The organism is Pseudomonas sp. ANT_J28 (assembly GCF_008370005.1).
In the GTDB taxonomy this organism is placed as follows: Bacteria; Pseudomonadota; Gammaproteobacteria; order Pseudomonadales; family Pseudomonadaceae; genus Aquipseudomonas; species Aquipseudomonas frigoris.
In genome coordinates this window covers 56,422-114,092 of the sequence record NZ_VOBM01000017.1, presented here as the reverse complement: position 1 = coordinate 114,092, position 57,671 = coordinate 56,422, and the positions used below count along the sequence as shown (strand labels likewise).

The window sequence follows — 57,671 nt, the reverse complement described above, 5'->3', positions numbered from 1 at the left end:
AGGAGTGTCTGTCCGTGCTTGATATACGCGGGCGGGGCCAGACTGGATGCAGTGTCGGTGAATTCTTTTTCGACTGTTCGTCAGGGGCTTGCCTAGGCTGGGAACAATCCCCCGGGATGCCAGTCCAAAACACGATTTTTCGCCGCCCATTGCCGGGCGGTTTTCATGGCCCCTGAGGATGTCTGGATGAAGATTTCACGCGGTTTTGCACTGGCTTCGCTGATGTGTCTGGCGGCCAGTCCGGTCTTTGCTCAGTTCAGCCTGTTCGATGCGGCCAATGCCATCTCCGGCACGCAGGACGATGACGCCGCCGCGCCAACCGCGCAGACGGCCGATCTGCTGAGTGCGCTCAGCCAATTGAACGTGACGTCACAACAAGCCATTGGTGGTGCCGGGGCGATGCTCGGTCTGGCGAAGAATCAATTGAGTTCGACCGACTACTCGGAGTTGGCCAAAAGCGTGCCCGGAATCGACTTACTGTCCGGTGGCGGTGGACTGGGTGTCCTCAGCGGCTTGCTTGGCTCGTCCGGTACAGCGGCAGGTCTGGGCAACGTCCTGGGCAACGTGAAGAACGCCAACGACCTGAACAGTGCCTTCAGCGCATTGGGCATGGATACCAGCATGATCGGCCTGTTTGCCCCCGTGCTTCTGCAATTTTTCGGTCAGCAGGGCGTCGGCGGGTCGCTGCTGACAAACCTGGGCGGGATCTGGGGCGCAGGCACCGGTACCTGATTCAGCGGCGCTCGGCGCGCAACGCGTCGATGCGCTCAGGCGATAGGCCAAATCGGTGACGACGAATGTTTCACCTTTTAACCGCTAACCTCTCTACACCGATCGCCACGCAGAGCCTGGGAACGATCTACTCAACAACGGTCTAAAATCCCGCCGCCCACTCTTCAAGGAAGCCCATTACGTGAAATCCCTCCTTGCACTGCTTTCCCTCGTGGCCCTGCCGGTCCTGGCTGCTGAGCCGACCCTGTACGGGCGCTACGAATACATTGCGCTGCCGGAAATCGGTGGCGAAGTCCTCAAGGCCAAGATGGACACCGGTGCCCTGACCGCGTCGCTCTCGGCCAAAGACATCGAAACCTTTACCCGTGACGGCGACGAGTGGGTGCGTTTCCGCCTCGCCACTAAAGGCGCCAGTAACAAGGTCTACGAACACAAGGTCGCGCGGATAAGCAAGATCAAGACCCGCTCGGAAGAAGACGAGGATGACAAGGCAGCCGTCGCACCCACCAAACGTCCGGTGGTCGATCTGGAACTGTGCTTGGGCAACGTCAAGCGCACCGTGGAGGTCAACCTCACCGACCGCAGCAGCTTCAACTACCCTTTGTTGATCGGTGCCAAAGCCTTGCGTGAATTCGGCGCGGCAGTGAACCCGGCACGGCGCTTTACGGCGGACAAACCCGACTGCTGATTTCAAGGGGTCTCATTGACGTGACGTGAGCCTTGGGGCACCGTTCGCCCACTTAACTCCCGGGCTCGGACGCCATGCCTCATATCCTGATTGTCGAAGACGAAGCGGCGATTGCCGACACCCTGATTTTCGCCTTGCAGGGCGAGGGCTTCACCACCACCTGTCTGAGCCTTGGCGCGGCGGCACTGGAGCATCAGCGCCAGACTCCTGCCGACCTGATCATTCTCGACATTGGTCTGCCGGACATCAGCGGCTTCGAGACCTGCAAGCAATTGCGCCGTTTCAGCGAAGTGCCGGTGATCTTCCTCAGTGCCCGGGATGCCGAAATCGATCGCGTCGTGGGCCTGGAAATCGGTGCCGACGATTACGTGGTCAAGCCGTTCAGCCCTCGCGAGGTGGCGGCACGGGTCCGGGCGATTCTCAAACGCATGGCGCCGCGAGTGACCGCCGCGGTGTCATCGGCGCTGTTTCGCATCGACAGCGAACGGGTGCAGATCAACTACCGCGGTGAGCTTCTAACCCTGACCCGCCATGAATTCCGTCTGCTGCAATGCCTGCTGGACCAACCCGAACGCGTCTTCAGCCGCGAGCAGTTGCTCGATGCGCTGGGCGTCGCCGCCGATGCCGGTTACGAGCGCAGCATCGACAGCCACATCAAGAGCGTGCGCGCCAAATTGCGTCTGGTGAAGGCCGACGCGGAACCGATCCAGACCCATCGCGGCCTCGGTTACAGCTACAGCCCGGGGCGTAGCTGATGCCGCTGGGGATTCGGATTTTTCTGGTTTATGTGCTGTTTATCGGCCTGACCGGTTACTTCGTGCTGAACACCGTGATGGAAGAAATCCGTCCCGGCGTGCGCCAGTCCACCGAAGAAACCCTGGTCGACACCGCCAACCTGATGGCCGAAATCCTGCGTGACGACTTCAAGGCCGGCACCCTGAATCAGAACCGCTGGCCCGAACTGCTCAAGGCTTATGGCGAACGGCAACCGAAGGCGAACATCTGGGGCTTGCCGAAGAATCAGGTCAACCACCGGATCTACGTCACCGATGCCAAGGGCGTTGTGGTGCTGGACTCCAGCGGTGTGGCCGTGGGGCAGGATTACTCGCGCTGGAACGACGTTTTACTGACCCTGCGAGGCGAATACGGCGCTCGTTCCAGCCGCAGCGATCCGGACGATCCGAACTCCTCGGTGATGCACGTCGGCGCGCCGATCCGCGACAACGGCCAGATCATCGGCGTGGTTACCGTGGCCAAACCCAATAGCTCGTTGCAGCCTTACGTTGATCGCACCGAACGGCGATTGCTCGCCTGGGGTGCCGGGTTGATCGTCCTCGGTTTGCTATTCGGCGCGTTGTTGTCCTGGTGGTTGAGCGCGGCGCTGCGGCGGCTGACTGCTTACGCTCAGGCAGTCAGTGAAGGCCGACGGGTCGAGGTTCCGCACTACCGTGGCGGTGAGCTGGAGCAACTGGCGACGGCGGTGGAGCAGATGCGCACGCAACTTGAAGGCAAAGCCTATGTCGAGCGTTACGTGCACACCTTGACCCATGAACTGAAAAGCCCGCTGGCGGCGATTCGCGGCGCGGCGGAGTTGCTGCAAGGCGAGATGCCGCTGGCCCAGCAACAGCGTTTTGTCAGCAACATCGACAGCGAAAGTGCGCGGATGCAGCAGTTGATCGAGCGCCTGTTGAATCTGGCCCTTGTCGAGCAACGTCAAGGGCTGGAAGAGCGGGTGGCGGTGCCGCTGGCCAAGTTGGTAGATGAATTGCTGAGCGCTCAGGCGGCGCGCATCGAAAGCAAGCAGTTGCGCGTGGAACAAACCATTGCGGCGGATCTGGTGCTGACCGGTGAACCGTTCCTGTTGCGTCAGGCGCTGGGCAATCTGCTGGAGAACGCTTTGGATTTCACCCCGGCTCAGGGTCTGTTGCGATTCAGCGCAGAGCGCATTGGGGCGCAAATTGAGTTCAGGTTGTTCAACCAGGCTGAGGCCATTCCCGACTATGCGTTGCCGCGTTTGAGCGAGCGCTTCTATTCCCTGCCGCGACCGGACAGCGGGCGCAAGAGCACGGGGTTGGGGCTCAACTTCGTTGAAGAGGTGGTCAAGTTGCATGGTGGAGCGGTGAGCATCGGTAATGTCGACGGCGGCGTAGAGGTCATGTTGCACCTGCCTTAGCGTCAGTCTCCACACACTCTCCACATTCCTCCCATAAATTCCTCACACACCGATCCCAGACTCTCCCCATCCAAACAGGGAGAGTCCCATGAACCGCAGCCTGACCCTAAAACTCGGGGCAATTGCCCTTCTGATTCTGTTGTTGCTGATCCCGCTTCTGATGATTAACGGCGTGATCCAGGACCGCCAGCAACTGCGCGACGGTGTCCTCGAAGACATCGCCCGCAGTTCCAGCTACAGCCAGCAACTGAGCGGGCCGCTGATGGTGGTGCCGTATCGCAAAGTGGTGCGCACCTGGAAGCTCAACGAGAAAACCAACCAGCGTTACCAGGAAGTGGGTGAAGAACGCGGTCGTTTGTATTTCCTCCCGGAGCGCTTCGAACTCGACGGCCAGGTCCAGACGGAACTGCGTTCGCGGGGCATTTATGAGGCGCGTCTGTTTCATGCGGACAACCACATCAGCGGGCATTTTTCGATCCCGGCTCAATGGGGTATCAAGGAGGATTTCGCCGATTACCAGTTCGACCAACCGTTTCTGGCGGTCGGGATCAGCGACATTCGCGGCATCGAAAATGCACTGAAACTCGAGCTCAATGGTCTGAAACTCGACTTCATTCCCGGGAGCCAGGTGGGCTGGTTGGGAGAGGGCGTGCATGTCACCCTGCCGGCGCTCGACGCGAAGCAAGCCACGGAATTGGCCTTCGGTTTCGACCTGCGTCTGCAAGGCACTGGCCAGTTGCAGATTCTTCCGGTGGGCAAGACCAGCAAAGTATCGTTGGCCGCCAATTGGCCGCATCCGAGTTTCATCGGCAACTACCTGCCGGCTCAACGTGAAGTCAGCGATCAGGGTTTCACCGCCAATTGGCAGACCTCGTTTTTCTCCACCAATTTGCAAGAGGCCTTGAGCAGCTGCGTGTCCGGCGGCGGTTGCGAAGCCTATACCGGCCGCAGTTTCGGGGTGAGCTTCATCGATCCGGTGGATCAGTACCTGAAAACTGATCGGGCCATCAAATATGCATTGCTGTTTATCGTCCTGACCTTCGCCGGTTTCTTCCTCTTCGAAGTGCTGAAAAGCCTGGCGGTACACCCGGTGCAATACGCACTGGTGGGCGTGGCCCTGGCGTTTTTCTACCTGCTGTTGTTGTCACTGTCCGAGCACATCGGCTTTGCCCTGGCGTACCTGCTGTCGGCGGGCGGCTGTGTGTTGTTGATCGGTTTTTATGTCTGCCATGTGCTGCGCAGCGTGCGTCACGGCTTGAGTTTTTCGGCGGGATTGGCGGCGTTGTATGGCTTGCTCTATGGCTTGCTGAGTGCCGAGGATTACGCGTTGTTGATGGGTTCGCTGCTGTTGTTCGGATTGCTGGGCGTGTTCATGGTGCTGACCCGCAAGCTGGACTGGTATGGGATTGGGCAGAAGTCGGCCAAGCCGCTGGCGTTTGATATCGGAGCGGTGGAATGAGCCGGTGGTTGGGGTTGCGTGAGGATCAGCGAGAAGGGGAATTACTGGCGACGCTGATATTCGGGTTATTTCCAGTCGATTCGGTGTGGTGCATTCGTCGGAACGCCGCCCGGAGCAAGCCCGCTCCCACAAGGGACCTCCAGTGAACACAAAATTCGTGCACACAACCGATCAACTGTGGGAGCGGGCTTGCTCGCGAAGAGGCCCGGACAACCAGTGAAAATCTAAACCTTGGGCATCGTCGCCAGCATCGACGCCCGCTGACTCACCTCAAAGTACCAGTTCGCCAGCTTCGGATTCGTCGTGCGCCATTCCATATCCGGATGGCGCAAATCCAGGTAGCCCAACGCACAGGCAACACTGATCGCCGCCACATCGAAATGACTGGTCAGCTCGGCAATCGCGTCCACTTCCAGCAATGCCAGGCCGCGACGAATCTTCTCGCGTTGGCCATCGAGCCACGCGTCCCAGTGTTTTTCCGGGGCACGCAGTGCGACTTCATAACGAATCAGCACCGCAGCGTCCATGATCCCGTCGGCCAGGGAGGCCAGGGTCAGGCGCCGCCAGCGGGCCGAGCCGTTACGCGGTATCAGCGGATTTCCGACGTGCTGGTGGTCGAGGTAATCGAGGATCACCCGGCTGTCATGGATGACATTGCCATCGGCCAGGCGCAGGGCCGGGATTTTACCGAGCGGGTTGTCTTCGTTGAGCGTCAGGTCCGGGCTGACCGGTGTGAGCACGCAGTCTTGCAGCGCCACGCGGTCCTGTTGACCGGTTTCGTGCAGCAGCACCATGACTTTGCGAACGAAGGGCGACAACGGGTTGTGGAACAGGGTCATGCTGGGGGCGGACATGGCAGCGTCTCGGAGTGGGACAGTGCTGGGCAGCATAGCGCGTTGGTCCGATAGCTCAAGATCGAAGTAAATGCCTAACCCCTGTGGGAGCGGCGGTGCGGCGATCCGACTTGCTCGCGAAGGCGGTGTATCAGTCAACATTGATGCTGGCTGACACACCGCCTTCGCGAGCAAGCCCGCTCCCGCAGGTTTTTAGCGGCGTTGCAGCAGGCCGCGCAGGGCGAGGATTGCGGGAACGCCCAGGCCAAGCCAGCTCAGGGCGTCCCACACGCCATCCCCCAGTAACGCAGCAAACAAACCCGCCGCGCTGAGGAGGGCGATGACTGTAGGGGTGGAGAAGACCTTCCAGAAATTCGACTGCCTCGGCCTCATGCTGGACTCTGCGCGTTATCGAGCACAGGTTTCGCGGCCTTGCGCCGCACCACCCACAGGTAAACCCCGCTACCGAGCACGATGATGGTCAGCCCATCCAGCGTCGCCCAGAGGATCTTCATCGGCAGGCCGCCGTAATCACCGAAGTGCAACGGTTGGGACATGCCCATGGCGTCCATGTACCACGGGCGCTCGGCCACGGCGGTGACTTGCAGGGTGCTGGCGTCGATCAGCACCGGTGTCAGCAGGTGCGAGGTCAGGTGAGTGCTGCCTTTCATGAACACCGCGTAATGGTGTTCGCTGGAGAAGCGTGTGCCGGGGAAGGCGATGAAGTCCGGCTGCATGCCCGGTGCGACTTCCTTGGCGATGTCGAGCAAGCGGGTCGCGGGCGCCAGTTGTGTCAGTGGCGGCGCATCGCGGTACGGCGCGACCATCGCGCTCAGGCTGTCGTTGCGCCACGCGGCGATCAGCAGGTCGGCGCAGGCGCTGATGACGCCGGTGACGCCGACCACCAAGGCCCAGGTCAAAGTCACCACGCCGATCAAATTGTGCAGATCGAGCCAGCGCAGGCGGGCGGATTTGTCCTGGCGCACGGTGGCGAATTTCAAACGGCGCATGAACGGCAGGTACAACACCGTCCCGGACACAATCGCCACCAGGAACAGAAGGCCCATGAACGCCAGCAGCAACTTGCCCGGCAGACCGGCGAACATATCCACGTGCAGGCGCAACATGATCATCATGAAGCCGCCATTGGCCGATGGCATCTCCAGCGCTTCACCGGTGCGGGCGTCGAGCATGAAGGTGTGAGACGAGTTCGGTTCAGTGCCAGCGGTGGCCGCCATGATCGCAATCGCGGCATTGGGCTCGTCTTCATCGAAGCCGAAATATTGCATGACCTCGCCGGGCCGATGCTTTTCAGCCGCCTGCACCAACTGCTGCAAATTCAGCTGCGGGGTGTCCGCCGGCATTGCCTTCAATTCAGCGGCATCGCCCAGCAAGTGGTCGATCTCGTGATGGAAGATCAATGGTAGACCTGTCAGCGCGAGCATCAGCAGGAACACGGTGCAGATCAGGCTGGTCCAGGTGTGGACGAAGGACCAGCGGCGAATTGTTTTGCTTTTCATTTCATAGCCTTCAGAAATACCAAAGCCGTCCATGTCGGACAGCTCGGGTCTTGGGCGTGTCAGGTCAGGCCATTACCACTTGTAAGTGGCACTGGCGACGACGCTGCGTTGGTCGCCGTAGTAGCAGTAGAAGCTGTCGCACGTGGAGATGTAGTCCTTGTCGAACAGGTTGGTGGTGTTCAGTGCCAGGGAGGCGCCTTTGAGGCTGTTGTCCAGACGGCCCAGGTCGTAATGAACCGCGGCGTCGAACACGGTGTAGGCGTCAGCCTTGCCGAGCGAGGTATTGCCCTGATCGCCGTAGGTATTGCCGGTGTAGCGAGCGCCGGCGCCGATGCCGAAACCGTCCAGCACACCGTTGTGCCAGGTGTAATCGGCCCACAGCGAAGCCTGTTGGTTGGGCATCAGTTGCAGGCGATTGCCTTTGAAATCGCCTTTCTGCACTTCGGATTTGGCCAGGGTGTAGGCGGCGATGACCTTGAGGTTCTCGGTCACGTCGGAGACGGCTTCCAGTTCCAGGCCTTTGACTTTTACTTCACCGGTCTGGCTGGTGATCGAAACGCCGTTCGAGTTGGTCGTGGTGACGGAGACGTTTTTCTGGGTCAGGTCGTAGACCGCAGCAGTCAGCAGGGTGCTGCTGCCAGGCGGTTGGTACTTGATGCCCAGTTCCCACTGCTTGCCTTCAGTCGGTTTGAACGAATCGGTCGGCGATGCCGTGGCGTTGCTGGTCGGCTGGAACGACTCGGCGTAGGACAAGTAGGGCACGAAGCCCGAGTCGAAGACGTAGCTGATCGCCGCGTTGCCGCTGAAGTTCTTGTTCCGTTCGGTGTTGGTGGCATCGCCCTTGTTGAAGAACTTGGTGCTGGTGTGAACCCAGTCTTCACGACCACCCAGCGTCAGGCGCCATTGGTCGAGTGCCATCTGGTCCTGGACGTACAAACCGGTCTGGTAGGTCTTCTGGTCGTAATCGTAGAACGCCGCCGAGCGTGGCGGACGAACGATTGGCTGGCCATAGATCGGGTTGTTGACGTTGGTGGTCAGACCGTCACCGAAGATCGAGGTGTAGTGGGTGTTGGTGCGCTGATGATCGAGGCCGATCAACAGGGTGTGACGGATGTCGCCGGTCGCGAAGTCGCCCTGGAAGTTGTTGTCCACGGCGAACTGGCTGATGTCCTCGTCGACACTGGTGCTCGAGCGGCCAACGTTGCCGTCGGCATCGACCTGGGTGAACGGGTAGGCGCCGGGAGTGAGGGCCTGGAAGGACAGGTCCGATTTGGTGTAGCGCAGGTTCTGCTTGAACTGCCAGACATCATTCAAGCGATGTTCAAAGGCGTAGCCCAGTGCGTAATAGGTGCGGTCGTAGAATTCCCAGTCCGGGTCGCCGAGGTTTTTGTGATGGGAAATCTTGCCGAGCGGCGAATGGATCCTGGTGCCCTGCACCGGCAAGAACTGGCTGGTGATGCCGGTATCGTCGCGGGTGAACTGGGTGAGCAGGGTGAACCTGGTGTCTTCGTCGATGTTCCAGGTCAGGCTCGGCGCGATGTTGTAGCGCTTGTTGTCGACGTGGTCGATCTGCGTGCCGCTGTCGCGCACCACACCGCTCAAACCGTAGAGGAACTGGCCTTCGTCATCGATCTTGCCGGTGCTGGCGAAGTTGATCTGGCGATGGTTGTCACTGCCGTATTGCACCTGGATTTCATTGCTCGACTCGGCGCTGGGGCGACGGCTGACCATGTCCAGCAAGCCGCCTGGCGGGGTCTGGCCGTAAACCGACGAGGCCGGGCCGCGCAGCAGGGCGAGGCGGTCGAGGTTCCAGGTTTCCTGTTTCGGGTTGGCGTACACACCTTTTGGCAGTGGCAGGCCATCGAGGAATTGCGTCGGTTCGAAACCGCGCACACGCAACCAATCGGTTCGGGTGTCGCTGCCATAGCTGCTGGCGGTGATGCCCGGCATGTAGCGCACCGCGTCATCGAGGCTATGCACATTGCGGTCGTCCATTTGCTCGCGGGTGGCGATCGAAATCGAGCGCGGTGCTTCGACCAGTGCGGTGTCGGTCTTGGTGCCGGCGGCGGTGCGGGTCGCCAGGTAACCTTGCACCGGTCCCCAGGCACTTTCGGTGTTTTCCACGCCAATGACGGCGGTTTCCGGCAGGGCCATTACGCCTTCGGGCACGGCCACCAGGCTATAAGTGCCAGCGCTGCTTTGTTCCAGTTGCAAACCGGTGCCGCGCAAGGCTTCGCGCAGGGCGCCGGCTGCGTCGAACGGGCCTTTGACCGGCGCCGAGGTCTTGCCCGCTGCCAGTGAAGGATTCAACGACAGCGCCAGGCCGGCCTGGCTAGCGATCTGGTTCAGGGTGCTGGCCAATGGCGCGGCTGGCAGGTTGTAGGCGCGAACGCTGGACGCCTGTTCAGCGGCCATCAGCTGACTGCTGGCCAGAGGGGCACAAAGGGCAATGGCAATCGCCAGCAAACTGGGGCGCAACAAGGTGTCTAGCGAACGGGACATACAGCGGCTCCTGAATGAAAATATTTCTCAATTGCCTAGGTGCCGAACGAGAATTCAAATGTGATAGGGCTGATTGAAAATAATTTCGATTCAGTCAGTGATCGTTTGTGGCGCGATCACTTGATCTCAGTCTTCGCCGCCACGGTCACCCACCACGGCGTGTGCTGTTCGATCTGCACCGGCAGGGTCGGCAGCAGGGCGCTCAGGGCCAGATCGGTGTCGTGCAGCGGGAAGCTGCCGGTGATTCGCAGGTTGGCGATTTCTGGCGCAACGCCAAGATGTCCGTGTCGATAACGACCGAGTTCATGGACCAGGTCTTCCAGCCGTGTGTTGTCCACCACCAGCATGCCGCGGGTCCAGGCATCGGCGCCGAGGTTGAGCGCGACAATCGGCCCGAGGCCATTGTTGCACATCAGGACTTGCTGGCCTTCACGCAGAATCTGCTCTTCAGGACTCGACTCGGGATGGGCGGCCACCGCCGATTTCAGCACGCTCAGGCGCGTACCTTCTTCTTCACGCTTGACCAGGAACCTTGTCCCCAGTGCCCGCATGCTGCCTTCGCGGGTTTCGACGATAAACGGCCGGGCGTCGCCATGGCCGGTTTCGACGAGGATTTCCCCTTCCTGAAGGATGATCAGACGTTGTTTTTCATCGAAACGCACATCCACGGCACTGTGGGTGTTGAGGTTGATCAGCGTGCCGTCGGTCAGGCGCAGGGTGCGTTGCTCACCGGTGGCGGTGCGCTGGTCGGCCAGCCAATAGTCGATCGGCAGATAACGATCACCTGCGACCAACGCCAACCCGATCACCGCGACGATACTGGCCACGCCGCTGCCGAGTTTGCGCACACGCCGGCGAATGCTTTCGCGCGATTGCAGTAAAGCAGTGCGAGCCGGGCCGCTGGCAACGCTGAAGCGCTGGTCGAGCATGCCCAGTTGGCGCCAGGCCCGCGCATGTTCTTCGTGGGCGGCGTGCCACTTGGCGAACTCTTCGCGCTCCACCGGGTTGCCGGAGTCCAGGGACAACTGCCAGGCAATCGCAGCATCCAGCACTTGCGCCGAGACGGGTTTGGAGCTGACTGGACTCATACCGGCTCCCCGTACAACGCGATGTAGCACTGACGAATGCCTTGGGCCAGGTACTGACGCACCCGCGGCACTGACACGCCCAGGCGCTCGGCGATTTCGGCGTGGCCGAGGCCGTCGAGACGGTTATAGAGAAACGCCGCCCGGGCTTTGCTTGAGAGCTTGCCGAGCAGGCGGTCGATGGCTTTGAGGTCTTCGAGGATCAGTTGCTGTTCCTCCACCGACGGTTGTTCACCTGCGGGGATCAGCATCAGTTCAGTGAGGTAGGCCTGTTCCAGCGCGGCGCGGCGGAAATAGTCGAACAGCAGACCCTTGGCAATTGCCACCAGAAACGCGCGTGGCTCACGCGGCTCCTTCAGTTCTTCACGACCCAGCAAACGCACAAAAGTGTCCTGACTCAGGTCTTCGGCTCGTTGTGGACAGGCCACATTGCGTCGCAGCCAGGCCAATAGCCAACCGCGATGGTCGCGATACAACGCACCAACGAGCTCACTTTGAGGGCTTTGGACTGACGACACGCAGCATCACCGATTGGGAAGTGTTAACTAACGAGAATTGTTCGCGATTGTGGCAGAGGCGGGGGAGGTAAGCAATTGGCGCTGGTCGGGTGGCCGCGTCATCGTTCATCGCCGCACCGCCGCGATGGCGGCGGAACAGGCGTCGAAAAACTTAAAAGGAGGGCGCTCGCTGTCGCCGCTTCCACTGATTCATCCGCTGCTGCAGATTCAACGGGCTATGAATCTGCATCTGCCGCGCCCGGCTGAACAGAATCAACGCCAGTTCAGCGGTGGCCAATGCATCGGCACTGGCATTGTGGCGCTCGAACACTTCCAGTTTGAACCAGTCGATCCACTGATCCAGCCCGGCATCGCGAATGTGAGCCTGAGGGCAAAGCAGCGGCGCGATATCAGCCACATCCAGAAACGGATGCTGCAACTTGTAGCCCAGATGATCTTTCAAGGCGCGCCCGAGCATGTGCTGATCGAACGGCGCATGAAACGCCAGCACCGGGCTGTCGCCAACAAACTCCATGAACTCGACCAGGGCCTGAGCAGGATCGCTGCCCGCGGCAATCGCACTCGGCCCCAGGCCATGGATCAACACACTGGGAGCCAACTTCATGTCGGCGCATTGCAACGTGCGTTCGAACTGCTGGCTGAAGTCGATCGCCCCGTCCTCGATCACCACCGCGCCGATGGACAGCACCCGATCCTTGTTCAGGTTCAATCCAGTGGTTTCCAGGTCGAGCACCACCCAGCGCTGTTCGCGCAGGCTGCATTCGCCCAGCTCTGCCGCCGAAGGCAAGCGTTGCAGACGTTGTTGGAGTTCGCCGGGAAGGCTGGGACCTGCCGGGCGCAGCCATGAAAACAGGCTCATAGCTGATACCGCAGGGCCAGGCTGCTTTGCAGGCGTTGTGCCTGGCGCAGGGATTCACGCAGGATCCGTCGATCCAGATGATTGAGGCTGTCTGGATCGACCCGGTTGGAGTAGGGCAAGTTCTCCCGAGTCTGTAGCTGATGTTGCTGCATGCGGGCTTGCTGGATGAAGTGATAGGCCTCTTCGTACGCTGCACCGTCCAGCCGTTCGATGACTTCTTTGTCCACCAGTTGGCGAAAGCGCTCTAGCGTGTTGTTCGCCCGGACCCCATGGGCCAACGCGAGCAGTCGGGCACCGTCGACAAACGGCGTCAGCCCCTGGACTTTCAAATCCAGGGTGGCTTTCTCGCCATTCTTGCGAGCCAGTACGAACTCACGGAAACGTCCTACGGGCGGACGGTTGCGCAGGGCGTTCTCGGCCATCATCCGTTGGAACAGTCGGTTGTCATTCACTTGATCGAGAATGCCCTGACGCAGCTGCTCGCAGCCTTGCTCGTCGCCCCAGACCACCCGCAAGTCGAAATAAATGCTCGAACCCAACAGGTTTTCCGGCGTTGCCTCGCGGATAAACGCCGCAAAACGTCGCGACCATTCGGCCCGGGACAGACACAGCTCCGGGTTGCCGGCCATGATGTTGCCCTTGCACAGGGTGAAGCCGCAAAGCGCCAGACTCTGATTGATCTGCTGGGCAATGGGCAGCAATTTGCCGCGAATCTCGGCGGCGTGGGCCGCGTCCCGGGCTTCGAACAGAATGCCGTTGTCCTGATCGGTGTGCAGCGTCTGTTCGCGGCGGCCTTCGCTACCGAAGCACAGCCAGCTGAACGCAATGCCGGGGTCGCCTTTCTCGGCGAGGGTCAGTTCGATCACCCGGCACACGGTGTGGTCGTTGAGCAGGGTGATGATGTGCGTGATCTGGGTTGAAGAGGCACCGTGGGCCAGCATGCGCTCCACCAGTTGGCCGATCTCGCCGCGCATCGCGACCAGATTTTCCACCTTCTGGGCGCTGCGAATGGTCCGCGCCAGGTGCACCAGATCGACCCGCTGCAGGGAAAACAAATCACGTTCCGAGACCACGCCGCACAGGCGATGATCCTTGACCAGACAGACGTGGGCGATGTGCCGCTCGGTCATGGCAATCGCCGCATCGAAGGCGCTGTGGTCCGGCGACAGGAAAAACGGCGCCTGGGTCATGTGGCGCTCGATGGCTTCGTTGAAATCGTTAGTGCCGGCGGCCACCACGTGGCGCAGGTCGCGCAGGGTGAAAATCCCCAGCGGCGCTTTATGTTCGTCGACCACCACAATGCTGCCGACCTGCTGCTCATGCATCAGGGTCACGGCTTCACGCAGTGGCGTGGTCGGACTGCAGGTCACCGGATGGCGCATGGCCAATTCGCCCAGGCGGGTATTGAGCGAGTACTGGGTGCCGAGGGTTTCCACGGCTTTTTGCTGGACTTGCTGATTGACCTGATCCAGCAGGCTGCTCACGCCGCGTAGGGCAAAGTCGCGAAACGCGTTGGAAAGCGCGAACAGTTTGATGAACGCCAGCTTGTTCAGCTGTAGGCAAAAGGTGTCTTCGGCCGCGAGGTGTTCGGTGCGGGTTTCACGCTCCCCCAGCAGCGCGGCGAGGGGGAAACACTCGCCGGTGGTGATTTCGAAGGTGGTTTCGGTCCCACCCTTAGCCGTGTGGGGACGCTCACCCACGACCCGGCCTTGTTTGACGATGTAGAAATGTTCAACCGGGCCGTCGGCGGGCTTGATGATGCTCTCGCCAGGGGCATAAAAACGCAGCTGACATTGCTCGACCAGGTACGCCAGGTGGGCGTGTTCTATTTGATTGAAGGGCGGGAAACGCTGAAGGAATTGCAAAGTGCCCTGGATGTTCTGCAACACCGCGGTTTTCCCTGCCTGTGTGAAGGCGTCCGCTTTACTCATAACCATTACCGCAGTCTTTTTTGAATTGTTGTTGTCGGATGACTCAGCCATGGTCGGCCCCTGCGCGGAGGGTGCCCATTGGACGTAAGTCTAGGTAGGCAGTACGGATGTCGGTATTTGGGAAATGTCTGACGCAACTGTGGGAAAAACCTCCTACATTGGCTATAGGAAACTTTTCCGACGAAGTGCACATTGAAGGTCTGCTTAGCGATGTCTGACGGATGAGCTAGGGAATAGAAATGAAAACGTAGAGTAAGCCATGTCCGACCACGATATTTTGAGTGACGCCGAGCGCAAGGCGCTGAGCGACGTCATGCTGGAACCTGACCTGCCGCCGCAGCGGGTGCTGATCGTCGACGACGATAAAGACGCGCGTGAGTTGCTGTCGGAAATTCTGGCGCTGGACGGGGTGCGCTGCATGACTGCCGCCAGTGGCGAAACTGCACTCAAGATGTTGGAGACGATGCCATCGATTGGCCTGGTGATTACCGATCTGCGGATGGGAAATGTTGATGGCCTGGACCTGATCCGTCAGGTTCGTGAGTCGGTTCGGGCGGCATTGCCGATCATCATCGTTTCCGGTGACGCTGACGTAAAAGATGCGATCGCTGCAATGCATTTGAGCGTGGTCGACTTCCTGCTCAAGCCTGTCGATACCGGCAAGCTGTTGGCGCTGGTCAAGCATGAGTTGGGAATGGATGTGTAGGTACCGATTTGAAGCAAAAAAGCCCTGATCTTTCGATCAGGGCTTTTTTTTGCCCGGCGTCAGCGCTTAGTTACAGGCCATTGGCAGCCTTGAACTCGCGGCGGCGACGGTGCAGAACCGGCTCGGTGTAGCCGTTCGGCTGCTTCGTGCCTTCGACCACCAGTTCGACCGCCGCCTGGAAGGCGATGTTGCTGTCGAAGTTCGGTGACAGCGGGCGATACAGCGGGTCATTGGCGTTCTGACGGTCAACCACCGGCGCCATGCGCTTGAGGCTTTCCATGACCTGATCTTCGGTGACGATGCCGTGACGCAGCCAGTTGGCGATGTGCTGGCTGGAAATACGCAGCGTCGCACGGTCTTCCATCAGGCCGACGTCATTGATGTCCGGCACTTTCGAACAGCCCACGCCCTGGTCGATCCAGCGCACCACGTAACCGAGAATGCCCTGGGCGTTGTTGTCCAGTTCGTTCTTGATTTGTTCTGCAGTCCAGTCTGGTTTGACGGCTAGCGGGATGGTCAGGATGTCATCCACCGAAGCGCGCGCACGTTTGGCCAGTTCGGCCTGGCGGGTGAACACATCGACCTTGTGGTAGTGCAGCGCGTGCAGCGCGGCGGCGGTCGGTGATGGAACCCAGGCAGTATTGGCACCGGCCATCGGGTGAGCGATTTTCTGTTCGAGCATCGCAGCCATCAGGTCGGGCATGGCCCACATGCCTTTACCGATCTGCGCGCGACCTTGCAGGCCGGTGCTCAAGCCGATATCGACGTTCCAGTTCTCGTAGGCGCCGATCCACTTCTCAGCCTTCATGTCTGCCTTGCGCACCATCGGGCCGGCTTCCATGGAGGTGTGGATTTCATCGCCAGTGCGGTCGAGGAAACCGGTGTTGATGAACACTACACGCTCGCTGGCCGCCTTGATGCAGGCCTTGAGGTTGACCGTGGTACGGCGCTCCTCGTCCATGATCCCGACTTTCAGCGTGTTACGTGGCAAGCCGAGTACTTCTTCGATGCGACCGAACAGCTCGTTGGTGAACGCCGCTTCTTCCGGGCCATGCATCTTCGGCTTCACGATGTAGACCGAGCCGGTACGGCTGTTCTTGCGCGAGTTGTTGCCGTTGAGGCTGTGGATGGCCGCGAGGCTGGTGACCAGACCGTCGAGGATGCCTTCCGGCACTTCGTTGCCGTCTTCATCGAGGATCGCGTCGATGGTCATCAGGTGACCGACGTTACGCACGAACAATAGCGAGCGACCGTGCAGGCTCAATTCGCTGCCATCGAGGGCGGTGTAGGTGCGGTCGGCGTTCATGGTGCGGGTAAAAGTCTGACCGCCCTTGGAGACTTCTTCCGACAGATTGCCCTTCATCAGGCCGAGCCAGTTGCGGTAGATCACCACTTTGTCATCGGCATCGACGGCAGCGACGGAATCTTCGCAGTCCATGATGGTGGTCAGCGCGGCTTCCATCAGGATGTCTTTGAGGCCGGCAGCATCGGTCTGGCCGACCGGGGTGCTGGCGTCGACCTGGATTTCGAAGTGCAGGCCGTTGTTTTTCAGCAGGATCGCGGTCGGTGCGGCTGCATCGCCGTGGAAACCGATCAACTGTGCATCATTGCGCAGGCCGGTATTGCTACCGCCTTTGAGGGCGACCACCAGTTTGCCGTCAACGATCTTGTAGCCGGTGGAATCGACGTGAGTGCCGGCAGCCAATGGTGCTGCTTCGTCGAGGAAGGCACGGGCGAAGGCGATGACCTTGTTGCCGCGAACCTTGTTGTAACCTTTGCCTTTTTGCGCGCCGTCAGCTTCGCTGATGGCATCGGTGCCGTAGAGCGCGTCATACAGCGAACCCCAGCGGGCGTTCGAGGCATTGAGTGCGAAACGGGCGTTCATCACCGGAACCACAAGCTGTGGACCGGCCATGCGGGCGATTTCGTCATCGACGTTTTGCGTCGTTGCCTGGAAATCGGCCGCTTCTGGCAGCAGATAACCGATGTTTTGCAGGAAGGCTTTATAAGCCACAGCGTCGTGCGCCTGACCGGCACGGGATTGGTGCCAGCCATCGATACGAGCCTGGAAATCATCGCGTTTGGCGAGTAGGGCTTTGTTCTTCGGCGCCAGGTCATGAATGACCTTGTCGGCGCCGGCCCAGAACTTATCGGCGGTGAGGCCGGTACCGGGAATGGCTTCGTTGTTCACGAAGTCGAACAGGACTTTGGCGACCTGCAGGCCACCGACTTGAACGTGTTCAGTCATTGCTTGCCTCACTCTGCTCAGCTATTTCGCTTTTCAGCTCTTCAATTTAACAATGAAGCCTCTGGCATTTAAACCACAAACCTTTTGACCAGTACATGCCATTGCGGGCGGCTGGGTTATGACCAATCAACGGCGTTGAGGCCTTGCTGACGGGGCTTTCAGGGTTGTGGCTGCACCTGCGGCAGACATCGATCCAGCGTTATGTAGTGCGCGCTGCGGCATACTACATGATGAATTGCGCTTGTGAAAATCAGACTAATTACGTCGTTCTGCGACGCTATGACGCATTGCGGTCACGTCGGGGTACGGGATGTTCTCAAAAAACTATTGGATTGTTCCAGTTAAATATAAAAACTTGTACACATAATCTTCATTGCCCTGCTATGGGGCTTTGGTTTTCTGAGACGCCGAGCCGATTCCCGGCCCTTGCCTATACTTGCTTTTCTATAACAAAAGTCATGACAAGAGGGCTGCGCCATGGACCACCTCGTACTCACTGTATTCGCTCCGGACAAGCCAGGGCAGGTCGAGCGCATTGCCCAATGCATCGCCGAGCACGGCGGCAACTGGCTGGAGAGCCGCATGTCGCGCATGGCCGGGCAGTTCGCCGGGATTCTTCGGGTGGGCGTGCCTGCCGAGGCCTACGATGAATTGGTGGATGCCCTGCAGGCGTTGTCCGCCCATGGCATTCGCGTGCTGATTGCCGAAAGCGGCATCGAGCAATCCTGCACCTGGAAACCGATTGCCATGGAATTGGTGGGCAATGACCGCCCGGGGATCGTACGCGACATCACCCGTCTGCTGAGCGAGCAGGGCGTGAATCTGGAAAGGTTGGTCACCGAGGTACGTCCGGCGCCGATGAGCAGCGAGCCTTTGTTCCACGCTGAAGCGATTCTGGCAGTGCCGCTGACGTTGTCCCTGGACGTGCTGCAATCGCGCCTGGAAACCCTGGCGGATGATTTGATGGTGGAATTGGTGCTGCGCAGTGAACCCTGAAAAGGTTATCCAGGTTATACGTGCACCTGCCTGTGGATAACCTGTAGAGACAGCCCGCCAGGCCACGATAGCCGTGGCCTGCAGAGGTTGGTGTGTTTTTTGATCAGTTGCGACGGCGCAGACTTATCCACGCGTCGACGCTGTAAACCGCCAGGCCTGCCCAGATAAAGATGAACGCTACCAGTGTGCTCGACGACAAATGTTCACCAAACAGCAGAACGGCCTGCAACAGCACCAGCGTCGGCGCCAGGTACTGGAGAAATCCCAACGTCGTGTAGGGCAAATGCCTTGCAGCGGCGTTGAAACACACCAGCGGCACCAGCGTCACCGGACCGGCGGCCACCAACCACCAGGCTTCGGACGTGGTCCAGAATTCGGCTTGAGCGCTGGTCGCGGTGGGGTTGAACAGCAACCACGCGACGGCAATCGGCACCAGCATCCAGGTTTCCACCACCAGACCCGGCAGCGCCTTGACCGGTGCCTGCTTGCGGATCAATCCGTAGAAACCGAAGGTCAGCGCCAACACTAACGACACCCACGGCAGACTGCCGACTTGCCAGACCTGCTGCGCGACGCCGGTCGCCGCCAGGCCAACCGCCAGCCATTGCAGGCGCCGCAGTCGCTCGCCAAGGATCAGCATGCCCAACAGCACGTTCACCAGCGGGTTGATGTAGTAACCGAGACTGGCTTCGAGCATGCGGCCGTTGTTCACCGACCAGACGTAGGTCAGCCAGTTGGCCGCGATCAGCGTGCCGCTCAGGGCCAGGATCGCCAGGCGTTTCGGGTTGTCACGCAACTCGCGCCACCAGCCCGGATGTTTCCACACCATCAGCAGCAAGGCGCCGAACAGAGCGGACCAGAGCACTCGGTGGATGATGATCTCCACGGCGGGCACGTTGGCGATGGCTTTGAAGTAGAGCGGGAAAAGTCCCCAGATGATGTAGGCGCTCAGGCCCAGGATGTACCCGCGACGCGGGTTGGCAGCTTGCATGCAGAATCCTTGCTTAGGCAGCTAACAAAGAGGGGATTGTAAGGATATTTGCAGGAACGGTCGCGGACCAATGTGGGAGCGGGTTTGCTCGCGAAGACGGTGCAACATTCAACATTGATGTCGACTGCCAGGCCGCCTTCGCGAGCAAGCCCGCTCCCACAGGGGATCTGTGTTCGTCAGAAGAGCTTTAATGGCTCTTCGTTGAGCGCAGCCAATTGCTCCCGCAACGCCAACACCTGATCCCCCCAATACCGCTCCGTACCAAACCACGGAAAACTGTGCGGGAACGCCGGGTCGTCCCAGCGGCGGGCGAGCCAGGCGCTGTAGTGCATCAGGCGCAAGGCGCGCAGCGGTTCGATCAACGCCAGTTCCCGCGGATCGAAGTCGTGGAACTCACTGTAGCCGTCCATCAATTCCGACAACTGACCGAGACATTCCTGACGATCACCCGCCAGCATCATCCAGATGTCCTGCACCGCCGGGCCCATGCGGCAGTCGTCGAGGTCGACGATGTGGAACATCTCGTCGCGGCACATCATGTTGCCGGGATGGCAGTCGCCGTGCATGCGGATGTTCTTGTGCGGCGTAACGTTGTAGACCTCTTCCACACGCTTGAGCAGGTCGCGGGCCACGGACTCGTAGGCGGGCAGCAGGCTTTTGGGTACGAAATTGCCTTCGAGCAATGTCGTCAGCGAGTCATGACCGAAGTTCTTCACACCCAGCGCTTCACGGTGTTCGAACGGTTTTGTAGTGCCGACGGCGTGCAGGCGACCGAGCAGTTGCCCCAGGCGATACAGCTGATCGAGATTACCGGGCTCCGGCGCACGGCCACCACGGCGGGGGAACAGGGTGAAGCGGAAACCGTTGTGTTCGTGCAGGCTGGCACCGTTGTGAATCATCGGCGCGACCACCGGCACGTCGCACTCGGCGAGTTCGAAGGTGAATTGATGCTCTTCGAGAATCGCTTCGTTGGTCCAGCGCTGCGGACGGTAGAACTTGGCGATCAATGGCTCGGAGTCTTCGATGCCGACCTGATAGACACGGTTCTCGTAGCTGTTGAGCGCCAGAATGCGCGCGTCGCTGAGAAAGCCGATGCTTTCGACGGCATCGAGCACGAGGTCTGGGGTGAGGGTTGCAAACGGGTGGGCCATGCTGACTCCTGCGCGCAGCAGGCTGCCGCGTCCGGCCAAGCATGGTAGCGCAGACGGGGAGGCTTTAGTGGCTGGACTTGAGATGAGTGTTGTCTGGGCTGACGCCTTCGCGAGCAAGCCCGCTCCCACATTTAACCGAGTTCTCCCAGAAGAATACGGTCGAATGTGGGAGCGGGCTTGCTCGCGAAGAGGCCCGATCAGGCGCCGACGATCCCGCCATCTTCCCTGGAAATCGCCATCACCGAAGACCGCGGCTTGCCATTCGGCAGATGCTCAGGGAACGTCGACCCGCCGTTTTCCCCCGGATGCTGAATCCCGACAAACAAGGTCTTCTGATCCGGCGAGAAGCTGATCCCCGTCACCTCGCAGCCCACCGGTCCGACCATGAAGCGACGAATTTCCCCGGTGACCGGATCAGCGCAGAGCATCTGATTGTTGCCCATGCCCGCGAAGTCGCCGGCGTTGCTCGAATCGCCATCGGTGAGAATCCACAACCTTCCGGCCTTGTCGAAACCCAACCCATCCGGGCTGTTGAACATGTTTTGCGGTGTGATGTTCGACGAACCGCCCTTCGGCGTGCCTGCGTGGGCGCCCGGGTTGCCCGCGACCACAAACAGATCCCAGGCAAAGCTTTTCGAGCCGTGATCGTCACGGTCGGTGCGCCAACGCAAAATCTGCCCGTAGACGTTCTTCTCGCGCGGGTTCGGCCCGCCCACTGGTTGCCCGTCCTCGCCACGCTTGGCGTTGTTGGTCAGCGTGCAATAGACCTGGCCATCCTTGGGGCTGACGACGATCCATTCCGGACGGTCCATGCGCGTAGCTTTCACCACGCTGGCCGCGAGGCGCGCGTGAATCAGCACTTGGCCCTGATCGGCAAAACCGCTGCTGGCGTCGATGCCGTTTTTACCGTGGGTCAGTTCGATCCATTCGCCCTGGCCTTTTGGGTGATCGGCATTGCCGTCGCCCGCGTCGAAGCGCGCCACGTACAAGGTGCCGTGGTCCAGCAGGTCGCGGTTGGCCTTGGGGTTTTTGTGATTGATCTTGTCGCGGCTGACGAATTTGTAGATGAACTCGCCGCGCTCGTCGTCGCCCATGTACACCACGGCGTGACCGTCATTGGTTTCGGCAAGGGCGGCATTTTCATGTTTGAAGCGGCCCAACGCGGTGCGTTTGACCGGCGTCGACTGCGGGTCGAACGGGTCGATTTCCACCACCCAACCGTGACGGTTGAGTTCATTGGGGTTTTTCGCCAGGTCGAAGCGCTCGTCGTATGGGTGCCAGTTGATCTCTTTGCTGGCCGCCACCGCGCCGTAGCGTTTCTGCGCGGCGTCGAACTTTTGTTCGGCATTGCTGCTGCCGAAGCAATCGGTGAAGTTCTCTTCGCAGGTCAGATACGTGCCCCACGGCGTCTTGCCGTTGGCGCAGTTCTGGAAGGTGCCCAGGACGTTCTTGCCATGTGGGTCGGCACTGGTTTTCAGCAGTTCGTGGCCGGCGGCCGGGCCGCTCAGACTGATCGGCGCGTTGCCGTGAATGCGCCGGTTGTAGCGCGAGCCCTGGACGAAATGCCACTGGCCGCTCTTGTGCTGCACCTCGATCACCGACACGCCTTCGCAGGCCAAGGCCTTGCGTACCTCTTCGGCCGACTGCGGCATGCCGCCGTGGGCGTAGAGGTAGCGATAGTTGGTGTATTCGTTGTTGATCGCCATCAGCGCCCGATTTTTATCATCGGGAAACTCGAACAGGCTCATGCCGTCGTTGTTGTCGCCGAACTGGACTTCCTGATGTTCGGCCGTGCCGTTGCCACTTGGGTCGAACGCCGGGCCGTTCTTCTGCAGGGGCTGTCCCCAACTGATCAATACCGAGGATTTGTAGCCAGGCGGCAGGGTAATGGCGTCGCTGGTGGCGGCGGGAATACTGTCAAAACCCAACAGTTTGCTGGAGCCGGCGCTGACGCTGGCAGCCAGCACGCTGCGGCTCAGCAGGTTGCCGCCCATGAACATCGCTGCACCGCAAAGGGCGCCAGCGCTGATGAAGCCTCGGCGGCTGAGGCCGACCATTTTCTCGAGGTCGGTGGATTGGTTGTCTTCTAATAGGTTCACATCAGGCTCCCTGCGGGTTTTTGCAGTCACCTTAAGGCGCGTTAATGACGCTTATGTTTCAGAGCGGTGTACCAAGCAAAACGTTGGATGGCGCGAATTGCACCAGCACCAGTTTATCGGCGGCCAGACCGAGGGTCCTCAAGTGCAGCGGTTCGGCCAGCGCGCAGAGTGTCTGGCCGTTGGGCAGGCCGATTCGAACTTCACTGGGGCCGTCCTCGGCGTGGAGAATTTCTTCGATGATGCCCTTCAGGCAATTATTGCCGGGTGTTGCCACTTGATCGATGCCCAGCAACTCCAGCCAACCGGCCTTGATCAGTGCGACCACTTCGGTGCCGGTTTCGAGGTCCAGACGCAGGGTACTGTCGTGAGTGATCTGCGCATCGATGCTCAAGCCTTCGGCCAATTCCAGACGAATACGGTCGTTGTGCCCTTGGTTATCAATCGCCACGACCTTGCCATGCAGTTGATTGCGCGCGCTGGTTCTGAGCATCAGTCGGCCGAGCAGGTCGAGATCGCTGGCATCTTCGGCGGCTTCCAGCACCTGAGCCTGCAAGGCTTGCAACTTTTGATACAGGCGCAATACGCGCTCGCCTTCGCTGGAGAGTTTGGCACCGCCGCCGCCCTTGCCACCGACACTGCGCTCCACCAACGGTTTTTGCGCGAGGTTGTTCAGCTCGTCGATGGCGTCCCAGGCCGCTTTGTAACTCAGGCCCGCGCTTTTCGCGGCGCGGGTGATCGAGCCCTGTTCGGCGATGTGTTGCAGCAACGCGATGCGCTGCGGACGACGGACAATGTGCTGGGACAACAACGTAGGCAAGGACATGGCTAGACGCTTTGGGCTGTGGCGATGGGAAGGACGTTGGCGGCTTGGGGCTCGGGAGTCAAGTCAGGGCGCATCGCCCGGTTTGGGTGTGCGGGCCAGACAATAGACGTCGACACGTGCGGCGCCGGCGTCCATCAGCAGGCGAGCCAGGGCCTGGGCCGTGGCGCCGGTGGTCAGTACGTCATCCACTAGCGCCAGGTGACGACCGTTGATGAAAGCATCGGGTGCCAGAGCGAAGGCGTTGCGCAGGTTCTTTTTGCGGGCCTCGGCATTCAGGTCCTGTTGTGCGCTGGTGTCCTGAATCCTCAGCAACAGCGTTTCATCGCAGGGAATGTCGAGGCTGGTGCTGAGCCAGCGGGCGAGCATCGCGGCCTGGTTGAATCCCCGTTTACGCAGTCGTTTGGAGGTCAGCGGAACCGGGATGAGCGCGTCGGGTTGATTCAGGTCTTCATCGAAGCGATGTTGCAGGAATTGAGCGAGAAGTTCGGCAAGCAGGCGGCCAAATGGCCACTTCGCAGAATGCTTGAAGCGCGTGATCAACGTGTCCACCGGAAAGCTGTAAGTCCAGGGCGTAGCGACCCGTTCAAAGGCTGGCGGTTGTTTCAGGCATTGGCCGCAGGTCAGGCCGGCAGTGGGCAACGGCAGGGCGCAGGTTTGGCATTGATCGCCAAGCCAGGGCAACTCCGTTTCACAGGCCATGCAGATGGGCGTGCTGTCATCGGCGGGTTCTGCACAGAGCAAGCAGGGTTGGTTGTTTTTTAACCAGATGTAAACCGGTCCTTCGTATCGTGGTTGACAGCGCATGAGTCTTCCTTAAATATGCCGAACATCCGTGTCGCGTCTGTGGGTATTCCATTCCCCAGCCGCTTGCCAAGCATAAAACAAAGGAAACGCCCATGAGCGCCAGCACCACTGCAACCCTGCGTCATGACTGGTCTTTGGCCGAAGTCAAAGCACTCTTCGTTCAGCCATTCAACGACCTGTTGTTCCAGGCGCAGACGGTGCACCGCGCGCATTTCGACGCCAATCGGGTCCAGGTGTCGACGCTGCTGTCGATCAAAACCGGTGCCTGCCCGGAAGATTGCAAATATTGTCCGCAGTCCGGTCACTACAACACCGGCCTGGAAAAAGAAAAACTGATGGAAGTGCAGAAGGTCCTCGAAGAGGCCGCTCGCGCCAAGGCCATCGGTTCGACCCGTTTCTGCATGGGCGCGGCATGGAAACATCCGTCGGCCAAAGACATGCCTTACGTGCTGGAAATGGTCAAAGGCGTGAAAGCCATGGGCCTGGAAACCTGCATGACCCTCGGTCGCCTTGATCAGGACCAGACCGTCGCTCTGGCTGACGCCGGCCTCGACTACTACAACCACAACCTGGATACCTCGCCTGAGTTCTACGGCAGCATCATCACCACCCGCACTTACAGCGAGCGCCTGCAAACGCTGGCCTACGTGCGTGAGTCCGGGATGAAGATCTGCTCCGGCGGCATTCTCGGCATGGGCGAGTCGCTTGATGATCGCGCCAATCTGCTGATCCAGCTGGCCAACCTGCCGGAGCACCCGGAGTCGGTGCCGATCAACATGCTGGTGAAAGTCGCCGGAACGCCGCTGGAAAATGCCGACGATATCGACCCGTTCGACTTCATCCGCATGCTCGCTGTCGCACGTATCCTGATGCCGCAATCCCACGTGCGCCTGTCCGCCGGCCGCGAAGCGATGAACGAGCAGATGCAGGCCCTGGCGTTCTTCGCCGGCGCGAACTCGATTTTCTACGGCGATAAGCTGCTGACCACCGCCAACCCGCAGGCCGACAAGGACATGCAACTGTTCGGGCGCTTGGGGATCCTGCCGGAAGCGCGCGAAGAGCACGCTGACGAAGTCCACCAGGCAGCGATCGAACAAGCGCTGGTTGAGCAGAAGAGCAGCGAGCAGTTCTATAACGCTGCAATCTGATCCGACACAAATCGAGTGTGGGAGCGGCGGTGCGACGATTCGACTTGCTCGCGAAAGCGGCGGCACAGTCGACATCAACGTTGAATGTCAGTCCGTCTTCGCGAGCAAGTCGAATCGTCGCACCGCCGCTCCCACATTGGATTGTGCCCAACCTTGGATTATGTAATCTGACTGCCCGAGGCCTGCATGTCTTTCGATCTCGCCGCACGCCTTGCTGCCCGTCGTGCCGAAAATCTCTACCGCCAACGCCCATTACTCGAAAGCCCCCAAGGCCCGGAAGTGGTGGTCGATGGTCAGCCGTTGCTGGCGTTCTGTAACAACGACTACCTGGGCCTGGCCAATCACCCGCAAGTGATCGAAGCCTGGCGCGCCGGTGCGGCCCGTTGGGGCGTCGGTGGCGGGGCGTCGCATTTGGTCATTGGGCACAGCAGCCCGCATCACGCGCTGGAAGAGGCTTTGGCCGATTTCACCGGTCGCCCGCGCGCGCTGTTGTTCACCACCGGTTACATGGCCAACCTAGGCGCAGTCACCGCGCTGGTCGGGCAGGGCGATACGGTGCTGGAAGACCGGCTCAATCACGCGTCCCTGCTGGATGCAGGTCTGTTGTCCGGTGCGCGCTTCAATCGCTATCTGCACAACGACGCGGCGAGTCTGGCCAAGCGTCTTGAGAAGGCGACCGGCAATACCCTGGTGGTCACCGACGGTGTGTTCAGCATGGACGGCGATATCGCCGACCTGCCGGCGTTGGCTCGGGAAGCCAAGGCCAAAGGTGCATGGTTGATGGTCGATGACGCTCACGGCTTTGGCCCGCTGGGCGCCAATGGCGGCGGGATCGTCGAGCATTTCGGTCTGAGTCAGGAAGATGTGCCGGTTTTGGTCGGCACTCTCGGCAAGGCATTCGGAACGGCCGGGGCTTTTGTCGCCGGCAGCGAGGAGCTGATCGAGAGCCTGATCCAGTTCGCCCGTCCCTACATTTACACCACCAGCCAGCCGCCGGCGCTGGCCTGCGCGACGCTGAAAAGCCTCGAATTGCTGCGCACTGAACACTGGCGTCGTGAGCATCTGAAGATGCTCATTGCCCAATTCCGCCACGGTGCCGAACAGATCGGCCTGGAGTTGATGGACAGCTTCACGCCGATCCAGCCGATCATGATCGGTGATGCCGGGCGCGCGGTTCGACTGTCGCAGATGCTGCGTGAGCGCGGTCTGATGGTCACTGCGATCCGTCCACCGACCGTGCCCGCCGGCAGCGCCCGACTGCGTGTGACCCTGACTGCCGCGCACAGCGAGGCGCAGGTACAGCTATTGTTAAATGGACTGGCCGATTGTTTTCAACAACTGGGACCGGAGCCAAGCCATGCGTGATCGTCTGATTCTGCTGCCCGGCTGGGGCCTCGGTATTTCTCCCCTGGAGCCCTTGGCGGCGGCGTTACAAGGACTGGATGAACACTTGCGGGTCGAGATCGAGCCGTTGCCGGAACTGGAATCGAGCGATCTTGAAGAGTGGCTTGATGAGCTGGACTCGACGTTGCCTCAGGACGCCTGGCTCGGCGGCTGGTCGCTCGGCGGCATGCTCGCTTCAGAGTTGGCGGCCCGGCGCGGCGATCGCTGCTGCGGCTTGCTGACGCTGGCGAGCAATCCTTCTTTTGTCGCCCATGAGCAATGGCCGAGTGCGATGCCTGCCGAAACCTTCGATGCGTTTCTGGCCGGTTGCAAGGCCGATCCTCGCATGACGTTGAAGCGTTTTTCACTGCTCTGCGCTCTGGGTGCCGAAGACCCGCGCGGGTTGTCTCGGCTGTTGCTCGGTGGCGCGCCACTCACTTCGGCAGAGGTATTGATGAACGGCCTGGAGTTGCTCGCACAACTGGATACCCGCCAGGCTTTGCAGGCGTTTCGCGGCCCGCAACTGCACTTGTTCGCCGGCCTCGACGGGCTGGTTCCAGCCGAAGCGGCGGGGGATCTGCTGACGTTGCTGCCGGATGTTGAAATCGGTCTGATCGAGCAGGCCAGTCACGCGTTTCTTCTGGAAGACCCTCACTGTGTGGCGGGGGCAATTCAGGCCTTTTTGCATGAGTCCGGTGATGACTGATTTATCCTTTCCCAACCTCCCCGGCGGTTTGCCCGACAAACGCCAGGTGGCGGCATCTTTTTCCCGGGCGGCGGCCAGCTACGACAGCGTGGCCGAATTTCAGCGCGATGTTGGCAGTGAATTGTCGAGTCGTTTGCCGGAGGACTTCGTGCCGGGTGTGTGGCTGGATCTGGGCTGCGGTACCGGGCATTTCAGCCGTGCATTGGGCGAGCGATTTCCTGCAAGTCACGGACTGGCACTGGACATCGCCGAAGGCATGCTCAATCACGCCCGGCCGTTGGGTGGTGCAACGCATTTCATCGCTGGCGATGCCGAGCGGTTGCCGTTTCAGGATTCGACCTGCGATCTGATCTTCTCCAGCCTGGCGGTGCAATGGTGCGCTGACTTCGCTTCGGTGCTCAGTGAAGCAAATCGCGTATTGAAACCTGGCGGAATTTTCGCGTTTGCTAGTCTGTGCGTGGGCACGTTGTTTGAGCTGCGTGACAGCTGGCGTCAGGTGGATGGCATGGTGCACGTCAACCGCTTCCGCGAGTTCGGGGTTTATCAACAGCTTTGCGCGGACAGTGGTTTGAGCGTCGCGAGTCTGGAAACCCGACCGCACGTGTTGCATTACCCGGATGTGCGCAGCCTGACCCATGAACTCAAGGCACTGGGAGCCCACAACTTGAACCCCGGTCGGCCGGGTGGTTTGACCGGCAGGGCGCGGATCCTCGGATTGATCGAGGCGTATGAGCAGTTTCGTCAGGCCGAAGGATTGCCGGCGACTTATCAAGTGGTCTACGCCGTGTTGGAGAAACCCTTATGAGCGCAGCCTATTTCATCACCGGCACTGACACCGATGTCGGCAAGACCACCATTGCCGCAGGTTTACTGTATGCCGCGCGGTCGGCCGGTTTAAGCACGGCGGCGGGCAAGCCGGTCGCCTCCGGTTGCGATGTGACGCCCAAGGGCTTGCGCAACGCCGATGCGTTGGCGTTGCTGGCGGAGTGCTCGGTGCCTTTGACTTATGCACAGGTCAACCCTGTGGCGTTTGAGCCGCCGATCGCACCGCATCTGGCAGCGCGGGAGGCTGGCGTGGCATTGACGGTGCAATCACTGTTGACGCCCATGCAGGAAATTCTCGATATGCAAGCGGATTTCACCTTGATCGAAGGTGCGGGGGGCTGGCGAGTGCCTTTGGCGGATCAGGACAATCTGTCGGACCTGGCGATGGCGCTGGATCTGCCGGTGATCCTGGTGGTGGGGGTGCGCCTGGGTTGCATCAACCATGCGCTGCTGACGGCCGAGGCGATTGCTCAGGACGGTTTGCAGTTGGCGGGGTGGGTGGCCAATATCATCGATCCGAAGACTTCGCGTCTGGAAGAAAACCTTGCGACACTCGCTGAGCGGATCCCGGCACCGTGCTTGGGGCGTGTGCCGAAACTCAAGTTGGTGACGGCTGAAGCGGTGGCGGAGCATCTGCAACTGGATCTACTGGACTGAGTTTTCTGGCGGGGGTTTTAACTATGACGAGGCACTGTGCCATTAGTGTTTTTGTCGGGCCTTTTGTCAGTGGGTCTGCTTCAATGGCCGCTGTTGATCCTTTGTAGGACGAGTTCTCCCATGGAAATCTCAGGAAACACCGCTTTTTATGCCGGTCTGAGCACTATTCAGACAGGGCAGAACCGTGTCGATCAGGCCTCTGGCCAGATCGCCAACACGACGATCGAGCGTTCGGTGACCAGCCAGTCTTCCGAGGCTCAGGTTGATCGTCTGCGCTCGGTAGATCGCAGTCAGCAGTCGGACCTGGCCAGCAATATGGTCGAGATGGCTCAGGGCAAGCTGCAGGTTGAACTGGGTGCCAAAGTCGCCAAGGCATCCGATGAAGTGCTCGGCACGCTGATTGATACCTTCGCCTGATCCCTAGCTGAATCCGTTCCCTCAACGCCGCGACTATTCGCGGCGTTTTTCTGCGTGAATCCTTCTCCCTCAACTAGTCTTTCCTCCACAGCGTATTGCTCAGGCGACGGTGTTGCGTTGCTGTGGGTCTGGCATTTGCGTCGCGTGATGACGAACGGCAAAAGATCGGCGCTTGACAAGATTTAGGCGTAAACGTATGTTTCAAACAACTGTTTGACCGCCACAACAAATCAACGCGGTCGTTCATTCCCGGTTACATCAGCAGAGGTTAATCGCTATGCCTGACTACAAGGCCCCCTTGCGTGATATTCGCTTCGTTCGTGACGAACTGCTCGGCTACGAAGCGCACTATCAGAGCCTTCCGGCTTGCCAGGACGCAACTCCAGACATGGTTGACGCCATTCTTGAAGAAGGCGCCAAGTTTTGTGAGCAGGTGCTGGCTCCGCTGAACCGCGTGGGTGACACCGAAGGCTGCACCTGGAGCGAGTCCGGCGTTAAAACCCCGACCGGTTTCAAAGAAGCCTACAAACAATTCGTCGAAGGCGGCTGGCCAAGCCTGGCCCATGACGTAGAGCACGGCGGCCAAGGTCTGCCGGAATCTCTGGGGCTGGCTGTCAGCGAAATGGTTGGCGAAGCCAACTGGTCGTGGGGCATGTACCCAGGCCTGTCCCATGGCGCGATGAACACCATTTCCGAGCACGGCACGCCTGAGCAGCAAGAGGCTTACCTGACCAAGCTGGTTTCCGGCGAATGGACCGGCACCATGTGCCTGACCGAACCGCATTGCGGCACCGACCTGGGCATGCTGCGCACCAAGGCTGAACCTCAGGCCGACGGTTCCTACAAAGTCTCTGGCACCAAGATCTTCATCTCGGCCGGTGAACACGACATGGCCGACAACATCGTCCACATCGTGCTGGCACGTCTGCCGGATGCACCGGCTGGCACCAAAGGCATTTCGCTGTTCATCGTTCCCAAGTTCATGCCGAACGAAGACGGTTCGGTCGGCGCACGCAACGCTGTGACCTGTGGTTCCCTGGAACACAAGATGGGCATCCACGGTAACGCCACCTGCGTGATGAACTTCGACGCGGCCACCGGTTTCCTGATCGGCCCGGCGAACAAAGGCCTGAACTGCATGTTCACCTTCATGAACACCGCACGTCTGGGCACCGCGTTGCAAGGTCTGGCTCACGCCGAAATCGGCTTCCAGGGTGGTCTGAAATACGCTCGCGATCGTCTGCAAATGCGCTCCCTGACTGGCCCGAAAGCGCCGGAAAAAGCCGCTGACCCGATCATCGTTCACCCTGACGTACGTCGCATGCTGTTGACCATGAAGGCGTTCGCCGAAGGCAACCGTGCGATGGTTTACTTCACTGCCAAACAAGTCGACATCGTCAAATACGGCGTGGACGAAGAAGAGAAAAAGAAAGCCGACGCATTGCTGGCGTTCATGACGCCGATCGCCAAAGCCTTCATGACTGAAGTCGGCTTCGAATCCGCCAACCACGGCGTGCAAATCTATGGCGGCCACGGCTTCATCGCCGAGTGGGGCATGGAGCAGAACGTTCGCGACAGCCGTATTTCGATGCTGTACGAAGGCACCACCGGCATCCAGGCACTTGATCTGCTGGGCCGTAAAGTGCTGATGACTCAAGGCGAGGCTTTGAAAAGCTTCACCAAGATCGTCCACAAGTTCTGCCAGACCAACGAAGGCAACGAAGCGGTTAAAGAGTTCGTCGAGCCATTGGCTGCGCTGAACAAAGAGTGGGGCGAGCTGACCATGAAGGTCGGTATGGCGGCCATGAAGGATCGCGAAGAAGTCGGCGCGGCGTCGGTGGATTACCTGATGTACTCCGGTTACGCCTGCCTGGCTTACTTCTGGGCTGACATGGCGCGTCTGGCTGCCGAAAAACTGGCTGCCGGCACCACCGAAGAAGCGTTCTACACCGCCAAGCTGCAGACTGCGCGCTTCTACTTCCAGCGGATCCTGCCGCGTACTCGCACTCATGTGGTCACCATGCTGTCGGGCGCCAACAACCTGATGGACATGAAAGAAGAGAACTTCGCGCTGGGCTACTAAGCCTTAACGCAGTCCTTCGAAAAAAAACCGCCGCTCCTTCGGGAACGGCGGTTTTTTTTTTGCTCCATCCTGACTCGTCAGACCTTACTCACCATGGGGTTGGGTCGAGAGGACCGACCCCAGTCGGGGTGCTCACGCCTTCTCCGTTACGCAGGAACGGCAGGTGCCAGAAATCGTTCGGCACGACTGGATCGCCGGGTTTGACGCCTTCCGGAAAGATGAACTCAAACACTGGCGCCACATACTGTCCCGCTATCAGACCATTAGCCACCGTTAGCCTGCTGGCGTTTTGAATGCAACTGTCCACGGCGGTCTGCGAAGCGGTCATCTGTGGAGCGCAAAGTGAGCGCGCAACAACACGCAACGTACGCGTCGGCTGGCTGAGAAGCCCAGTCGGTGCCTTGGTCGCGCGAACCCTCGCACGTTGTGGCTGAGGACCAGTGTTCTGGGTTGTGATGCCACCCGAGACACCAAGACAACTCGTTGCAAGGGACTGTGCAGGGTTGCATTCGCCCGTCATCTCATAGGGTGTAACCCAGCGATTGGTTTGTACACCCGTCGAAGGATTGACATCTATCAAATAAATGTCGACCGGTGTCTTGACGTCGGTTGTCGATGCTTCAAGGAAAATCCGGTCTTGCGTCTCCTGCGCTACACCGTTGATGGCCGTTGCCGCCGGGTCGGCGGTACCGATGCCAAATTCCCCGATAGCCAGGTAGCTGGGCTGCGAACCCGGCTGAGTGTAGATCCCGATGTTTGCCTCAATCGTGTGTGCAGAGATGTAGTCCGGGGTGCCCGCTGTTGTCGATTTGAACAGTGTGCCAGCGTAGCTGATGAAGTCGCCGACTTCGAACGGTGCCTGTTGCGTCGGGTCGGGGTCCGCTGCCGTGCGTGCAGCATCGCTGAATCTCTTCATGACGAACTGGCTGCAATAGACCTGACCCAGAGCCGGAGGGGAAAGCTCTCCGCTGGCCGGAGGTGTTACGCCGGCCTGGTTGAAGTTCCGGCAGTTGTTGGTGGTGGTTGGGGTCACCACTTTTGGCCGGTTTTTCTGTGGGCAGAGTGCATCGTCCCCGGATACCGTGCGTGGCACGCACATCGGGTAGCCGGTGGCGGCGTGAATAGTTGGGTTGGCGTCATCAACGGAGAAGCGAGGGTCGGGGCTTTGGGGGCGGCCAAAGCGTCCGCTTGGATCATTGATCTGAATGATCGTCGGTTGCAGGGGATTACCGCTGTCCACTTCGATGTTGCCGTTGGTGTAGTCGATCCGGGTGATGTAGCCGCTACCAGCATTGGCGGATTGCTGGGATACAAAGATCAGCCCGGCAATTTGCTTGTTGGAGACGGTATTGCCAACCACGTGGATCTCGAACGAGGGATATGAAGTCGGTCCTTTATTGAGCGCCAGTGTCCCGCCCCTGACAAAATCAGCCCAGGTCAGGGTATTGGCCGGCATCTGGAGAACCGTATTACAAGGGACTGTAATCGTCATGCCGTTCAGTTGGACTGTCCCCCCAAAGCGACTGGGGTCACTGGTGTTCGGGCAGCTTGCATTAGTAGGGTCCAGGGTCATGTTCTGGATAAAGCCTGTCACGTCGAAGCCATGAATCGCATCCGGGTTCGTGAATACCGGATTGGGCAGGGTGGGTGTCGTGAATGGCGAGGGTGCGCCCTTGACGGGCTTGGCAGTCCCGCCTTGGGCAAATGCATGACCCGCCACTCCAACGGCCAGTGCGCAGGCGACGGCACCGGCAAGCAGTGCGTGGCGACCGAAGACGCCGTTGAATCGCTTGAGGAGTGGCGGTGTGGCGAGCGTTTTCGCGTGTACGGATAAGCTCATGGTTTTCTCCAAAATCTTGCAGGACCAGTTGCCGGCCAATCGACTCTCATACCTGCTGATGCGCTGAATCCCGCGCAAAAGAGACGCAAAGGCGTGAGCGTCGAATTGGGGCTCGATCCGGAGGGAAAAGTGGCTGTGACGTTGTACGGTCGGTACAGGATCGACACTCACCCTTCAGATGCTTTCAACCTGCGTTGTGTTGGCCGGTTCTGGACACAATCGCGAGAGACATTTCCCGAGCCTGAAACGTCCAAAGCAGTTGTCGTGCCGGATTGGCACAGTCAGTCGCTAGCCCGCAGAAATGTGGGCTTCGCTGTCGTTGATGGCGCCAAACTCAACTCTGGCGAGCTCATATGCACCAATGTAGGGGGGGATATATCCCCATATTTGTGAGTTTGGCGAAAAGTTGAAGACAGGGTAGTTGCCTAGTGTGCCATGACCTCAATAACGGCATGCGCAATATGGATCTTCAATTGTTAGAGAAGTGAAGGATGGCCGGCGTGCGTCGAGGTTGTTAACCATTATTTTTGTCGCTCCGATATTAACTAAAGGCAAAAGCTTGTGCAGGTGCGAGCTGCACACGAATTTAGTTTTTGCAATTAGTGAGATGTCCTCCCGCTGTCTATTCGGATTTATCAAGCGGCATTTAAAATACCTGCTGCCACTGTATGTCATGAACTAGCAATTACTCTGCCAGCCTTTTTATTGCCTATGTAAAAGATAATGAATCCCTTTAAATACAGGTGTGTGGTGGTTTTTTTTGAACGGTGTGCAGACCTTGTTGGGGAATGACACCCAGTAGTGGGGGGGTAAGTGCACCGAAGTTGAGGATTACGTGTAGTTGCTACTGCTCATGTCTGAGCACGATAAAAAAATATTGTATTTTGGCTGTTGAGATTTTTTGTTACAGCTAGAGTTGAGTTAAGCGCCCCCGTAGCGCGACAAATTATCGTTTCAATAAAGCCTGAGCCAAGAGAGTACTTTGCCAGTTCGGCTTCGCCGCGTCCTACCCAACTTCGAGTTGGTGTAATGGCTCGTGCGAGCAGCACGATTCATGGCCGTTAGTTCATCTCGTAACAGGAAAATCCCGGAGCCCGGCTACTCCGTACTGAATCGAGAATGTCATCATGGTGAAGCCCTTGAGCATCCTTCGTACTTCCCGCTTGGCCTGCGCGATCGCGGGCAACCTGATCGCAGTCAGTCTGGCTTGCAACAGCGCTCTTGCCGCTACCGCGCCAGAGATTGTCGCGCCCGCGCCGGATGTGCCCAGCCTGCAGTCGCTGCATGGGATGACACCGCCCGACCCCTCGGGAACAGAGGGCGGGCGCAAAGTCGACCTGATGTCCGACTATGTGCTCAATCGTTCGGCGGCGATTCTATTGGGTAAGGCGCTTTTCTGGGACATGGAGATCGGTAGCGACGGCTCGACGGCGTGTGCGTCCTGCCACTTTCACGCAGGGGTCGATCACCGGATCACCAACCAGATCAACCCGGGCCAGGCCAGCACCCATGCAAACGTTGCGTCGATCTTCAACAAGCCGTTCGTAGCCGCCGATATTCCAGGCGACGTCTCTTCCTACGCGACCCTGTCCGCAGGCAAGGGCGGGCCGAACTACACGCTCAAGAAAACCGACTTCCCGACCCACGTGCTGGCCGATCCGCTGGATCGCAATTCGCCGATTGTCTACTCGACCGACGATGTGATTGGCTCGCAAGGGGTGTTCGACGCCAACTTCGTCAAACCCAGACAAGCGCGTTTCGACAAGTGCATTCAGCAACCGGACGGTATCTTCCAGGTGGGGGGCATCAACGTGCGGCGCAGCACGGGACGCAATGCTCCGACGGTGATCAATGCCGCGTTCAACGTTCGCAACTTCTGGGACGGTCGGGCCAATAACGTGTTCAACGGCTTCTCGCCGTTCGGTAATCGCGACCCTGACGCCGGGATTTTCGTCACCAGCGACCGCAGCGGGGTGGCGACCAAGGTGCGGCTGGCACTCAACGATGCGTCTGCCGCCTCGCAGGCCGTGGGCCCCCCCGGCAGTCCGGTTGAAATGTCCTGCGGCGGTCGCACCTTCGCGGACATTGGACGGCGCATGCTCGATACGCTGATGCTTAAACAGCAGAGGATTTCATCCACCGATTCGGTGCTCGGCCCCGTTTCCGGTGCCCGCCGGCCCACCTACAGGGAATTGATCAAGGCGGCTTTTTATCCTCGACTTTGGAACGCCACCAAGCAGGTTTCACTCGGCGACGCTCCTTATACCCAGATGGAAGCCAACTTCCCGCTGTTCTTCGGGCTGGCGATTCAGATGTACGAAGCCACCCTGATTTCCGACCAGGCACCGCTGGATGCCTACCTGCAGGGTAATCAACAGGCAATGAATGCCCAGCAAGTCCAGGGGATGAATCTGTTCCTCGGCAAAGGCAAGTGCATCAGTTGTCACGGCGGCGCGGAACTGACCAACGCCGCCAGCCGGTTGCTGTTCCATCCCCGTGAGCGGATCGAACGTATGGTGATGGCTGACAACCTGATCGCGCTGTACGACAACGGCTTCTACAACACCGGTGTGCGCCCGACGTCAGAGGACCTGGCACTCGGCGGATCGGACGCGTGGGGCAACCCGCTGTCGTTCACTCGTGAATACAACACCCAACTGCAGGGCAAGAGTGTGCCGGATCCGCTGGACGTTGATGTCTGCACCTTTGAAGCGCTGCTGAGTGCGGGAATACCCTGCGACCCGACGCTCAAGCCCAATGTGGGCTTCCACGATGCGGTTGATGGTGCATTCAAAACCCCGACGTTGCGCAATATCGCGTTGACCGGGCCTTATTTCCACAATGGCAGCCGCGCGACGCTCAAGCAGGTCATGGAGTTCTACAACCGGGGCGGCGACCGGCGTGGCTCGGAGGCGAACAACACCAGCGGCTTCGATCATCCGAGTGTGAACCAGCACAACACCTCCAACCTTGATCCGGACATGACCGCGCTGAACCTGACTCCCGATGAAGTGGATGCGCTGGTCAAGTTCATGGAGGTCGGGTTGACCGATCCGCGAGTCGCCTGGGAGCGGGCGCCATTCGATCATCCATCGCTGGTCGTTCCACAAGGCGAGGTGGGTGACGAAAACTCCGTGACGATACGGCCAGTCAGTCCGAAGATAACCACCCGACAGGCGATGGATGCGCTAATAAAGCTCAAACCCGTAGGTGCAGAAGGTCGCAAAGTTGAAGAGGGGCCATTGCAGCCGTTCTACAACGACCTTTGATGGGATGACTCTACCTGCGTTACTGGCCGCTCTGCTTGTGGCCAGTAACGCACCTTCTAAAAAAAGCTTGGCAAATCACTCAGTAAGTCAACGGTTCTGCCGTTACAGTAGGTGGGCACAATGCCATCTATTGATATGACGGGTCGGAGCTTTACCCTTGCCGCGTTCTTCCGCTGTACGTTTCAGCCATTTCCTGCCGTCATTGCTGCTTTTGCTCGCGGGGCTGGCGGCTGCGTACGTGAAGGATCTGAACGTCTTTTTCACCTCGCTGTTCAACGTACTGCCAACCTTGGTGCTGTTGCTCGGCGGTGCGTACTGCGCGGTTTACCGACGTCAGCGTGAGCTGTTTCTGATGGTCACGGTGTACATCGCCTACTTCCTGCTCGACACCCAGACCGACTATTACCGCGACAACGGCAAGGTTCGTGAAGACGCCGCGGTGGTTTTCCATCTGTGCTGCCTGTTGCTGCCGTTGCTCTATGGTTTGTTCGCCGGCTGGCAGGAGCGCACCCACCTGTTCCAGGACATGGTGGCGCGCTTCGCTGTGTTGCTGGCTTTCGGTAGCGTGGCGTTGGGGCTGGAACAAAGTTACCCACAGGCGCTGTTGATGTGGTTGTCGGAGATCCGCTGGCCAGCGTTGCATGGCGCGTGGATGAGCCTGATCCAGTTGTCTTATCCTGTGTTCATCGCCTCGTTTGTATTACTGGCCTGGCAATACTGGCGCAACCCGAGACCCTTGCATGCTGCCCAATTGGTGGGTCTGCTCGGGTTGTTCTGGATGTTGCCGAAAACCTTCATCCTGCCGTTCACCTTGAACATCATGTGCAGTCAGGTGATGTTGATGATTGCCGCAGCGGTCGCCCATGAGGCCTACCAAATGGCCTTCCGCGACGAGCTTACCGGCCTGCCGGGCCGGCGTGCCTTGAACGAGCGGATGCAGCGGTTGGGGCGCAATTACGTGCTGGCGATGAGCGACGTCGATCACTTCAAGAAATTCAATGACACCCACGGTCACGATGTCGGCGACCAAGTGCTGCGACTGGTCGCCAGCAAGCTGTCGAAAATCGGCGGAGGCGGTAGGGCGTATCGCTACGGCGGAGAGGAGTTTGCGTTGGTGTTCGCGGGCAAGACCCTCGAAGAGTGCATGCCGCACCTTGAAGTCATCCGCGAGTCCATCGCCACCTACAACATTCAGCTGCGCAATCAGGACAGCCGTCCTCAGGACGACCAGCAAGGTCGGCAACGTCGCGCAGGCTCGGGCGCCTCCAGTGTGTCGGTCACCGTCAGTATCGGCGTGGCCGAACGATTGGAGCAGCGCACCCCCGAGAAAGTGCTCAAGTCCGCTGACGAGGCGCTCTACAGTGCCAAGGGGGCAGGGCGAAACTGTGTGGTGGCGTTTGGTCAGACCCGTCGTGGCGCGGTGCGCATGGACGCCGCCAATGATTGAGTGATGATGGCGCATTCAGCGTCTGGACTGTGATTGTGAGGCCGGGTGTGCGGCAGTAGGTTTGGGGAATCTGCTGCCGGAGAAATGACCATGCCTGAGTACAAAGCTCCCCTGCGCGACATGCGCTTTCTGATCGACCACGTCTTCGATTTTCACAGCAACTACGCCGCGCTGGGCGCCACCGATGCCAGCCCGGACATGGTCAATGCGATCCTCGAAGAAGGTGCGAAATTCTGTGAGAACGTTCTCGCACCGCTGAACCGCAGCGGTGATGAAGAAGGCTGCCATTTCGACAATGGTGTGGTGACTACGCCTACAGGCTTCAAGCAGGCCTTCGCACAATACGTTGAAGGTGGCTGGCACGGTCTGGCGGCTGATCCGGTTTACGGTGGCCAGGGTTTGCCGAGCTCACTGGGGCTGGTCATCAGCGAAATGGTCGGCTCCAGCAACACCTCTTGGGGCATGTACCCTGGTCTGACTCACGGCGCGATGTCGGCGATCCACGCCCATGGCACGGAAGAACAGAAACAGACTTACCTGAGCAAGCTCACCTCCGGCCAATGGACCGGCACCATGTGCCTGACCGAAGCAAATTGCGGCACTGACCTGGGCATCATCAAAACCCGCGCCTTGCCTGCGGCTGACGGCAGCTATGCAATCTCCGGCAGCAAGATCTTCATCTCTGCCGGCGAGCACGACATGAGTGAAAACATCATTCACCTGGTGCTGGCGAAACTGCCGGACGCTCCGGCCGGCACCAAGGGCATTTCGCTGTTTATCGTTCCTAAATTCCTACCCAATGACGAGGGTGAGGCGGGCGAACGTAATGGTGTTTCCTGTGGCTCGATCGAACACAAAATGGGCATCAAGGCCTCGGCCACCTGCGTGCTGAACTTCGACGACGCCAAGGGCTTCTTGATCGGTGAGCCGAACAAGGGCCTGAACTGCATGTTCACCATGATGAACCATGCTCGGCTGGGCACCGGCATGCAGGGTTTGTGTCTGGGGGAGGCGAGCTTTCAAGGCGCGATCAAGTACGCCAATGATCGACTGCAAATGCGCGCGCTGACCGGCCCGAAAGCACCGGAAAAAGCCGCCGATCCGATCATTGTTCATCCTGACGTGCGCAGGATGTTGCTGACCATGAAGGCGTTCAACGAAGGCAATCGGGCGCTGACTTATTTCACTGCGCAGTTGCTGGACGTGGCGCATTTGAGCCCGGATGAAACGGCGCGCCAGGAAGCCGAAGACCTGCTGGCGTTCCTCACGCCGATCTGCAAAGCCTTCATGACCGATACCGGACTGGAAGTGACCAACCACGGCATGCAGGTGTTCGGTGGTCACGGTTTCATCCGCGAGTGGGGCATGGAGCAGTTGGTTCGTGACTGCCGGATCGCACCGATCTACGAAGGCACCAACGGCATTCAGGCGCTGGACTTGCTTGGAAGAAAAGTCCTCGGCAGCCAGGGGAAATTGCTGCGCGGGTTCACCAAAATCGTTCACAAATTCTGTGCGGCAAACGCCGGACATCCGCAACTCGCCAGCTACGTGGCGCAGCTCAACGACCTGAATCAGCAGTGGGGAGAGGTGACCGCCAAGGTCGGCATGGCCGCGATGAAAAACCCGGATGAAGTCGGCGCGGCTTCGGTGGATTACCTGATGTACAGCGGTTACATCATCCTCGGCTATCTGTGGCTGCGCATGGCGCTGGTCGCTCAGGCGCAGCTCGATTCGGGCAGCGGCGAGGCCGATTACTGCCAGGCAAAACTGGCGACCAGCGAGTTTTACTTCAAGCGTTTACTGCCACGCACCGCGGCTCATCGGGCGGCCATCGAGGCGGGCAGCGATTGCTTGATGAAGCTGCCTGCGGAGTTATTCGGACTATAGTTTTCCAAGTCGACGTAAAAGAGCCCGCCTGGTTGCGGGCTTCTTTAATGGTTCGTTGTTCGGTGACTAAAAATAACAAAATGGTCATGAGCTGACCCTATGTGTCGTAAAAGTTGTTGGGTTACACTCGAACCCAACGAAAGACCACTCCTACGAATCACCTGTTTAGATCTTGCGAGGTTTGCCATGGCTGACTACAAAGCGCCCCTGCGCGATATGCGCTTCGTCCTCAATGAAGTTTTCGAGGTCGCCAAACTATGGGCCGAGCTGCCAGCGCTGGCCGAGACTGTCGATGCTGAAACGGTCGAAGCCATTCTTGAAGAAGCCGGCAAGGTCACCAGCAAAAGCATCGCGCCCCTGAGCCGTGCGGCTGACGAAGAAGGTTGCCATTGGGCGGACGGTGCCGTCACCACGCCGGCAGGTTTCCCACAGGCTTATCAGACTTACGCTGAAGGCGGTTGGGTCGGTGTCGGTGGCGATCCGACCTACGGCGGCATGGGCATGCCCAAGGCTGTTTCGGCGCAAGTCGAAGAAATGGTCAACTCCGCCAGCTTGTCGTTCGGTCTGTACCCGATGCTGACCGCCGGCGCCTGCCTGTCGATCAACGCCCACGCCAGTGAAGAACTGAAAGCGGCGTACCTGCCGAACATGTACGCCGGCGTCTGGGCCGGCTCCATGTGCCTGACCGAGCCACACGCCGGTACTGACCTGGGGATCATCCGCACCAAGGCTGACCCTCAGGCCGATGGTTCCTACAAAGTCAGCGGTACCAAGATTTTCATCACCGGCGGTGAGCACGACCTGACCGAGAACATCATCCACCTGGTGCTGGCCAAGCTGCCGGACGCACCGGCGGGGCCGAAAGGCATTTCTCTGTTCCTGGTGCCGAAGTTCATGGTCAATGCCGATGGCAGCCTGGGCGCCCGTAATCCAGCGAACTGCGGTTCGATCGAACACAAAATGGGCATCCAGGCCTCCGCTACCTGTGTGATGAACTTCGACGAAGCGGTCGGTTACCTGGTCGGCGAGCCGAACAAAGGCCTGGCCGCGATGTTCACGATGATGAACTACGAACGTCTGGGTGTTGGCATCCAGGGCCTCGCCACCGGCGAGCGCTCGTATCAGAACGCCGTCGAGTACGCCCGCGACCGTCTGCAAAGCCGTTCGCCGACCGGCGCGCAAAACAAGGACAAGGTCGCTGACCCGATCATCGTCCACCCGGACGTGCGTCGCATGTTGCTGACCATGAAAGCGTCGAACGAAGGCGGTCGTGCCTTTTCGACTTACGTGGCCATGCAGCTGGACACCGCCAAGTTCAGCGAAGACGCCACGACCCGCAAGCGCGCGGAAGACTTGGTGGCCTTGCTGACCCCAGTGGCCAAGGCGTTCCTCACTGACCTCGGGTTGGAAACCACCATTCACGGGCAGCAGGTTTTCGGCGGCCATGGTTACATCCGTGAGTGGGGCCAGGAGCAACTGGTGCGCGACGTGCGCATCACCCAGATCTACGAAGGCACCAACGGCATTCAGGCGCTGGACCTGGTAGGACGCAAGATCGTCGGCACCGGCGGGGCGTTCTACAACCTGTTTGCCGACGAGATCCGTCATTTCACCGCGACCGCCAGCGCTGATCTGGTGGAGTTCACCAAACCGCTGAACGATGCGGTGACCACCCTCGACGAACTGACCGCCTGGTTGCTGGATCGGGCGAGGAGCAACCCGAACGAAATAGGCGCCGCCTCGGTCGAGTATCTGCAAGCATTCGGTTACACGGCTTATGCGTACATGTGGGCACTGATGGCCAAGGCCGCTTTTGGCAAAGAAGCGCAGGACGATTTCTACGCGAGCAAGTTGGGCACGGCGCGCTTCTATTTCGCACGTCTGCTGCCGCGCATTCACTCGTTGAGCGCGTCGGTGAAGGCCGGTAGCGAGTCACTGTTCCTGCTGGACGCAGGACAGTTCTGACAATGTAACGTCATGTAAGCATTCTCTTACATGACGTACTGCTCTTCTCCCATAGATGAAGATTGGATCCACAGCTAATCTACTTCACATGGACGTCGCGCAGGAAGCGCAAAGCAACAACACGGACACGTAGGATTCTGCCAGGACGGCGGAGTGAAATGGATGTCAGGGAAACAGTCTGCAAAGCCCCGCTTCGGCGGGGTTTTCTTTTGCCTGCAGAAAAGTGCTCAGCTCATCTCATCCAGTGTTGCCGGGCTGCAATGCACTGATGACGGCGGCCGGTCTTGCCGTCCTCGACAGCGTTCAGGACAAGGGGTTTATCAATCATGTCGGGGAAATCGGTCAGCACCTGAGCGAAGGTCTGCAGCGTTTATCCCATCGCTATGGTCACGGCGAGTTGCACGGGCAAGGACTGTTCTGGGTCTTACCTTGTCCGACGAATCGGCTGACGCCGCCGTCAAAGCGGCATTGTAGGAAGGCTTGCTGCTCAACGCGCAAAGCCAAAATCGACGAAATGCTCCTGTGCCTGACCCGCGCCTTCTCCCGTGGGCGCACTGCGTAACTGCAGTGCTGCAAAGGGATTGCCTTGATCAGACCCGCCCTGCACGAATTCCCGAACCGTCTCGCGGTATAACGCATCTCCCCATGCCTGATTCTGTTGGCGTGGGGCGATTTTTTGCCTGTGGATTTCGCCAGGAAGGTTTCACTCTCGGACGTGATGGCACTGAACCCTGACGAACGGCAAAGGTCGATTAGCTGTAGGCTCGCACGAGCCAACTTTAATCAGGAGCTGACCCCATGGACTTTATTCGCATCATCATCGCCATTCTGTTGCCGCCACTGGGTGTGTTTCTGCAAGTCGGTTTCGCCGGGGCGTTCTGGCTGAATATTCTGCTGACGCTGTGCGGTTACATCCCCGGGATCGTGCATGCGGTGTACATCATCGCCAAACGCTGAGTTTCGCGGCGTCAGATAGACTCCATTCGCGGGCAAGGCTTGCCTGCGAATGGAACGCTGCGATCTCACTCCGCCAATGCCATCACCCTTCGATAAAACAACCACTCCTGCTCCAGCGCATGGGCCTGATTGCCGGCCTTGCGAAAGCCATGGCGTTCGTCAGCGTAGTAATGCGCTTCAACCAGAATGCCGTTGTCCTGCAACGCCGTGACCATGTCGCGGGTCTGTTGCGGAATCACCACAGCGTCCAGTTCACCCTGAAAGAAAATCACCGGAACACTAATGTTGCCCGCATGCAGCAACGGCGTTCGTGCAGCGTAGCGTTCGGCATCCTGCACCGGGTCGCCGATCAGCCAATCCAGATAATCGCCTTCGAACTTGTGAGTCGTCCGGCCCAGCGCCACCGGATCACTGACGCCATACAGGCTGGCGCCCGCGCGGAAGACGTTGTGGTAGGCCAATGCGCAAAGGGTGGTGTAACCACCGGCACTGCCACCGCGAATAAACGCCTGGTTGCCGTCGATCAGTCCGCGATCGGCAAGATGAGCGACGACGGCGCAGGCGTCCTCCACATCCACTTCGCCCCAGCTCAAATGCAGCGCTTGTCGATAAGCCCGGCCATAGCCACTGCTGCCGCGGTAGTTGAGGTCGGCCACGGCGAAGCCGCGTTGCGCCCAGTACTGGATACGCGGATCGAGCATGGGGTAGCAGGCCGAAGTCGGGCCGCCGTGGATGAACACCACCAGAGGCGGTTTCGCGTCACTGGTCATTGCGGGATAGAAGAAGCCGTGTGCCTCGCCCGAACCACTCGGGTAGCGCAGGGTTTGCGGGACGCTGATTTGCTCGGCAGGCAACGGTGCAATGCCGCCAGCCAGTGTTTTGACCTGTCGGGTCTGGCGGTCGATGGCAATGACTGACGACGAACTGACTGGGGATGCGGCGATGCAGTAAATGAACTGCTCATCCAGTGCGAGAGAGCGGAAGCGGCTGTAATCGCCCGTGAAATCTTCACAGGCGTCACCACAAAGACCCAGTTTGCCAAACCCGTCTTCAGTCCAGCTCGCCAGATAGCTGCCTTCGCTCAGTGGCAACCAAGTGCTGCCACCCAGCTGCCACGGTGCTGGCCCATGATCCGCTGCGGCACTCGGCAGCGGGCTCAAACCGTCTGCCGATTCCACCCAAGGCCGCCAGTAGCCACCGCGATCAGTCAGACAAAACAGGCGGCCGCTGGTATCGAACCTCGGTTGTTGCAGCGATTCCTCAGCGTCTTCGCCCGCCACGCAACGCGGCAGAGCAAAGCGGCCGTCGTTCTGGCGTTCGGCAACCATCAGGCGAGTCGCGGTCCATGGTTGATCCGGACGGCTCCACTCGATCCACGCCAATCGTTGCGCGTCGGGACTTAATGTCGGCGCGGCATAGAAGTCGGCGCCTTCGGCCAGCAGATGACGTACTCCGTCAGCCACATCGATAGCCACCAGACGATGCCGATCGCGGTTTTCTTCAACCGCCAATACCTGCCCGTTAGCGAATTGCAGATCGCCGTATCGGCATTCGCCTGAGCTCAGCAACTCAGGTGTCTCGCCGGCCAGCGACTGTCGATACAGTTGTTGGTCCGCCTCGTTGACGAACACTATCCCGTCATCGGTCAGACAGAACGCGCCGCCGCCGTATTCGTACACCCGACTGCGCACACTGAAGCCCGCTGGCGTCAGGCAATGCGCCTGGCCGCCTCGCCAATGCCAGATCCGACAAGCGGCGTCCTCGGGGCGGTACTCGTTCCAGAACAAGCCATGTGGGCCGAACTGCAACTCGGCGAAGTCGATGCCGGCCGCGACGGCACTGGCAGCGCTGAAGGGTTCAGCTTTTAGCGATGAGTCGTGAATTTCGTTCATTGCGAAAGGCCAGTTGTTCGATGGTCTGGGGCGCGTGCTCGGCTTCTTCGCGAGCCTTGAGGATCACGCCGTGATGTTCCGACTTGCTGCACACCGGGTCGGCGTTGCTCGCGTCCCCCGTGAGCATGAATGCCTGGCAGCGACAGCCGCCGAAGTCTTTTTCTTTCTCGTCGCAGGAACGGCACGGCTCGGGCATCCAGTCGTAACCGCGGAAGCGGTTGAAGCCGAACGAGTCGTACCAGATGTGCTGCATGGTGTGGTCGCGTACGTTGGGAAACTGTACCGGCATCTGTCGGGCGCCGTGACAGGGCAGGGCGGTTCCGTCCGGCGTGACCGTCAGAAAGATGCTGCCCCAGCCGTTCATGCAGGCTTTCGGGCGCTCTTCGTAATAGTCAGGGGTGACGAAAATCAGCTTGCACGGATGCCCTTCGGCTTCCAGTTTGGCGCGGTATTCGTTGGTGATGCGTTCGGCGCGGACCAGTTGTTCCTTGGTCGGTAACAGACCGACCCGATTGAGCTGCGCCCAACCGTAGAACTGGCACGTGGCGAGTTCCACAAAGTCCGCCTCAAGAGCAATGCACAGCTCGATGATCCGGTCGATCTTGTCGATGTTGTGCCGATGGGTCACGAAGTTCAGCACCATCGGATAACCGTGGGCTTTTACTGCACGAGCCATTTCCAGCTTCTGGGCGAAGGCCTTTTTCGAGCCGGCCAGCAAGTTGTTCACCTGCTCGTCGCTGGCCTGAAAGCTGATCTGGATATGGTCCAGGCCAGCCTTCTTGAAGTCGCTGATTTTCTGCTCGGTCAGGCCAATGCCCGAGGTGATCAGGTTGGTGTAGAAACCCAACTTGCGCGCCTCGGCAATCAGCTCCGCGAGGTCCTGGCGCACCAGCGGTTCACCGCCGGAAAAGCCCAACTGCGCCGCGCCCATTTCCCGCGCTTCGCGGAACACTTTGATCCACTGTTCGGTGCTCAGTTCTTTGCCTTGCTCGGCGAAGTCCAGCGGATTGGAACAATACGGGCATTGCAGCGGGCAGCGATAGGTCAGCTCGGCCAGCAGCCACAGCGGCAGGCCGATTTCCGGTTGGGGCGGTAACTTGTCTGACGCGCAATCAGGCAAGTTCGATCCAGTGCTGAGCACGGGCGACCTCCATGAATTGCTCGATGTCGTCACCGAGCTCGGGCACGCCGGGGAACTGCGCGTCCAGTTCGGCGATGATCGCCGCGACGTCACGTTCGCCGTCGATCAAACCGCCGATCAGCGCGGCGCTTTCGTTGAGTTTGATCATGCCTTCCGGGTAGAGCAGCACATGACCTTTCTGCGCCGGTTCGTACTGGAAGCGGTAGCCGGTACGCCAGGTCGGGGTCTTGCTGCGATCAAAACTCATAAGGTGATTCCTTTATGCCAGACCCGTTGCTCGGTCACGCTGTGATACGGCGGGCGTTTCAGTTCGTAGGCCATGCTCATGGCATCGAGCATGCTCCAAAGAATGTCCAGTTTGAACTGGAGAATTTCCAGCATGCGCTCTTGGCCGGCCCGCGTCGTGTAGTGCTGCAATGTGATCGCCAAGCCGTGCTCCACGTCGCGGCGCGCCTGACCCAGGCGGGTGCGGAAATACTCATAACCGGCCGGGTCGATCCACGGGTAATGCTGCGGCCAGCTGTCCAGGCGCGACTGGTGGATCTGCGGCGCAAACAGTTCGGTCAGCGAGCTGCTGGCGGCTTCCTGCCAACTGGCCCGGCGGGCGAAGTTGACGTAGGCATCGACGGCAAAACGAACGCCGGGCAGTACCAATTCCTGCGAGCGTAGCTGATCCGGGTCGAGGCCGACGGCCTGGCCCAGGCGCAGCCAGGCTTCGATGCCGCCGTCTTCGCCGGGGGCGCCGTCATGGTCGAGCAAGCGCTGAATCCACTCACGACGAATCTCGCGGTCCGGGCAGTTGGCGAGGATCGCGGCATCCTTGAGCGGGATATTCACCTGATAATAGAAACGGTTGGCGACCCAGCCCTGGATCTGCTCGCGCGTTGCCCGGCCTTCATACATCGCCACGTGGTACGGGTGATGGATGTGGTAATAGGCGCCCTTGGCGCGCAGGGCCGCTTCGAACTCGGCGGGGGACATTGCGGTGTCAGTCATTTCGGTTCTCCGGGTACTGTGGGAACAAATCCCTACAGCACAATACTCATGCCGTCATACGCCACTTCAACATTACGCCGCGCCAGTTCGGCGCGCTCCGGCGAATCCTCATCAAGAATCGGGTTGGTGTTGTTGATGTGGATAAGTACTTTGCGCTGGTTGGGCAGCTGTTCCAGCACTTCCAGCATGCCGCCGGGGCCGTTCTGCGCCAGGTGGCCCATTTCCCGACCGGTGCGGGTGCCGACGCCACGCCGCTGCATTTCGTCGTCATCCCACATCGTGCCGTCCACCAGCAGGCAGTCGCTGCCGGCCATGATCTCCAGCAGCGGGGCGTCGACCTTGCCCAGGCCCGGCGCGTAAAACAGTTTGCCGCCGGTGTTGAGGTCTTCAACGATCAGGCCGATGTTGTCGCCCGGGTGCGGGTCGAAGCGGTGCGGCGAGTATGGCGGTGCGGCGCTGCGCAGCGGCAACGGGGTGAAGCACAGGCTCGGGCAGGCCGGGATGGTGAAGCTGTGGTCGAGCTCGATCTGGTTCCAGGTCAGCCCGCCGTTCCAGTGGGTCAGCATGGTGAACAGCGGGAAACCGGTGCTCAGGTCTTCGTGGACCATGTCGGTGCACCAGACCTGGTGCGGGCAACCTTCGCGCAGGCTGAGCAGGCCAGTGGTGTGGTCGATCTGGCTGTCCATCAGGATGATCGCGTTGATGCCGGTATCGCGCAGGGCGCGGCCCGGTTGCATCGGGGCAAAGCTCTGGAGCTGGGCGCGGATGTCCGGCGATGCGTTGCACAACACCCAGTTCATACCGTTATCGGAAATCGCGATGGACGACTGGGTCCGCGCTTTGGCGTTCAGGCTGCCATCGCGAAAACCGGCGCAGTTCACGCAGTTGCAGTTCCACTGGGGGAAACCACCGCCGGCGGCGGAACCTAGAATCTGGACAAACATGGCCGCTCCATCATTCGAATACTGAAAATAAAAACGCCTCGGCGAGCCGAGGCGTTGCACTGCGCTAGAAAAAGATTAGCGGCTTGCGAAGTACATGGTGACTTCAAAGCCGATACGCAGGTCGGTGTAAGCAGGTTTGGACCAGGACATAGGAACGCTCCTTCAGGTGATGGGACAGTTGAGATCTATACATATAGTCCACCTCCAGCCGGAGATGTTCAGATAGTTAGGTGGCTATGTTACTCAAAATTACAGGGCGATTGGCCGGGAATCTTTGAGAAAGCTAATTGCAGCACCGGTAATGATCATTTTGCCGCTTGCCAAGGCGAGGCTGGGCACGGTCCGCTGGCCAGACAGCGCCAACCGCCTTCGGCCTGATTCAGTCGTTGTGCGGCGGCCAGTAACGTTTCGCGGTCGATCATCAGAATTGCCTGAGGCAGTTGAGTAAGATATTCCGACGAGTGGCCGGCCAGTTTGCCCTGCCAGAGCAGTTCGGCGGCATGCGCATTGGGCAGCGCCGCGCTATCGAATTGATCGGCCAGTGCTAGGCGCTGGTCAATGAAAGTCTCGTCATCGATGTCGTCGATCATCCCGGCCAATCCGCTCAGGAAGTGTTCGATGTGTTCCAGCAGATCCAGAGGAGCGACGCTGGGTGATTGCACGCCAAACAGCAGCCCGGTCTGCCCATGGATCTGACGCAGGGCGCTGAACACCGCATAACCGAGCTGCAGTTCTACCCGCAGGCGTTGATAAAACGGCGTCTGGCAGAGGTGAGCAAGCAAGCGCCAGGCGGCTTCGTCAGCGATGTTTGTAGTTGCGGTCGGGCAGAAAAGCAGCAGCGCGTGTTCGCTGGCCCCGGTATCGACCGCGCTCCACAGATGCTGCGCGTTTATCGGCGAGGGCGGCGTGAGTTGATTGTCCGCAGTGCCCGGCACACGACTCAAGGCAAGGCCCATCGCCGCTTGTGTCTGGGCGGACAGGCCGGTCGCCAGACCGTCCCAGCGTGCGCTCGACCAAAGCTGCATCAAATCGTCCGAGTCAGCGCTGCGCTCAAGGCAGTGATCGGACAGCGCTTTAAGCAGCTGTCGAATCGGCATCAACGCAACGCTCGTCGGCTCTTCTCGCGAGAAACTGTCATCAGGTTTTGTCAGTTCTTTCAGCGCGTGCTCGAGGATGGTCGGCATCGGCTCTTGTAGACCGGTCATTTTCAGCAGCCATTCATGGCCTGATGCGCTGAAGGAAAAATCGACACCTGCCTGACGAGCATCCTCACGCAACGGCTGAAGGCGGTTTTCCAGGCTCGCCTGAAGGTTGCTGCGAGGTGCCGAGTCCAGACGCCAGCGTAGGTAAACGGTACCTTCGGCACTGCTATCCGGCAATGCCTGACTGAACTGCATGGGCGAACGTTCACGACGACCGCGTGAGCGATCCTGGGCAAAGGTCCGCAAGCCTCGGTGTTTGCTGGTCTGGCCGCGGATCAGTCCGGCACTCGGTGCCGGAGCCTCTGCGCGTAAAAACGGATTAGGTGTTGGCAGTTGCCATTGGCCGGTGAAGTTATCCACGGCGCCGATTTGTTTCAGGACTTCCCTGAGGGCGGCAACGACCGATTCGGATAATCCGGCTTCACACTGTTCGCTGTCCAGTCGGGCCAATTGCAGGGCGCCGCTGACTTGCTGTCGGCGTTGGAGCAGGGCGGCGTATTCTTCGCGCAACCCGGTCCAGGGTTGCTGTGAGGCAAAGAATCCAAGCCAATCCAATAGCTGTTCGCGGATCCCGTCGGGCATCGCGTTGGCGGGTAACGTGAATTCGATGTGCAACAAGGCCTGGCCGGCGAATTGATAGAGTGGCGCAGCTTTCAGGCTGTCAGCCAGCCCGCGCTCGCGCAAATGCGCCAGCAGGCCTCCGGGTTTCGTGGTATTTAGCCAATGACACAGGAACGCCAGCGCCTCGGGCGATGAATCGGGCAATGATTCGAAGGCAAACAGCAGATCCAGTCGTCGCACTCCAGCCTGTTGATAACTTTTGTCCGAAGAATCCACCAGCGATGTAGGCGTTTGTTGTGGAGCCTTTTCCCCTACGGGAATAGCAGCGCCAAAGCTCTGAGCCATCACCCTCAACTCATCGAGACTCTGCGGCCCAGTCAGGCTCAAGGTCATCTGTCCGGTCTGATAAAAACGCTGATAGAAACCCTGCAAGGCTTGCTGAAATTCAGGTTGAGGCACCGGCAGGCTGTAGCGGTTGCCGGCATGAAACGCCCGCAGTGGATGCGCCGCTGAAAGGCCGTCGAACAGCGCGAATTGCTGCTGAGCGGTCGTATCCCGAGACCATGCAACAAATTCTGCGTGCAGCACTTCCCGTTCCCGCCGCTGATCGTCCGGATTCATACGTGGATGAGCGAGCATGTCCGACAGGCGCTCCAGTCCCCCGGTAAACGCCTGAGGCGGTAACTCGAAAAAGTAGTCCGTGGTGCGTTCACTGGTCCGCGCATTCACCTGCCCGCCATGACCCTGGACGTAGGCCATCAGCGCTTGGCTTGCGGGAAAGCGCTCCGTGCCGAGAAACAGCAGATGTTCAAGAAAGTGCGCCAGCCCGGGCCAAGCCAGCGGCACGTCATGGCTGCCCGCCGCGACGCGCAACGCAGCAGCACTGCGCTTCAAATCGGGAGCATGACGCAGCGTCACCCGCAGGCCGTTGGCCAGGGTTTCAGTGTGAGGGCGAGGGTGATTCAGCGCAGGCATGAGCACTTCCAGAGCAGAGAAGTGCCAATGCTAGCGGATAACGATGGATCAGCGCTTGTTCAGCTCGCTGTAAAGCTCTGGGCGGCGATCGAGGAAGTAGCGATTGGCGGCGCGGGAATCGACCATCAACTGACGATCCAGCTCACCGACAATCAGCGCTTCATCAAGGCCGGCCTGGGCGATGCGGCTGCCATCCGGCGCGGCAATGCTGCTCTGGCCGCAATACTGGATCTCGCCTTCGTTGCCGCAATAGTTGGCGTAAGCCACATAGCATTGGTTTTCGAAGGCCCGGGCGCGGACGGTGACGTCGGCGATGAAGTCATAGGGAATCATGTTCGCTGTCGGCACCAGGATCAGCTCGGCGCCGGCCAGGGCCAGGCGTCGGGCGTTTTCCGGGAACTCCAGGTCGTAGCAGATCAGGAAACCGAGCTTCCAGCCATTGAGTTCAACCAGCGGAAACTCATCGGGCCCGGCGCTGAACATCGAGTGATCGAGGTCGCCGAACAGGTGAGTCTTGCGGTAGTTGCACAGGCGCTCACCGTTGGCGTCGATCAACTGCACAGCGTTGTAGATCTGCCCGTCCTCGGTGCGCTCCGCGTAGCCATACAAAATGGCGATCCCGGCCGTTTTGGCGATGCGCGCGATCTGCTGCGCCGACTCACCGTTGTGCACTTCCGCCAGCACGCTGACCGCATCGAGGCCGATGTTGTAACCGGTCAAAAACATCTCCGGCAGCACCAGCAAATCCGCGCCCTTGGCCTCCAGCGCCAATTGATGCAAACGTTGCAGGTTGCCTGCGACATCCAGGGGCAGCGGTGGACATTGGTAAAGGGCTACGCGCATTCGGGATTCCTCTTACTCGGGCAGGGCGATCGGACCGATCTCGTTGAACACATCTCCTGGACCCGGGTTCTCGGCGTGAGTTTCACCGCCGAAGTGTTTCATGATGCCCCACACCGCATTGAGCGAGGTCTGCACCGCGCCTTCGACCCACGCAGGCGTCCACGAAACATCGTCGCCGGCGATGAAAATCCCGCGCTGCTCGGCCGGCATGTCGGCCTGCATGAAGTGTGCGTACATACGCTGGTTGTAGCGATAGTGGCCGGGCAGGGCGCCTTTGAAAGCCCCGAGGAAATGCGGGTCGGCTTCCCAGGACACGGTGATCGGATCGCCGATGATCCGCGCAGCGATGTCGACTTTCGGGTAGATCTTCTTCAAAGCATCCAGCGCCAGCTTCACGCGTTTTTCCACGGGTTGCGGGAGCATTTTCAGCGCGTCGCTCATCCACGAGTACGACAGGCAAATCACGCCCGGCTTGTCGTCGCCGTTGTCGAACAGATAGGTGCCGCGGGTCAGGCGATCGGTGAGGGTCATGCTCATCAGGTCGCGCCCGGTTTCCGGATCCTTGTCCTTCCAGAATGGCCGGTCGACCATCACGAAGGTTTTCGACGATTGCATGTAGCGGGTGCGGTCGAGGGCCATCCACATTTTTTGCGAGAACAGGGTTTCGTCGCATTCGATCTGGGTGGTCAGCAGCCAACTCTGGCACGTGGTCAGCACTGCTGCGTATTCGCGGGTGTCGCCCCAGTTGTCGGTGACGGAAAACCGCCCGTCTGCCGCGTGGGCAATTTTTTTCACGCCGGTACGCGGCGCGCCGTTGTGCAGGGAGCTGAGGCTGGTGCCTTCCGGCCAGTGCACGCAACGTTCCGGCACATGACGCCAGATCCCCAACGGTACTTGCTCCACGCCGCCGACCACCAAATGCTGGTGATCGTCGCAGTTGGTCATGACTACGCGGAAGATTTCCAGCATCGAATTCGGGAAGTCCGAGTCCCAGCCGCCGGTACCGAAACCGACCTGACCAAACACTTCGCGGTGATGGAACGAGAGTTTGGCGAAGGCTTTGGAAGTGGCAACGAAGTCGTAGAAGGTGCGGTCGTCCCACAGCGGAACGAGGGTGTTCCACAGCTCTTTGAGGCGCGGCACATCGCGGTCGCGGATCGCTTGCTGGATGTCAGAGAACTGCGAACCGGCTTCCAGTGCATCGGCCCAGGCGTCGGCAACTTCCTGGAACAGTGCAGGAAGATCCGCCAGTTTCTGTGCGTAATGGGTCTGACCTTCGAGGTCGATCACCGTGCTGCCCGAGGCAGGTGTCAGCGGGTTCGGGAAAGGTTTGGTTTCAAGGCCGAGCTTGTCGACGTAGTGATAAAACGCGGTGGACGACACCGGGAAACGCATGCCGCCGAGCTCGGCGATGATGCCTTCGGCGCCATTGAACGCCTGCGAGCGCAGACGACCGCCCATTTTCGAGGCTTCGTAGACGACGGGTTTGAGGCCCAGTTTCATCAATTCGTACGCTGCCACCAGACCTGCGATACCGGCACCGACGATCGCGACCTCAGCGCCATGATTGTGCGCAGGGATGCTGCCCAGGCCGGCCGGGTGTTCGATCCAGTCGTCGAAGGCGAAGGGAAAGTCCGGACCGAAAATGGTGACTGGTTTTTTACCGTCTGCAGGATGGCGATTGTTCTTGTTCATGGCTGACCTTGCTGGCGACCGGACGCGGAATGCGCGTCTGAGTATAGGAAAAGATGGCAGCCATTCTAGAGAGCGTAGAACACGTTAATAAGACGCAATGTGTCGTCGTTTTGCTTGTTAATGATGCAATTTGACGAGTGTGGCGAACAGAATGAATTAAACCGGCTGCCCCCGATCAATCTTGCTACTCAAGATGATCGACGTAGTCGTCTTCTCCACGCCATCCACGCTGCCAATTTGGTCGAGCAACTGATCCAGCTGCTCAGGTGAATCGGTGCGCAGCCACGCCACGTAATCAAATTCACCACTGACCGCGCACAACTGCTGCACTTGAGCCATCGCGCTGAGACGTCGCAACACTTCCTTGCCCGAGCGCGGTTGCACCGTGATTCCGACGTACGCCTGCAAGCCGCCATCCACGACACGCTGACCCAAACGTACGCCGTAACCGGTGATCACCTTGGCTTTTTCCAGCCGGGCCAGCCGCGAAGTCACGGTGGTGCGGGCGATGCCCAGTTGGCGGGCGAGCATGGCTACGCTTTCGCGGGCATTGATCTGCAGGGCTGCAATCAATTGGCGGTCGATTTCGTCAAGAACGGGCGGGCGAGTGTCAGGCAAGGGGCGTCTCCAGCGGTATAGATCAATGGGGCGGCATGTTACAGGCACATCTCGCATCGCGGATGGTTGATCTAGTCTCGGTACCGTTCATAGCATTTTCTACCTATCGGGTTCTTCTTTGGCTTGAGCAAGGCGTGATCGACAGAATGGACACCGACAGTCCGTCGTAGTCGAATGCGAAATCGAGGGATGCGAGGCAATGGAAATGACAAACAAGATGCCTCCCGCAATGCGGGACCATGCATTGCAGATTGCACATCACGAAATGGGGCACTACGTCGTAGCCCGCGCCTTGGGTTTTGCAACAGGCGGCGTGAGTCTGACAGTGACCATGGACTTGAGGCATCAAGGGGGAGCTTCCATCACCTTGGCGCGGTCCATTTCTTCGATGGACGCGATGAAGGCGTATTTGGAAGCCCGGATGGTGGTGCTCTTGGCTGGCGCTATGGGCCAGACATTAGCTTCAAAACATTCGCCAAAAAAAACCGTCGATAAGTCGAAAGCGGCAGCCATTCTGAAAGGAGCGCTGGGGGCGGAACAGGATTACGCAAAGATAAGGGAGTTACGACACTTGCTACGCAACATCGCCTACCCCGATACGGATCCCGCGTCGTCGGACGGCATAACGGCTGAGCTTAAAGCGATCACTGATCGTGTATGGGGGCGGAGTCAAAAAATCGTGGAGGAATTGGCCGATACGATTTCCGAATTAGCGGGGGCGCTGGTCGACGGCATGGTCATCGTGGAGCAGTGGGGTAGGGCGGCGGATACGTATGAGGTCGTGTTGACGGGTGAAATGCTTGAACGCCTGCGGCCCGTGCAGGCCATTCCGGCGTTAACTGTTGCTTCTGCAAGTTGAGGGCGATCTGCGTGTATGCCGAAAGCAGCAGCGCCCCCAGCATCAGGGACCCTGGTCGAGTCACGTGGCCAAAATCAGTGGTGTACGCGCGACTTCAGCGATCCGCACGCACGCCAAAGATTGCCGCCATTAACAGCGATGGGGATGTGATGGAAGTGGTTCGCAATCAGTGCGATTTGTTCTGGTCGCAGCAGCTCTTCATGACTAACGAATTAGCGTCGACGCATCATACGCTCACTATTACTCGTCATAATGACCAATAATTCGTCAAATTAATGCACTTTGCGTCTTATCGTCGCACTCGCTTGCTTCTAGACTCCTTTCCCCGCGAGCTCTGCCTCCTCGTTCACCAGGAGCGCGAGCTGTTGGGTGTTACTTCTTCCAAAGTGACATACGAGTTCCATAACAGTACTCATGTGTCACAAGCGCTCATGTTGGTCTTTAGGAATAAAAATAATGAAAAAAACATTTCTGACCCTTTCCGCATTGGCTCTCTGCATGGCTGCCGGCTCCGCGCTGGCCAAGGAATACAAGGAATTGCGCTTTGGCGTCGATCCGTCCTACGCGCCGTTCGAATCCAAGGCCGCCGATGGCAGCCTGGTGGGCTTCGATATCGACCTGGGCAACGCGATTTGCGCTGAGCTGAAGGTCAAGTGCAAGTGGGTCGAAAGCGATTTCGACGGCATGATTCCCGGCCTCAAGGCCAACAAGTTCGACGGCGTGATCTCTTCCATGACCGCCACGCCAGCGCGTGAGAAAGTTATCGATTTCTCAAACGAGCTGTTCTCTGGCCCGACCGCGCTGGTATTCAAGAAAGGCGCCGCCATCGACGCCGATCCGGCCACGCTAAAGGGCAAGAAAGTCGGCTACGAGCAAGGCACCATCCAGGAAGCCTACGCCAAGGCCGTGCTGGACAAGGCCGGAGTAAAGACACAGGCCTACGCCAATCAGGACCAGGTTTACGCGGACCTGATCTCCGGTCGCCTCGATGCTTCGATCCAGGACATGCTGCAAGCCGAACTGGGCTTCCTGAAGTCGCCACAAGGCGCCAACTTTGAAGTCAGCAAGCCGGTCGAGAGCGAGTTGCTTCCATCGAAAACGGCGGTGGGCATCACCAAGGGCAACACTGAACTCAAGGCCTTGCTGGACAAAGGCATCAAGGCTCTGCACGACAATGGCACCTATGCCGCCGTCCAGCAGAAGCACTTCGCTGACCTGAACCTTTACAGCGGCAAGTAACGACCCTGCGCCCATCCCCGGATGGGCGCTTTCTTGATTGCCAAAGGGCTGCTCAATGTTCGAATACCTATTGCAGATTCTGGGGCTTTCCGGCTTCAGCCTTAAGGGTTTTGGCCCGCTGTTGCTGCAAGGCTCGTGGATGACTGTCAAATTATCCTTTCTGTCGCTGCTGGTGAGCGTGGTCCTCGGCCTGATCGGCGCCAGTGCCAAGCTTTCCAAGTCAGCACTGCTGCGCATCCCGGCGCAGGCCTACACCACGCTGATCCGTGGCGTCCCGGACCTGGTGTTGATGCTGCTGATTTTCTACAGCCTGCAAACCTGGCTGACCAACCTGACCGAAGCGCTGGGCTGGGACTATATCGAGATCAACCCGTTCAGTGCCGGGGTCATTACCCTGGGCTTCATCTACGGTGCGTATTTCACCGAGACCTTTCGCGGCGCGATCCTCGCCGTACCCCGCGGCCAGATGGAGGCGGCTACCGCCTACGGACTGACACGCGCCCAGCGCTTTCGCTTCGTGGTGTTCCCGCAAATGATGCGCTTCGCCCTGCCAGGCATCGGCAATAACTGGATGGTGATCCTCAAGGCCACCGCGTTGGTCTCGATCATCGGACTGGCCGATCTGGTCAAGGTGGCCCAGGATGCGGGCAAAAGCTCCTATCAGTTGTTCTTCTTCCTTGTGCTGGCGGCCTTGATCTATCTGGTGATTACCACCGCTTCGAATTACGTCTTGCACCGGCTGGATGTCTTCTACGCAGCAGGCACCCGGGAGGCCGTACGATGATCGAACTACTGCAGGAATACTGGCGACCCTTCCTTTACCAGGACGGCAGTCACATCACCGGGCTGGCCATGACCCTCTGGTTGCTCAGTGCCTCGATTTTCTTCGGCTTCGTGGCGTCGGTGCCGTTGTCGATTGCCCGGGTGTCGTCCAGTGTCTGGGTGCGCTGGCCGGTGCAGTTCTACACCTACCTGTTTCGCGGTACGCCGCTGTATATCCAGTTGCTTATTTGCTACACCGGCATCTACAGCTTCGCTGCGGTACGCGCCCAGCCGGTACTTGATGCGTTCTTCCGCGACGCCTTGAATTGCACCATTCTGGCCTTTGCCCTGAACACCTGCGCCTACACTACGGAAATCTTCGCGGGGGCGATCCGCAGCATGAACCACGGCGAAGTCGAGGCGGCCAAGGCCTATGGCCTGCGTGGCTGGAAGCTCTATGCCTACATCATCATGCCATCGGCCCTGCGCCGCTCATTGCCTTACTACAGCAACGAAGTGATCCTGATGCTGCACTCGACCACCGTGGCTTTTACCGCCACCGTGCCGGACATTCTCAAGGTCGCCAGAGACGCCAACTCTGCAACCTTCCTGACCTTCCAGTCGTTCGGTATCGCCGCAGTCATCTACCTGGCCGTCACGTTCATTCTGGTCGGCTTGTTCCGCCTGGCCGAACGCCGCTGGTTATCTTTCCTTGCCCCGGTTCACTGATTCCGTAGAGGACGTTTGCGCACATGTACAAACTGACCGTTGAAAACCTGCATAAAAGCTACGGCAACCACGAAGTGCTCAAGGGTGTCTCGCTGAACGCTAAAACCGGCGATGTGATCAGCCTGATCGGCGCTAGTGGTTCGGGCAAGAGCACCTTCCTGCGTTGCATCAACTTCCTGGAAACGCCCAATGACGGCGCCATGACCCTGGATAACCAGCCGATTCGCATGGTCCATGACCGCCACGGCATGCGCGTGGCCGACGCCGATGAACTGCAACGCCTGCGCACGCGCCTGGCGATGGTGTTCCAGCATTTCAACCTGTGGAGCCACATGACCGTGCTCGACAACATCACCATGGCCCCGCGCCGGGTGCTGGGTGTCAGCAAGAAGGATGCCGAGGAGCGCGCCCGACGCTATCTCGACAAGGTGGGGCTGCCGTCGCGCGTCGCCGATCAATACCCGGCGTTCCTCTCCGGCGGTCAGCAGCAACGCGTCGCCATCGCCCGGGCCC

49 protein-coding genes and 1 pseudogene (1 of these 50 running past the window's edge) are annotated in these 57,671 nt (G+C 59.5%); 25 read left to right on the top strand and 25 right to left on the bottom strand.

From position 1 onward, the window contains the following. The first annotated feature begins 186 nt into the window (after positions 1–186). From FQ187_RS14520 to creD, 5 genes are all read left to right on the top strand, one after another. Positions 187–732, top strand: a complete 546-nt coding sequence (locus tag FQ187_RS14520) for a DUF2780 domain-containing protein (protein WP_149630013.1) — start codon at positions 187–189, stop codon at positions 730–732. A gap of 181 nt (positions 733–913) precedes the next feature. Continuing rightward, positions 914–1,420 carry an ATP-dependent zinc protease gene (locus FQ187_RS14515; protein ID WP_149630012.1) on the top strand — a complete coding sequence of 169 codons (507 nt, stop codon included), beginning with the start codon at positions 914–916 and terminating at the stop codon, positions 1,418–1,420. A gap of 74 nt (positions 1,421–1,494) precedes the next feature. Then, positions 1,495–2,175, top strand: coding sequence for a two-component system response regulator CreB (gene creB, locus FQ187_RS14510; protein ID WP_149630011.1), 681 nt, complete (start codon positions 1,495–1,497; stop codon positions 2,173–2,175). After that, positions 2,175–3,593 carry a two-component system sensor histidine kinase CreC gene (gene creC, locus FQ187_RS14505; RefSeq protein WP_149630010.1) on the top strand — a complete coding sequence of 473 codons (1,419 nt, stop codon included), beginning with the start codon at positions 2,175–2,177 and terminating at the stop codon, positions 3,591–3,593. The genes creB and creC overlap by 1 nt, the downstream gene beginning before the upstream one ends. An 88-nt stretch (positions 3,594–3,681) precedes the next feature. Further along, the gene (creD, locus tag FQ187_RS14500; RefSeq protein WP_149630009.1) at positions 3,682–5,052 is read left to right on the top strand and encodes a cell envelope integrity protein CreD; all 1,371 of its coding nucleotides are present in this window, start codon (positions 3,682–3,684) and stop codon (positions 5,050–5,052) included. A gap of 224 nt (positions 5,053–5,276) precedes the next feature. Here creD and FQ187_RS14490 read toward each other — a convergent pair whose 3' ends face one another. The 8 genes from FQ187_RS14490 to FQ187_RS14450 form a co-directional block, all read right to left on the bottom strand. Next, positions 5,277–5,906, bottom strand: a complete 630-nt coding sequence (locus FQ187_RS14490; protein ID WP_129440564.1) for a glutathione S-transferase — start codon at positions 5,904–5,906, stop codon at positions 5,277–5,279. 192 nt (positions 5,907–6,098) lie between these two features. Further along, positions 6,099–6,278 (bottom strand): hypothetical protein, encoded by a 180-nt coding sequence (locus tag FQ187_RS14480; protein WP_129440566.1) that lies wholly within the window; start codon positions 6,276–6,278, stop codon positions 6,099–6,101. Further along, a complete protein-coding gene (locus FQ187_RS14475) occupies positions 6,275–7,405 on the bottom strand; it encodes a PepSY domain-containing protein (RefSeq protein WP_149630008.1) in 1,131 nt (376 codons plus the stop codon). Before FQ187_RS14475 ends, FQ187_RS14480 begins: the two co-directional genes overlap by 4 nt. A gap of 72 nt (positions 7,406–7,477) precedes the next feature. Further along, complete coding sequence (locus tag FQ187_RS14470) at positions 7,478–9,907, bottom strand: TonB-dependent siderophore receptor (RefSeq protein ID WP_149630007.1); 2,430 nt, start codon at positions 9,905–9,907, stop codon at positions 7,478–7,480. A gap of 116 nt (positions 9,908–10,023) precedes the next feature. Beyond that, positions 10,024–10,995, bottom strand: coding sequence for a FecR domain-containing protein (locus FQ187_RS14465; protein ID WP_149630006.1), 972 nt, complete (start codon positions 10,993–10,995; stop codon positions 10,024–10,026). Beyond that, positions 10,992–11,510, bottom strand: a complete 519-nt coding sequence (locus tag FQ187_RS14460; RefSeq protein WP_046052410.1) for an RNA polymerase sigma factor — start codon at positions 11,508–11,510, stop codon at positions 10,992–10,994. The genes FQ187_RS14465 and FQ187_RS14460 overlap by 4 nt, the downstream gene beginning before the upstream one ends. 151 nt (positions 11,511–11,661) lie before the next feature. Beyond that, positions 11,662–12,369: a PolC-type DNA polymerase III gene (locus FQ187_RS14455; RefSeq protein WP_149630005.1), complete on the bottom strand. Its 708-nt coding sequence runs from the start codon at positions 12,367–12,369 to the stop codon at positions 11,662–11,664. Next, entirely contained in the window at positions 12,366–14,306 is a 1,941-nt protein-coding gene (locus FQ187_RS14450; RefSeq protein ID WP_149630004.1) for a putative nucleotidyltransferase substrate binding domain-containing protein, read from the bottom strand. Before FQ187_RS14450 ends, FQ187_RS14455 begins: the two co-directional genes overlap by 4 nt. Before the next feature lie 253 nt (positions 14,307–14,559). On the opposite strand from FQ187_RS14450, the gene FQ187_RS14445 reads away from it, so the two are divergent. Beyond that, positions 14,560–15,006, top strand: coding sequence for a response regulator (locus tag FQ187_RS14445; RefSeq protein ID WP_149630003.1), 447 nt, complete (start codon positions 14,560–14,562; stop codon positions 15,004–15,006). A 70-nt stretch (positions 15,007–15,076) separates the two neighbouring features. Here the strand turns inward: FQ187_RS14445 and FQ187_RS14440 are convergent, their stop codons facing one another. Then, positions 15,077–17,254 (bottom strand): malate synthase G, encoded by a 2,178-nt coding sequence (locus tag FQ187_RS14440; protein ID WP_149630002.1) that lies wholly within the window; start codon positions 17,252–17,254, stop codon positions 15,077–15,079. A 477-nt stretch (positions 17,255–17,731) separates the two neighbouring features. On the opposite strand from FQ187_RS14440, the gene FQ187_RS14435 reads away from it, so the two are divergent. Further along, positions 17,732–18,250 (top strand): glycine cleavage system protein R, encoded by a 519-nt coding sequence (locus tag FQ187_RS14435; RefSeq protein ID WP_007947710.1) that lies wholly within the window; start codon positions 17,732–17,734, stop codon positions 18,248–18,250. A 103-nt stretch (positions 18,251–18,353) separates the two neighbouring features. Here the strand turns inward: FQ187_RS14435 and rarD are convergent, their stop codons facing one another. From rarD to FQ187_RS14405, 5 genes are all read right to left on the bottom strand, one after another. Then, entirely contained in the window at positions 18,354–19,241 is an 888-nt protein-coding gene (gene rarD / locus FQ187_RS14430; RefSeq protein ID WP_149630001.1) for an EamA family transporter RarD, read from the bottom strand. Positions 19,242–19,417: 176 nt separating this feature from the next. Further along, a complete protein-coding gene (locus tag FQ187_RS14420; RefSeq protein WP_129440587.1) occupies positions 19,418–20,392 on the bottom strand; it encodes a serine/threonine protein kinase in 975 nt (324 codons plus the stop codon). A 197-nt stretch (positions 20,393–20,589) separates the two neighbouring features. After that, positions 20,590–22,491, bottom strand: a complete 1,902-nt coding sequence (locus tag FQ187_RS14415; protein WP_149630000.1) for a PhoX family phosphatase — start codon at positions 22,489–22,491, stop codon at positions 20,590–20,592. A 58-nt stretch (positions 22,492–22,549) separates the two neighbouring features. Beyond that, complete coding sequence (locus FQ187_RS14410) at positions 22,550–23,314, bottom strand: TOBE domain-containing protein (RefSeq protein ID WP_149629999.1); 765 nt, start codon at positions 23,312–23,314, stop codon at positions 22,550–22,552. Positions 23,315–23,377: 63 nt separating this feature from the next. Next, positions 23,378–24,118, bottom strand: a complete 741-nt coding sequence (locus FQ187_RS14405; RefSeq protein WP_149629998.1) for a ComF family protein — start codon at positions 24,116–24,118, stop codon at positions 23,378–23,380. 92 nt (positions 24,119–24,210) lie between these two features. On the opposite strand from FQ187_RS14405, the gene bioB reads away from it, so the two are divergent. The 7 genes from bioB to FQ187_RS14370 all read left to right on the top strand — a co-directional run bounded on the left by bioB (position 24,211) and on the right by FQ187_RS14370 (position 31,337). Next, positions 24,211–25,266, top strand: a complete 1,056-nt coding sequence (bioB, locus tag FQ187_RS14400; protein ID WP_149629997.1) for a biotin synthase BioB — start codon at positions 24,211–24,213, stop codon at positions 25,264–25,266. Between the two features lie 186 nt (positions 25,267–25,452). After that, entirely contained in the window at positions 25,453–26,631 is a 1,179-nt protein-coding gene (gene bioF / locus FQ187_RS14395; RefSeq protein WP_149629996.1) for an 8-amino-7-oxononanoate synthase, read from the top strand. Next, positions 26,624–27,355 carry an alpha/beta fold hydrolase gene (locus FQ187_RS14390; RefSeq protein ID WP_149629995.1) on the top strand — a complete coding sequence of 244 codons (732 nt, stop codon included), beginning with the start codon at positions 26,624–26,626 and terminating at the stop codon, positions 27,353–27,355. Before bioF ends, FQ187_RS14390 begins: the two co-directional genes overlap by 8 nt. Beyond that, on the top strand, positions 27,348–28,160 hold the full coding sequence (gene bioC / locus FQ187_RS14385; protein WP_149629994.1) for a malonyl-ACP O-methyltransferase BioC: 813 nt from the start codon (positions 27,348–27,350) through the stop codon (positions 28,158–28,160). Before FQ187_RS14390 ends, bioC begins: the two co-directional genes overlap by 8 nt. Further along, entirely contained in the window at positions 28,157–28,837 is a 681-nt protein-coding gene (gene bioD / locus FQ187_RS14380) for a dethiobiotin synthase (RefSeq protein WP_149629993.1), read from the top strand. Before bioC ends, bioD begins: the two co-directional genes overlap by 4 nt. A gap of 120 nt (positions 28,838–28,957) precedes the next feature. Continuing rightward, positions 28,958–29,254, top strand: coding sequence for a pyrroloquinoline quinone biosynthesis protein PqqE (locus FQ187_RS14375; RefSeq protein WP_149629992.1), 297 nt, complete (start codon positions 28,958–28,960; stop codon positions 29,252–29,254). Between the two features lie 277 nt (positions 29,255–29,531). Beyond that, entirely contained in the window at positions 29,532–31,337 is a 1,806-nt protein-coding gene (locus tag FQ187_RS14370; protein WP_149629991.1) for a phenylacyl-CoA dehydrogenase, read from the top strand. Positions 31,338–31,425: 88 nt separating this feature from the next. On the opposite strand, the gene FQ187_RS14365 is transcribed toward FQ187_RS14370, so the two are convergent. Beyond that, positions 31,426–33,177: a hypothetical protein gene (locus tag FQ187_RS14365; RefSeq protein ID WP_149629990.1), complete on the bottom strand. Its 1,752-nt coding sequence runs from the start codon at positions 33,175–33,177 to the stop codon at positions 31,426–31,428. Positions 33,178–34,304: 1,127 nt separating this feature from the next. On the opposite strand from FQ187_RS14365, the gene FQ187_RS14360 reads away from it, so the two are divergent. The 6 genes and pseudogenes from FQ187_RS14360 (at position 34,305) to FQ187_RS14335 (ending at position 42,702) form a co-directional block, all read left to right on the top strand. Further along, positions 34,305–36,446, top strand: a complete 2,142-nt coding sequence (locus tag FQ187_RS14360) for a cytochrome-c peroxidase (RefSeq protein ID WP_149629989.1) — start codon at positions 34,305–34,307, stop codon at positions 36,444–36,446. A gap of 157 nt (positions 36,447–36,603) precedes the next feature. Further along, positions 36,604–37,893, top strand: coding sequence for a GGDEF domain-containing protein (locus FQ187_RS14355; protein WP_149629988.1), 1,290 nt, complete (start codon positions 36,604–36,606; stop codon positions 37,891–37,893). 90 nt (positions 37,894–37,983) lie between these two features. Next, positions 37,984–39,780 (top strand): acyl-CoA dehydrogenase C-terminal domain-containing protein, encoded by a 1,797-nt coding sequence (locus FQ187_RS14350; protein ID WP_149629987.1) that lies wholly within the window; start codon positions 37,984–37,986, stop codon positions 39,778–39,780. Positions 39,781–39,966: 186 nt separating this feature from the next. After that, the gene (locus FQ187_RS14345) at positions 39,967–41,745 is read left to right on the top strand and encodes an acyl-CoA dehydrogenase C-terminal domain-containing protein (RefSeq protein ID WP_149629986.1); all 1,779 of its coding nucleotides are present in this window, start codon (positions 39,967–39,969) and stop codon (positions 41,743–41,745) included. A gap of 259 nt (positions 41,746–42,004) precedes the next feature. Then, a pseudogene (locus tag FQ187_RS14340) lies at positions 42,005–42,307 on the top strand (aspartate aminotransferase family protein); the annotation flags it as partial. Positions 42,308–42,543: 236 nt separating this feature from the next. Continuing rightward, a complete protein-coding gene (locus tag FQ187_RS14335) occupies positions 42,544–42,702 on the top strand; it encodes a YqaE/Pmp3 family membrane protein (protein ID WP_007904205.1) in 159 nt (52 codons plus the stop codon). A 65-nt stretch (positions 42,703–42,767) separates the two neighbouring features. Here FQ187_RS14335 and FQ187_RS14330 read toward each other — a convergent pair whose 3' ends face one another. The 10 genes from FQ187_RS14330 to FQ187_RS14285 form a co-directional block, all read right to left on the bottom strand. Continuing rightward, a complete protein-coding gene (locus FQ187_RS14330) occupies positions 42,768–44,594 on the bottom strand; it encodes a S9 family peptidase (protein ID WP_149629985.1) in 1,827 nt (608 codons plus the stop codon). Then, the gene (gene pqqE, locus FQ187_RS14325; protein ID WP_178122722.1) at positions 44,560–45,714 is read right to left on the bottom strand and encodes a pyrroloquinoline quinone biosynthesis protein PqqE; all 1,155 of its coding nucleotides are present in this window, start codon (positions 45,712–45,714) and stop codon (positions 44,560–44,562) included. Before pqqE ends, FQ187_RS14330 begins: the two co-directional genes overlap by 35 nt. After that, complete coding sequence (pqqD, locus tag FQ187_RS14320) at positions 45,707–45,982, bottom strand: pyrroloquinoline quinone biosynthesis peptide chaperone PqqD (protein ID WP_132834027.1); 276 nt, start codon at positions 45,980–45,982, stop codon at positions 45,707–45,709. Before pqqD ends, pqqE begins: the two co-directional genes overlap by 8 nt. Further along, positions 45,979–46,731, bottom strand: a complete 753-nt coding sequence (pqqC, locus tag FQ187_RS14315) for a pyrroloquinoline-quinone synthase PqqC (RefSeq protein WP_095127200.1) — start codon at positions 46,729–46,731, stop codon at positions 45,979–45,981. Before pqqC ends, pqqD begins: the two co-directional genes overlap by 4 nt. A gap of 32 nt (positions 46,732–46,763) precedes the next feature. Further along, a complete protein-coding gene (gene pqqB, locus FQ187_RS14310) occupies positions 46,764–47,675 on the bottom strand; it encodes a pyrroloquinoline quinone biosynthesis protein PqqB (protein WP_149629983.1) in 912 nt (303 codons plus the stop codon). A gap of 75 nt (positions 47,676–47,750) precedes the next feature. Continuing rightward, the gene (pqqA, locus tag FQ187_RS14305) at positions 47,751–47,825 is read right to left on the bottom strand and encodes a pyrroloquinoline quinone precursor peptide PqqA (protein WP_009045898.1); all 75 of its coding nucleotides are present in this window, start codon (positions 47,823–47,825) and stop codon (positions 47,751–47,753) included. Between the two features lie 155 nt (positions 47,826–47,980). Continuing rightward, positions 47,981–50,413 carry a pyrroloquinoline quinone biosynthesis protein PqqF gene (gene pqqF, locus FQ187_RS14300; RefSeq protein WP_149629982.1) on the bottom strand — a complete coding sequence of 811 codons (2,433 nt, stop codon included), beginning with the start codon at positions 50,411–50,413 and terminating at the stop codon, positions 47,981–47,983. Positions 50,414–50,461: 48 nt separating this feature from the next. Beyond that, complete coding sequence (locus FQ187_RS14295; protein WP_149629981.1) at positions 50,462–51,256, bottom strand: carbon-nitrogen hydrolase family protein; 795 nt, start codon at positions 51,254–51,256, stop codon at positions 50,462–50,464. A 12-nt stretch (positions 51,257–51,268) separates the two neighbouring features. After that, positions 51,269–52,951 carry an NAD(P)/FAD-dependent oxidoreductase gene (locus tag FQ187_RS14290; RefSeq protein ID WP_149629980.1) on the bottom strand — a complete coding sequence of 561 codons (1,683 nt, stop codon included), beginning with the start codon at positions 52,949–52,951 and terminating at the stop codon, positions 51,269–51,271. A gap of 156 nt (positions 52,952–53,107) precedes the next feature. Next, a complete protein-coding gene (locus FQ187_RS14285) occupies positions 53,108–53,569 on the bottom strand; it encodes an Lrp/AsnC family transcriptional regulator (RefSeq protein ID WP_007980298.1) in 462 nt (153 codons plus the stop codon). A gap of 205 nt (positions 53,570–53,774) precedes the next feature. Between FQ187_RS14285 and FQ187_RS14280 the strand changes: the two genes are divergently transcribed. From FQ187_RS14280 to FQ187_RS14260, 5 genes are all read left to right on the top strand, one after another. Then, complete coding sequence (locus FQ187_RS14280) at positions 53,775–54,428, top strand: peptidase M41 (protein WP_149630021.1); 654 nt, start codon at positions 53,775–53,777, stop codon at positions 54,426–54,428. A gap of 456 nt (positions 54,429–54,884) precedes the next feature. Continuing rightward, positions 54,885–55,667, top strand: a complete 783-nt coding sequence (locus FQ187_RS14275; protein WP_149629979.1) for a transporter substrate-binding domain-containing protein — start codon at positions 54,885–54,887, stop codon at positions 55,665–55,667. Positions 55,668–55,722: 55 nt separating this feature from the next. Next, a complete protein-coding gene (locus FQ187_RS14270) occupies positions 55,723–56,451 on the top strand; it encodes an ABC transporter permease (RefSeq protein WP_149629978.1) in 729 nt (242 codons plus the stop codon). Further along, the gene (locus tag FQ187_RS14265; protein WP_134420460.1) at positions 56,448–57,158 is read left to right on the top strand and encodes an ABC transporter permease; all 711 of its coding nucleotides are present in this window, start codon (positions 56,448–56,450) and stop codon (positions 57,156–57,158) included. Before FQ187_RS14270 ends, FQ187_RS14265 begins: the two co-directional genes overlap by 4 nt. Positions 57,159–57,181: 23 nt before the next feature. Beyond that, on the top strand, positions 57,182–57,671 hold the 5' portion of the coding sequence (locus FQ187_RS14260; protein WP_149629977.1) for an ABC transporter ATP-binding protein. Its footprint extends 275 nt past the window's final position; only the first 490 of its 765 coding nucleotides appear in the window; it begins with the start codon at positions 57,182–57,184; the stop codon falls past the right edge of the window.

Excerpts from the sequence above, each read along its gene's own strand:
- FQ187_RS14520 (WP_149630013.1), top strand. The coding sequence starts at position 187 with ATGAAGATTTCACGCGGTTTTGCACTGGCTTCGCTGATGTGTCTGGCG.
- creB (WP_149630011.1), top strand. The coding sequence starts at position 1,495 with ATGCCTCATATCCTGATTGTCGAAGACGAAGCGGCGATTGCCGACACC.
- creC (WP_149630010.1), top strand. The coding sequence starts at position 2,175 with ATGCCGCTGGGGATTCGGATTTTTCTGGTTTATGTGCTGTTTATCGGC.
- creD (WP_149630009.1), top strand. The coding sequence starts at position 3,682 with ATGAACCGCAGCCTGACCCTAAAACTCGGGGCAATTGCCCTTCTGATT.
- FQ187_RS14490 (WP_129440564.1), bottom strand. The coding sequence starts at position 5,906 with ATGTCCGCCCCCAGCATGACCCTGTTCCACAACCCGTTGTCGCCCTTC.
- FQ187_RS14480 (WP_129440566.1), bottom strand. The coding sequence starts at position 6,278 with ATGAGGCCGAGGCAGTCGAATTTCTGGAAGGTCTTCTCCACCCCTACA.
- FQ187_RS14475 (WP_149630008.1), bottom strand. The coding sequence starts at position 7,405 with ATGAAAAGCAAAACAATTCGCCGCTGGTCCTTCGTCCACACCTGGACC.
- FQ187_RS14470 (WP_149630007.1), bottom strand. The coding sequence starts at position 9,907 with ATGTCCCGTTCGCTAGACACCTTGTTGCGCCCCAGTTTGCTGGCGATT.
- FQ187_RS14465 (WP_149630006.1), bottom strand. The coding sequence starts at position 10,995 with ATGAGTCCAGTCAGCTCCAAACCCGTCTCGGCGCAAGTGCTGGATGCT.
- FQ187_RS14455 (WP_149630005.1), bottom strand. The coding sequence starts at position 12,369 with ATGAGCCTGTTTTCATGGCTGCGCCCGGCAGGTCCCAGCCTTCCCGGC.
- FQ187_RS14450 (WP_149630004.1), bottom strand. The coding sequence starts at position 14,306 with ATGGTTATGAGTAAAGCGGACGCCTTCACACAGGCAGGGAAAACCGCG.
- FQ187_RS14445 (WP_149630003.1), top strand. The coding sequence starts at position 14,560 with ATGTCCGACCACGATATTTTGAGTGACGCCGAGCGCAAGGCGCTGAGC.
- FQ187_RS14440 (WP_149630002.1), bottom strand. The coding sequence starts at position 17,254 with ATGACTGAACACGTTCAAGTCGGTGGCCTGCAGGTCGCCAAAGTCCTG.
- FQ187_RS14435 (WP_007947710.1), top strand. The coding sequence starts at position 17,732 with ATGGACCACCTCGTACTCACTGTATTCGCTCCGGACAAGCCAGGGCAG.
- rarD (WP_149630001.1), bottom strand. The coding sequence starts at position 19,241 with ATGCAAGCTGCCAACCCGCGTCGCGGGTACATCCTGGGCCTGAGCGCC.
- FQ187_RS14420 (WP_129440587.1), bottom strand. The coding sequence starts at position 20,392 with ATGGCCCACCCGTTTGCAACCCTCACCCCAGACCTCGTGCTCGATGCC.
- FQ187_RS14410 (WP_149629999.1), bottom strand. The coding sequence starts at position 23,314 with ATGTCCTTGCCTACGTTGTTGTCCCAGCACATTGTCCGTCGTCCGCAG.
- FQ187_RS14405 (WP_149629998.1), bottom strand. The coding sequence starts at position 24,118 with ATGCGCTGTCAACCACGATACGAAGGACCGGTTTACATCTGGTTAAAA.
- bioB (WP_149629997.1), top strand. The coding sequence starts at position 24,211 with ATGAGCGCCAGCACCACTGCAACCCTGCGTCATGACTGGTCTTTGGCC.
- bioF (WP_149629996.1), top strand. The coding sequence starts at position 25,453 with ATGTCTTTCGATCTCGCCGCACGCCTTGCTGCCCGTCGTGCCGAAAAT.
- FQ187_RS14390 (WP_149629995.1), top strand. The coding sequence starts at position 26,624 with ATGCGTGATCGTCTGATTCTGCTGCCCGGCTGGGGCCTCGGTATTTCT.
- bioC (WP_149629994.1), top strand. The coding sequence starts at position 27,348 with ATGACTGATTTATCCTTTCCCAACCTCCCCGGCGGTTTGCCCGACAAA.
- bioD (WP_149629993.1), top strand. The coding sequence starts at position 28,157 with ATGAGCGCAGCCTATTTCATCACCGGCACTGACACCGATGTCGGCAAG.
- FQ187_RS14375 (WP_149629992.1), top strand. The coding sequence starts at position 28,958 with ATGGAAATCTCAGGAAACACCGCTTTTTATGCCGGTCTGAGCACTATT.
- FQ187_RS14370 (WP_149629991.1), top strand. The coding sequence starts at position 29,532 with ATGCCTGACTACAAGGCCCCCTTGCGTGATATTCGCTTCGTTCGTGAC.
- FQ187_RS14365 (WP_149629990.1), bottom strand. The coding sequence starts at position 33,177 with ATGAGCTTATCCGTACACGCGAAAACGCTCGCCACACCGCCACTCCTC.
- FQ187_RS14360 (WP_149629989.1), top strand. The coding sequence starts at position 34,305 with ATGGTGAAGCCCTTGAGCATCCTTCGTACTTCCCGCTTGGCCTGCGCG.
- FQ187_RS14350 (WP_149629987.1), top strand. The coding sequence starts at position 37,984 with ATGCCTGAGTACAAAGCTCCCCTGCGCGACATGCGCTTTCTGATCGAC.
- FQ187_RS14345 (WP_149629986.1), top strand. The coding sequence starts at position 39,967 with ATGGCTGACTACAAAGCGCCCCTGCGCGATATGCGCTTCGTCCTCAAT.
- FQ187_RS14335 (WP_007904205.1), top strand. The coding sequence starts at position 42,544 with ATGGACTTTATTCGCATCATCATCGCCATTCTGTTGCCGCCACTGGGT.
- FQ187_RS14330 (WP_149629985.1), bottom strand. The coding sequence starts at position 44,594 with ATGAACGAAATTCACGACTCATCGCTAAAAGCTGAACCCTTCAGCGCT.
- pqqD (WP_132834027.1), bottom strand. The coding sequence starts at position 45,982 with ATGAGTTTTGATCGCAGCAAGACCCCGACCTGGCGTACCGGCTACCGC.
- pqqC (WP_095127200.1), bottom strand. The coding sequence starts at position 46,731 with ATGACTGACACCGCAATGTCCCCCGCCGAGTTCGAAGCGGCCCTGCGC.
- pqqB (WP_149629983.1), bottom strand. The coding sequence starts at position 47,675 with ATGTTTGTCCAGATTCTAGGTTCCGCCGCCGGCGGTGGTTTCCCCCAG.
- pqqF (WP_149629982.1), bottom strand. The coding sequence starts at position 50,413 with ATGCCTGCGCTGAATCACCCTCGCCCTCACACTGAAACCCTGGCCAAC.
- FQ187_RS14295 (WP_149629981.1), bottom strand. The coding sequence starts at position 51,256 with ATGCGCGTAGCCCTTTACCAATGTCCACCGCTGCCCCTGGATGTCGCA.
- FQ187_RS14290 (WP_149629980.1), bottom strand. The coding sequence starts at position 52,951 with ATGAACAAGAACAATCGCCATCCTGCAGACGGTAAAAAACCAGTCACC.
- FQ187_RS14280 (WP_149630021.1), top strand. The coding sequence starts at position 53,775 with ATGACAAACAAGATGCCTCCCGCAATGCGGGACCATGCATTGCAGATT.
- FQ187_RS14275 (WP_149629979.1), top strand. The coding sequence starts at position 54,885 with ATGAAAAAAACATTTCTGACCCTTTCCGCATTGGCTCTCTGCATGGCT.
- FQ187_RS14270 (WP_149629978.1), top strand. The coding sequence starts at position 55,723 with ATGTTCGAATACCTATTGCAGATTCTGGGGCTTTCCGGCTTCAGCCTT.
- FQ187_RS14265 (WP_134420460.1), top strand. The coding sequence starts at position 56,448 with ATGATCGAACTACTGCAGGAATACTGGCGACCCTTCCTTTACCAGGAC.